At 70.8% G+C, this 41,638-nt stretch carries 40 protein-coding genes (1 of these 40 cut by a window edge); 21 read left to right on the plus strand and 19 right to left on the minus strand.

What is annotated here, in order from left to right; genetic code table 11:
* Nucleotides 1-214, minus strand: the 5' portion of a protein-coding gene (locus VF647_20545) for a hypothetical protein (GenBank protein ID HEX8454482.1). 323 nt of this gene lie to the left of the window's left edge; the window shows 214 of its 537 coding nt (coding positions 1-214); its start codon is at nt 212-214; the stop codon falls past the left edge of the window.
* 22 nt (nt 215-236) lie between these two features.
* Entirely contained in the window at nt 237-533 is a 297-nt protein-coding gene (locus tag VF647_20550; GenBank protein HEX8454483.1) for a hypothetical protein, read from the minus strand.
* 136 nt (nt 534-669) lie between these two features.
* Between VF647_20550 and VF647_20555 the strand changes: the two genes are divergently transcribed.
* The gene (locus tag VF647_20555) at nt 670-2,127 is read left to right on the plus strand and encodes a Fic family protein (protein ID HEX8454484.1); all 1,458 of its coding nucleotides are present in this window, start codon (nt 670-672) and stop codon (nt 2,125-2,127) included.
* A gap of 146 nt (nt 2,128-2,273) precedes the next feature.
* Here VF647_20555 and VF647_20560 read toward each other — a convergent pair whose 3' ends face one another.
* Both VF647_20560 and VF647_20565 read right to left on the minus strand, forming a co-directional pair.
* Nucleotides 2,274-2,441 (minus strand): hypothetical protein, encoded by a 168-nt coding sequence (locus VF647_20560; protein HEX8454485.1) that lies wholly within the window; start codon nt 2,439-2,441, stop codon nt 2,274-2,276.
* A 286-nt stretch (nt 2,442-2,727) separates the two neighbouring features.
* Nucleotides 2,728-7,515 (minus strand): DUF3320 domain-containing protein, encoded by a 4,788-nt coding sequence (locus VF647_20565; GenBank protein HEX8454486.1) that lies wholly within the window; start codon nt 7,513-7,515, stop codon nt 2,728-2,730.
* A 618-nt stretch (nt 7,516-8,133) separates the two neighbouring features.
* On the opposite strand from VF647_20565, the gene VF647_20570 reads away from it, so the two are divergent.
* The 4 genes from VF647_20570 to VF647_20585 are packed head-to-tail and all read left to right on the plus strand — an operon-like array spanning nt 8,134 to nt 11,662.
* Complete coding sequence (locus VF647_20570; protein ID HEX8454487.1) at nt 8,134-9,657, plus strand: Ig-like domain-containing protein; 1,524 nt, start codon at nt 8,134-8,136, stop codon at nt 9,655-9,657.
* Between the two features lie 35 nt (nt 9,658-9,692).
* A complete protein-coding gene (locus VF647_20575; protein ID HEX8454488.1) occupies nt 9,693-10,106 on the plus strand; it encodes a plastocyanin/azurin family copper-binding protein in 414 nt (137 codons plus the stop codon).
* A 60-nt stretch (nt 10,107-10,166) separates the two neighbouring features.
* Nucleotides 10,167-11,270, plus strand: coding sequence for a cupredoxin family copper-binding protein (locus tag VF647_20580; GenBank protein HEX8454489.1), 1,104 nt, complete (start codon nt 10,167-10,169; stop codon nt 11,268-11,270).
* Nucleotides 11,267-11,662: a plastocyanin/azurin family copper-binding protein gene (locus tag VF647_20585; GenBank protein HEX8454490.1), complete on the plus strand. Its 396-nt coding sequence runs from the start codon at nt 11,267-11,269 to the stop codon at nt 11,660-11,662. The genes VF647_20580 and VF647_20585 overlap by 4 nt, the downstream gene beginning before the upstream one ends.
* Before the next feature lie 284 nt (nt 11,663-11,946).
* On the opposite strand, the gene VF647_20590 is transcribed toward VF647_20585, so the two are convergent.
* Nucleotides 11,947-13,317: a sigma-54 dependent transcriptional regulator gene (locus VF647_20590; GenBank protein HEX8454491.1), complete on the minus strand. Its 1,371-nt coding sequence runs from the start codon at nt 13,315-13,317 to the stop codon at nt 11,947-11,949.
* 41 nt (nt 13,318-13,358) lie between these two features.
* Complete coding sequence (locus VF647_20595; GenBank protein HEX8454492.1) at nt 13,359-15,215, minus strand: ATP-binding protein; 1,857 nt, start codon at nt 15,213-15,215, stop codon at nt 13,359-13,361.
* 195 nt (nt 15,216-15,410) lie between these two features.
* Here VF647_20595 and VF647_20600 point away from each other — a divergent pair, with 195 nt between their 5' ends.
* From VF647_20600 to VF647_20615, 4 genes are all read left to right on the plus strand, one after another.
* Nucleotides 15,411-15,707, plus strand: a complete 297-nt coding sequence (locus VF647_20600) for a hypothetical protein (GenBank protein ID HEX8454493.1) — start codon at nt 15,411-15,413, stop codon at nt 15,705-15,707.
* A gap of 69 nt (nt 15,708-15,776) precedes the next feature.
* Nucleotides 15,777-16,064, plus strand: coding sequence for a hypothetical protein (locus VF647_20605; protein ID HEX8454494.1), 288 nt, complete (start codon nt 15,777-15,779; stop codon nt 16,062-16,064).
* A 78-nt stretch (nt 16,065-16,142) separates the two neighbouring features.
* Complete coding sequence (locus VF647_20610) at nt 16,143-16,436, plus strand: hypothetical protein (protein ID HEX8454495.1); 294 nt, start codon at nt 16,143-16,145, stop codon at nt 16,434-16,436.
* A 79-nt stretch (nt 16,437-16,515) separates the two neighbouring features.
* Nucleotides 16,516-16,767: a hypothetical protein gene (locus tag VF647_20615; protein HEX8454496.1), complete on the plus strand. Its 252-nt coding sequence runs from the start codon at nt 16,516-16,518 to the stop codon at nt 16,765-16,767.
* Between the two features lie 101 nt (nt 16,768-16,868).
* On the opposite strand, the gene VF647_20620 is transcribed toward VF647_20615, so the two are convergent.
* From VF647_20620 to VF647_20660, 9 genes are all read right to left on the minus strand, one after another.
* Nucleotides 16,869-18,485: a S8 family peptidase gene (locus tag VF647_20620; protein ID HEX8454497.1), complete on the minus strand. Its 1,617-nt coding sequence runs from the start codon at nt 18,483-18,485 to the stop codon at nt 16,869-16,871.
* An 84-nt stretch (nt 18,486-18,569) separates the two neighbouring features.
* Nucleotides 18,570-18,995 (minus strand): hypothetical protein, encoded by a 426-nt coding sequence (locus VF647_20625; GenBank protein HEX8454498.1) that lies wholly within the window; start codon nt 18,993-18,995, stop codon nt 18,570-18,572.
* 207 nt (nt 18,996-19,202) lie between these two features.
* Nucleotides 19,203-19,829 (minus strand): hypothetical protein, encoded by a 627-nt coding sequence (locus VF647_20630; protein ID HEX8454499.1) that lies wholly within the window; start codon nt 19,827-19,829, stop codon nt 19,203-19,205.
* A 4-nt stretch (nt 19,830-19,833) separates the two neighbouring features.
* Nucleotides 19,834-21,480 (minus strand): M1 family metallopeptidase, encoded by a 1,647-nt coding sequence (locus VF647_20635; GenBank protein HEX8454500.1) that lies wholly within the window; start codon nt 21,478-21,480, stop codon nt 19,834-19,836.
* Nucleotides 21,481-21,851: 371 nt separating this feature from the next.
* Nucleotides 21,852-22,247: a type II toxin-antitoxin system VapC family toxin gene (locus VF647_20640; protein ID HEX8454501.1), complete on the minus strand. Its 396-nt coding sequence runs from the start codon at nt 22,245-22,247 to the stop codon at nt 21,852-21,854.
* Nucleotides 22,244-22,459 carry a hypothetical protein gene (locus VF647_20645; GenBank protein ID HEX8454502.1) on the minus strand — a complete coding sequence of 72 codons (216 nt, stop codon included), beginning with the start codon at nt 22,457-22,459 and terminating at the stop codon, nt 22,244-22,246. The genes VF647_20640 and VF647_20645 overlap by 4 nt, the downstream gene beginning before the upstream one ends.
* 105 nt (nt 22,460-22,564) lie before the next feature.
* Nucleotides 22,565-23,701, minus strand: a complete 1,137-nt coding sequence (locus tag VF647_20650; GenBank protein HEX8454503.1) for a pyridoxal phosphate-dependent aminotransferase — start codon at nt 23,699-23,701, stop codon at nt 22,565-22,567.
* The gene (gene dapE, locus VF647_20655; GenBank protein HEX8454504.1) at nt 23,698-24,789 is read right to left on the minus strand and encodes a succinyl-diaminopimelate desuccinylase; all 1,092 of its coding nucleotides are present in this window, start codon (nt 24,787-24,789) and stop codon (nt 23,698-23,700) included. Before dapE ends, VF647_20650 begins: the two co-directional genes overlap by 4 nt.
* Nucleotides 24,790-25,146: 357 nt before the next feature.
* Nucleotides 25,147-25,968, minus strand: a complete 822-nt coding sequence (locus tag VF647_20660; GenBank protein HEX8454505.1) for a 2,3,4,5-tetrahydropyridine-2,6-dicarboxylate N-succinyltransferase — start codon at nt 25,966-25,968, stop codon at nt 25,147-25,149.
* Nucleotides 25,969-26,142: 174 nt separating this feature from the next.
* Between VF647_20660 and VF647_20665 the strand changes: the two genes are divergently transcribed.
* The gene (locus VF647_20665) at nt 26,143-26,787 is read left to right on the plus strand and encodes an SCO family protein (GenBank protein ID HEX8454506.1); all 645 of its coding nucleotides are present in this window, start codon (nt 26,143-26,145) and stop codon (nt 26,785-26,787) included.
* Nucleotides 26,784-27,506 (plus strand): hypothetical protein, encoded by a 723-nt coding sequence (locus VF647_20670; protein ID HEX8454507.1) that lies wholly within the window; start codon nt 26,784-26,786, stop codon nt 27,504-27,506. The genes VF647_20665 and VF647_20670 overlap by 4 nt, the downstream gene beginning before the upstream one ends.
* A gap of 511 nt (nt 27,507-28,017) precedes the next feature.
* Here the strand turns inward: VF647_20670 and VF647_20675 are convergent.
* Complete coding sequence (locus VF647_20675; protein ID HEX8454508.1) at nt 28,018-28,359, minus strand: hypothetical protein; 342 nt, start codon at nt 28,357-28,359, stop codon at nt 28,018-28,020.
* A 145-nt stretch (nt 28,360-28,504) separates the two neighbouring features.
* Here VF647_20675 and VF647_20680 point away from each other — a divergent pair, with 145 nt between their 5' ends.
* From VF647_20680 to VF647_20715, 8 genes are all read left to right on the plus strand, one after another.
* Entirely contained in the window at nt 28,505-28,780 is a 276-nt protein-coding gene (locus tag VF647_20680) for a hypothetical protein (protein HEX8454509.1), read from the plus strand.
* Nucleotides 28,781-28,966: 186 nt separating this feature from the next.
* Nucleotides 28,967-30,325 (plus strand): outer membrane protein transport protein, encoded by a 1,359-nt coding sequence (locus VF647_20685; GenBank protein ID HEX8454510.1) that lies wholly within the window; start codon nt 28,967-28,969, stop codon nt 30,323-30,325.
* 67 nt (nt 30,326-30,392) lie between these two features.
* On the plus strand, nt 30,393-31,712 hold the full coding sequence (locus VF647_20690) for an SGNH/GDSL hydrolase family protein (protein ID HEX8454511.1): 1,320 nt from the start codon (nt 30,393-30,395) through the stop codon (nt 31,710-31,712).
* A 298-nt stretch (nt 31,713-32,010) separates the two neighbouring features.
* Nucleotides 32,011-32,466 (plus strand): SufE family protein, encoded by a 456-nt coding sequence (locus VF647_20695; protein HEX8454512.1) that lies wholly within the window; start codon nt 32,011-32,013, stop codon nt 32,464-32,466.
* Nucleotides 32,467-32,558: 92 nt separating this feature from the next.
* Nucleotides 32,559-33,092, plus strand: coding sequence for a cytochrome c (locus VF647_20700; GenBank protein HEX8454513.1), 534 nt, complete (start codon nt 32,559-32,561; stop codon nt 33,090-33,092).
* Nucleotides 33,089-33,457, plus strand: coding sequence for a hypothetical protein (locus tag VF647_20705; protein HEX8454514.1), 369 nt, complete (start codon nt 33,089-33,091; stop codon nt 33,455-33,457). Before VF647_20700 ends, VF647_20705 begins: the two co-directional genes overlap by 4 nt.
* Before the next feature lie 210 nt (nt 33,458-33,667).
* Nucleotides 33,668-33,922: a hypothetical protein gene (locus VF647_20710; GenBank protein HEX8454515.1), complete on the plus strand. Its 255-nt coding sequence runs from the start codon at nt 33,668-33,670 to the stop codon at nt 33,920-33,922.
* A gap of 97 nt (nt 33,923-34,019) precedes the next feature.
* Nucleotides 34,020-35,615 carry an HD domain-containing phosphohydrolase gene (locus VF647_20715; protein HEX8454516.1) on the plus strand — a complete coding sequence of 532 codons (1,596 nt, stop codon included), beginning with the start codon at nt 34,020-34,022 and terminating at the stop codon, nt 35,613-35,615.
* A 38-nt stretch (nt 35,616-35,653) separates the two neighbouring features.
* Here VF647_20715 and VF647_20720 read toward each other — a convergent pair whose 3' ends face one another.
* The gene (locus tag VF647_20720) at nt 35,654-36,907 is read right to left on the minus strand and encodes a 4-hydroxy-3-methylbut-2-enyl diphosphate reductase (GenBank protein ID HEX8454517.1); all 1,254 of its coding nucleotides are present in this window, start codon (nt 36,905-36,907) and stop codon (nt 35,654-35,656) included.
* Nucleotides 36,908-37,417: 510 nt separating this feature from the next.
* Between VF647_20720 and VF647_20725 the strand changes: the two genes are divergently transcribed.
* On the plus strand, nt 37,418-38,299 hold the full coding sequence (locus VF647_20725) for a transglycosylase domain-containing protein (protein ID HEX8454518.1): 882 nt from the start codon (nt 37,418-37,420) through the stop codon (nt 38,297-38,299).
* Here the strand turns inward: VF647_20725 and VF647_20730 are convergent.
* Nucleotides 38,229-38,798, minus strand: a complete 570-nt coding sequence (locus tag VF647_20730) for a nuclear transport factor 2 family protein (GenBank protein HEX8454519.1) — start codon at nt 38,796-38,798, stop codon at nt 38,229-38,231. The genes VF647_20725 and VF647_20730 overlap by 71 nt on opposite strands.
* Before the next feature lie 183 nt (nt 38,799-38,981).
* Between VF647_20730 and VF647_20735 the strand changes: the two genes are divergently transcribed.
* Nucleotides 38,982-39,689, plus strand: a complete 708-nt coding sequence (locus tag VF647_20735; GenBank protein ID HEX8454520.1) for a hypothetical protein — start codon at nt 38,982-38,984, stop codon at nt 39,687-39,689.
* A gap of 309 nt (nt 39,690-39,998) precedes the next feature.
* On the opposite strand, the gene VF647_20740 is transcribed toward VF647_20735, so the two are convergent.
* Nucleotides 39,999-41,444, minus strand: coding sequence for a pyridoxal-dependent decarboxylase (locus tag VF647_20740; protein HEX8454521.1), 1,446 nt, complete (start codon nt 41,442-41,444; stop codon nt 39,999-40,001).
* Nucleotides 41,445-41,638: the final 194 nt, after the last annotated feature.

A 41,638-nucleotide genomic window follows, 5' to 3' on the forward strand; every position in this document is an offset into this window, starting at 1 on the left:
CGGACATGCGATCGTCGTCGTACGCCACCTGGAGCGCGTACCCCGCCACGCCCCGGCAGCGATGCAGCGTGCCACCCGCCTCCTCGTCTCTGCTGAGAAGGCGGCAGCGTGCGGTATCGAGCGAAGTGTACACGCTGCGGAGCGCCTGCCCCGAAGCCTCGAGGGGAAGCCCTACGAGCGCGGCGACGGCCGCGAGACGGAGCGATGCGCGCATGAAAGCTACCCGGTGGAGGTGGTCAGGGCCCGCACTTGGTGCATCGGTCGATCAGCCCCGCGTGCTCCGGCACCTCGCGCCCATGCCAGCTGCGCAGCGCCGACTTGGTTTCCGCGCAGATCTGGCGTGCGCCCTTGGCCTTGAGCCGCTTGGGGTGCCGGTCCCGATCCACCTCCGAGCACCCGGCGCGATGGAGAATCGGGGCGTGGCGCGCGCGCACGGCCAGCACGAACCCGTCCGGGTGCGTATCGCGCCACCACGAATACGTGGCATCGTCGTCCGTCTCCAGCGTGTCCGCGAACGAGTTCGAGGTTTCCATCGTGTGTACCGGCACCCGGTTATATTGTAAAAAATCGCACAGAAGCGTAGCTTAGATGGTAGATTATCTGCCTTCGGCCCGGACAAGTATTCCCATGGTGGCAAAAACTCCGCCTCGCGGTTTACCGGAAGTGCTGGTGAGCACGTCCGAAACGAGCGGTGCCGTCCAGCGGATGGTGAAGAGGGGCGAGCTTCGGAAGATCGGACCGCGCCTGTACACGCCGAACCAGGTGGATGCGCCGGAGAGCATCGTCGGCAGGAACCTGTGGCAGGTGATCGCCCTCCTCTTCCCCGGCGCGGTCGTCTCCCACCGCACCGCGCTCACTCAGAAGCCGACGCCTAAGGGCACGGTGTTCCTGACCGGCGCGTACGAGCGGATCGTGCGGCTTCCCGGCGCTACCGTCCGCATCCTCAAAGGCCCAGGACCGCTCGAGGGTGACAACGGATACTTTGGGGCGCTGTACATGGCGTCTGAATCACGCGCGCTCCTGGAGTGCCTCAGGTTTTCGCGGGTTCGGAGCAGCGAAGCGTCCGTCGTTTCCGCCACCGAGCTGGAGACGATCCTCGAGCGCAGGCTCTCCTTCAAAGGGGAGGGCTGGATCAACAGCATACGCGACCGGGCGCGGGCGATCGCACCGGAGCTCGGGCTGGAGGAAGCGTATGCAAAGCTCGACAGGATCGTCGGGGCGCTCCTCGGCACCCGCAAAGCAAGGATGCATGCTCCGACCGCGATCGCGCGCGCGGCGGGAGCGCCCTACGATGCCGCGCGCCTGGAGCGGTTCACGCGTCTCGCGGACGCGCTGCGGCTCTGGCCTTCGGCGGATCGCCCGGATCCCGTGATCCGTGGGCCCGCGTTCCAGAACCTCGCGTTCTTCGACGCCTACTTCTCCAACTTCATCGAGGGAACCGAATTCGAAGTCGAAGAGGCGCTGGAGATCGTCTTCGAGAACCGCATTCCGGCCGCGCGTCCCGCTGACGCGCACGACGTCCTGGGTACGTTCCGCCTAGTGTCCAGCAGCCACGAGATGGGCCAAAGCGCGGCGGATCTGGCCCGCGACTTCCCCGCGTTCCGTGCGATGCTCGAGTCCAGGCACGAGACCATCCTGCACGGCAGGCCGGAGACGCAGCCGGGCCGCTTCAAGGAAGTGGTCAATCGCGCCGGTGACACGGTCTTCGTACATCCCGAGCTGCTGGTGGGCACGATGTCGAGGGGTCTGGAGATCATGCCGTCGCTCCCCGACCCGTTTCACCGGGCGGTCTACATGATGTTCTTGGTATCGGAGACCCACCCGTTCAACGATGGAAACGGCCGCCTCGCGCGGGCGATGATGAACGCCGAGCTGATCTCCGGGGGCCAGCGCAGGCTCCTCATCCCCACTGCATTCCGGGGCGACTACATTGGCGGCTTGCGCCGTCTTTCCAAGCAGGACGATCCCAAGACGCTGATCCAGGTGCTCGACTTCGCCCAGCGATTCACCGCCGCGGTGGACTTCGGCGATCTCGCCGCCGCGCAGCGGGTCCTCACGCAGTGCGGCGCCTTCCAGTCCGGCGACGAGGCGCGCCTCCGCATGCCGCGCTCAACGACCGGATCGTAGCCATTTGAAACGTGCCGGCGAGCACGATGGCGTCCGGCTCCGTGCAATAGCGGAGATCGTGCGAGATGTAGAACCTGCTCCGTGCGGCCTGCTCGAGCGCCTCATCGACTTCGCGAATATACCGGCGGAGCCGGCGCGGCGAGAACCTATCGGGGAACACGCCCCGGTGAGAAGAACCTACGGATCGCGTGGAGGACGTGCATGATCCGGGACTCCTCCTCCCGATGCGCCGTCGCCGCCTTCGCCATCTCACCGATCACGCGGTTCCGCTCGCGCCGGCTCATCGCGGCCAGATCTTTCTGCTGGACCTCCATCGCACCCCTCCCGTTCACATCTGCGTGACACGACAACTCCGGCTGCATGGAGTGTACTCGGCCTCACAGCGATTTGTCAACGAAAAACAGGCGGAGCCCTGCCTATCTAAGTCGTTGAAATAGCCATACTTGCAAAGAGTGACGAAAGTCGTCCGCGCGCCGTCCAGTCAGTCCCGCTCTCCTGCGGAAGAACGCTTCACCGGGATGCCGAACGGTGGCTCCATCGGGCCTGGCAATTCCTCTCCTCTGCGGCTCTGCGCCTCCGCGTGAGGCCGTTGTTCAGTGACTACGCGCGCAGGCGGACGCCGGTGCTTCCTTCGCCGATGATGCCTTCGGCGAGGAGGGCGTCGAGGGCGGCGCCGACGGCTTCTTCCAGGCGTGGGCCGGTGCGGCTGAAGCCCAGGAGGCCGCACACCTCACTCGCCAGCTCGCGGCGCGGAAGGCCGTCGCCGGTGCGCAGGACGGCAAGGATGGCTTCGCGATACTCCTCCGGCGCGATCCGCTCGGCGGGGATGCGGGTGCCGGCGCGCGAGCGAACCGTCACCGCGCCGTCCGCGCCCCACACGAAGTCGCCACGCAACTGCACGCGGCCCGCGCGTTCGGCCGCGGAGAGTGCGTCCATCACCCGCGCCACCATCCGGCTCCCGGCGCGCGGGACGTCCCACATCGCCGCGACGCGGGATACGAGGTCGTCCACGTGCAGCGGCGCCTCGGCTTCGGTAACGTCGGCGATGGCGCTCAGCAGCTCGTCGTCGCGGGCGGCGGCGAGCTCGGAGCCGGTGTGGCGCGGGGTGGTGTCCGCCATCGTGTAAGGCGTGGCGGCGAGGCTGGAGGGGGCCTCGCCGTCGTTCTGAGGCGCATCGTCATCGGGGGCCACTGCCTGCGTGTTCTCCTCGGGGGCGGAGACGATGCGGTCGACCTGCACCTGCGCGGGGGCGGTGCGGGCACGGGCGCGCGATTCCTCCACCTTGCGCAGGATGCGCTCGATCTGCCCCTCACGGTCCTTGAACCAGTCGGTGGACCAGATGCGGTGGATCTCCCAGCCACGCCGCTCGAGGACCTGCTGGCGGAGGCGGTCGCGGTCGCGCGCGGTTTCGGACGAGTGGTACGCGACGCCATCGCACTCAATTCCGCAGACGTAGCGGCCGGGCGCCTGGTCGTCGATCACGCCGAAGTCGATACGATAGCCGGCGACGCCCACCTGCGGCTGCAGGCGGAGGCCCCGCTGCGTCAGCTCGGCGAGCACCTCGCGCTCAAAGGGCGAATCGGTGTCCGCGGCGGCGCTGGCGGTGGCGCTGTCGAGGCGGCCATGCTCGGCGTACAGGAGGAACTCGCGCAGGAGGGCGGCGCCGCGGGAGGTGGTGGCGGCGGGGTTGATGTCGTCACCGCGCATGGAGGCGAAGACCACCATCCGCTGGCGCGCGCGGGTGGTGAGGACGTTCAGGCGCCGCCAGCCGTTCTCGCCGTTGATGGGGCCGAAGTTGTGGCGCAGCTTCCCATCGCGCCCGCGGGCGTAGGTTACGCTCAGCAGGATGACGTCGCGCTCGTCGCCCTGGATGTTCTCCAGGTTCTTGACGAAGAAGGGTTCGGTGTTGCTGCGCGCGAAGAAGGCCTCCAGCGACAGGTCTTCGCGGCGGCGCAGCTCCAGCTCATCCTGGATGGCGAGCTGCTGGCGAAGGTTGAAGGTGCCGACGCCCAGCGACAGATCGGGCGTCTCGCGGGCATGGCGCACCACCTCGTCGGCCACGCGACGCGCCTCCACCAGGTTCAGCCCCTTTCCCTCGTAGACGCCGTCCGCCACGAACTCGAACACCAGCCCGGCGGAGTGCGTCGCCGTTTCCACGCTGGGAAAGGTGTGCAGCTCCGCGTCGTAGAACGAGACGTTGGAGAAGGTGATCAGCGACTCGTGCGTGCTGCGGTAGTGCCAGCGCAGGCGCGTGCGCGGGACGCCCGCGCCCATGAACTCCTCCAGCACGCTCTCCGTGTCTTCCAGGACCGGGGTGCCGTCGTCGGCCACGGGTGCCTCCGCCTGGCCGGACATCACGGCGAAGAAGTTGGTCGGAGGCAACTGCTTGGGATCGCCCACCACCACCAACTGCGCGCCGCGGACGATGGCGCCCACCGCGTCTTCGGAGGGGAGCTGGCTGGCCTCGTCAAAGATCACCAGGTCGAAGGAGGGGCGGTCGCCGTCCAGGAGCTGCGCCACGGTGAGCGGGCTCATCATGAAACACGGCTTGATGGCGCGGATGGCGGCGCCGGCCGAGCGCAGCGTCTTGCGCAGCGGCGCGTGGCGGCGCTCCTTGGCCATCTCGCGCTGGAGGAAGGGCATCCCCTCGCGCGCGTCCGGCTCGCGGAGGCGCGCCTGCACCGCCTCGCGCATGCGGCCGATGAGCGCATCGCGGTTCTCGCGCAGCACCGCCTCGTCCAGCGCGCGGAACTCGGCGGCGCGCTGCTCGTGGGTGAGTGTCGCGAACTGGCGCAGCGGCTCGCGCTCCGCGACCGCGGCGGCCGTCCACTTCGCGTGGAAGGCGCGGCGGAATGCACGCGCGAGCTCCGCCCACGCCACCTCCCCCGCGAGCGCCGGGGCGACCAGTTCCCCCGCGACGCCGGCGGCTACGCGCTGCCTCACCATCTCGAACGCAGCCCAGCGCGGCGCCAGCCCCGCGCCTTCGTCCAGGGCCGCGGCGCGCGCGATCAGCTCCTCCAGCGGCGCACCGGCCAGATAGTCGAGCGGCCACTCCGCCCGTACGCGCAGCCCCGCCAGCGCCTGGCGCGCCCCCTCCGCCGCCCGCGCGAGCGCCTGCGAGAGCGAGATGTCGGGGGCCACGCGGGATGCCAGCTCGGCGGCCTTTTCATCGAGCCCGTGCGCCACGCACACGCCGCGGAACTCCACCACCCAGCGCACGTACCCCTCCAGCGCCTCCCAATCCGACTCCTCGCCGTTCCACAGCGCGCCAAAGAGCTGCCGTCCGTTTGCGTCGCCCGACGCAAGCGCGGCACGCTCGCGCCGCAGCTCGTCCGACTTCCGCATCTCGTCCGCCTGCTCCAGCAGCGTGGCCGTGTAGCCGGGGAGACGCAGGGCGAGCCAGCGCCGCTTGAGCATGCGGTGCCGCCCGCTGAGGAAGTTCAGGAAGCGGAAGGGGGAGCTTTCCTTCGCCTCCATGAACGCGGCGTCGTCCGCGTGCTCCTGCGAGAGCACGTCCGACCCGAGGCGCGAAAGGACCCGTTCGCGCAGCTCCTTGACCCGCCTGCCGAGCGCCGCCAGCTCCAGCGCCTCTCGCGGCGGGGCGTTCCAGGCGTCGCTGCGCAGCACCGCCAACGGCGCGCCCGGCGAGCGCCCGACCACGGCGGCCACGCGCACCGCCGTGTCCACGTCCGAGAGCGTCTTGACGGGTGGGAGACCGAAGCCGGCCGCCACTTCGCCCGCGAGCCGTGCCGCCTCGGCCAGGTGCGCGCGCAGCTCGCGGATCAGGGCGCGCGCGGATTCCATGTCATCCTCCGGCCAGAAGGTGCGCGCCGAGTCGCGCCAGGGGTGGCGCGCGGGGTCGCCCGTCTCGGCGGCGGCGCGGGCGAGCTCCTCCAGATCGCGCACGGCCGCGTCCAGCTCCTCGCGCGTCACGTTCTCAATCGGGCGTTCCAGGCGCACGCGGGGCGCATCCTTCAACGCCAGCAGCTCGCCGAAGCCGCGGAACGGGGTGAAGCCCGCCGCGCCGAACGGGGCGTGCACCGCATCCGCGTACGCCGTCAGCGCGCCGCGCACCGCGGGGAGGCGCGCGGCGGCGCCCTCGGGCGGGCGCGGGCGCTGGAGCGATGCGTCGACGGCGCGCGCGATCTCCTTCACCACCGCGCGCTTGTTCGCCTTGCCGGAGTGCAGCTCGAGGCAGAACTCGCCCAGCCCCGCGCGCACCAGCCGCTCGTGCACCACGGAGAGCGCGGCCATCTTCTCGGCCACGAAGAGAACCGACCGCCCGTCCGCCAGCGCCTGGGCAATCAGGTTGGTGATCGTCTGCGACTTCCCCGTCCCCGGCGGGCCCTCGAGCACCAGGTCGTGCCCGCGCGCCACCGCCGCGATCGCGCGAAGCTGGCTTCCGTCCGCGTCGACCACCTGCGCCGTGCGCTCGGGCGGGAAGTCGGCGTCGAGCTGCATGGTGCGCACGTCGTCCGGGAGCTGCGACAGGTCGCCGCCCTTGCGTGTGACGAGCTGCCGCACGAGCCGGTGCGTGCCGAACGCGGTGCCGTTCGCCTCCAGGTCCTTGTACATCACGAACTTCTGGAAGGCGAAGAGGCCCAGGTACACCTCCGTCGTCACCTGCCACCCCGCCTGCCCCTTCACCGCCTCCGTCACCGCCTGGAAGAACCCCTGGAGGTCGTAGTCGTCCGCGATGGTGGCAGCGTCGGGGAGCTCGGGGAGGACCACGCCGAAGTCGCGGCGCAGGTGCTCGGCGAGGGCGGGGTTGACGATGGGATCGTCATCCGTGGCCGTCACCGTGTACCCGGCGGCCGCCGAGGAGCGCTTCAAAGCGACCGGCAGCAGCACGAGCGGCGCGCGCAGCGTCTGGTCCGAATCGGCGGACTCGCGGTAGTGCAGCATCCCGAGCGCCATGAAGAGCGTGTTGACCCCCTGCTCCTCCTGCGTTTCGATGGCCTGCGCGTCGATGCGGCGGAGCGAGTGGTCCAGCTTGTCCGCGGGCGAGGTGGTCTGGAGCGTGTCGTCGCGATGCTTCTCGTGGAGCGCCGCGGCCTCGTACGGCGCGTACCCCGCCGCCTGCGGCATCGCTTCGTCGTCCGTCTCCACCCCCGCCTCCGCCACGGCGGGCTCGGGCGCGGCTTGCTGTTGGGACGCGGCGGCGGTCTCCGGTTCCGGCGCGGCGGCGCGGAAGCGCATCGGCTTCTCGGCCAGGTAGAGGCGGCGGAAGATCTCGGCCGGCTGCTCGTCCACCACGGCGATGGTGGAGACGCGCGTCATCTTGAAGTTGAGCGCGCGGTTGCGCTTGCTCAGGTCCAGCAGCTTGCGCTTCCAGTGGTCGAGCGAAGCGGCGACGCGCGCGTCGTCGGCGGCGGTGTCCGGGAGCATGGCGGTGCGGCTTGGGAAGAGGACCGGCGGGCGGATGATGATGCTGATGTGTAGCGCGGCGGGGGGCGTGGGACAAGAGGGGGGGAGGGAGGCCCTCACCCCCGCTCGTTCCTCGCTGCCCCCTCTCCCGATAACAGGAGAGGGCTGCGCCCTCGCCGTTATCGAGAGAGGGGGCGGAACTCCACGCGCGTGGCAACATCCCGGTAGGGGCGCGATTTATCGCGCCCGTGCCCGACCGCGTTCCGATCTCCGCCCCTCCGCACCAACCTCGTAGGGGCAGACCTGCGTGTCTGCCCTCCCCCGCCCCGGCCTCCACCCCTGCGTTCGGCAACCAACACCGTAGGGGCCGCCCCACGTGGCTGCCCGTGCCCGCCCGCGCGCCATCCTCACCAACGGGCCTGTCCTCCCGCACGACACGGTGTATCGCTGCGCTACACACCGATCCCGCCGCGCTCCAGTCCACCCGCCACGCACCACACATCCAACCACCGCCCTTGCAACGGGTTGCGGCGCGGCTCGCGCGCGCGATGGGGCCGGTCCCCGTGTTGCCTTTGCACAGGGCACGAAACAAACGACTCCCATCCGACGGGAGATCCTCGCAGCGGAAGGGACCCCCCGATGTACAAGCCCTTGATCACTGTTCTGGCCCTCGCCGCGCTGGCCGCGTGCGGCGGCGGCGGGGCGGCCACGACGCCGTCGGAGAACGGGTCCGGCAACGGAGGCGAGATCACCGCCCCCGCCGGACTCACCCTGAGCCACACCACCGCCAGCGTCACCGCGGGCGGCACCCTGCAGCTATCCGCCACACCCGTGAACGCTTCGGGGACGGCGATGAGCGGGCTCCCGGCGCCCACCTGGACGAGCAGCGACGCCGCCGTGGCCACGGTCAGCGGCAGCGGTGTGGTGTCCGGCGTGGGAGCGGGGACGGCCACGATTACGGCCTCCCTCACCGCCGCGGGGGCCACGCGCACCGCCGGCGTGCAGGTGACGGTTACGCGGCCGGCGGGCGCCACCTTCGCCTCGCTCGCACTGTCGCCCGCATCGGGCGCGGTGGCGGCGGGGTCGACGCTGCCCCTGACGGCCACCCCGCGCGACGGGAGCGGCCAGGCGATGACGGGACTGCCGGCCGCCACGTTCAGCACCAGCAACGCATCGGTGGCCACGGTGAGCCCCGCGGGCGTCGTCACCGGCGTGGCGGCGGGGACGGCGGCGATCACGGCATCGCTCACCTCGGGCGGGGTCACGCAGACGGCGACGGCCACCATCACCGTCACCGCGAGCGCGCCACCTCCGGGCGGCGGCGGAAGCAGCAGCGCGACGGTCCGCGGACTGGAGCACGCCTTCTCACCCGCCAGCGTCACCATCACCCCGGGCGGCACGGTGACGTGGACGATGGTGGACGACGAGCACGACGTCACCTGGACGGGCACGGCGCCTCCGGGGGGCAACATCCCCAAGATGGACGAGGGACAGTCCGTCACGCGCACGTTCCCCGCGGCGGGCAGCTACACGTACCGCTGCGCGCGCCACGAGAACCACAACGAGACGGGCACCGTCATCGTGCAGGGCGGCGCGTCGGCGGCGGTGTTCACCTCCGTGTCCGTGGTGCCGGGCGCGCCGAGCGTGGCCGCGGGATCCACCGCCCAGCTCCTGGCGACCCCGCTCGACCAGAACGGCCAGCCGATGTCCGGCCTGCCAGCGGCCACCTGGACCACCAGCGACGCCACACGCGCCACCGTCAGCGGCACGGGCCTGGTCACGGGCGTGGCGGCGGGGAGCGCGACGATCACCGCCTCTATCACCTCCGGCGGCGTCACGCGCACGGGCTCGACGACTGTGACCGTGACCACGGGTGGGGGCACGACACCGCCGCCTCCGCCGCCGGGCAGCTCGTCGGCGACGGTCACCACGCCGGGCGAGACGTTCGCGCCGCAGACGGTCACCATCACGGCGGGCGGCACGGTGACGTGGCAGATCAGCGGGGCCACGCACAACGTCACCTTCAGCGGCGCGGCGCCCACGGGAGGCAACATCCCCGACACCCGCAGCGGCAACGTCGCGCGCCAGTTCACCACCGCGGGAAGCTACGACTACCAGTGCACCCGTCACGCGGGCATGCAGGGGCGCGTCGTCGTCCAGTGACGCGTCCAACCACACTCATCGAACGGAGCCATACCATGCGCAAAACGACCATCCTCGCGGCGCTCGTCCTCGCCATCGCCCCCTTCGCCGTCCGCGCGTCGGCGGACACGCCTCCCACCACGCACGAGGTGAAGATGGTGATGGTGGGGAGCACCGCCCGCTTCGAGCCGGCGAGCCTCACCATCAAGGCCGGCGACCGGGTTCGCTTCGTCAACGCCAGCGGCGGCCCGCACAACGTCTCCTTCGATCCGGCCAAGGTGCCGGACGACGCCGAGCGCGCCCTCTCGGCCGGGATGCCGGCGCAGATCCAGGCGCTCTGGGGGCCGCTGGTCACCGAAGCCAACGGCGCCTACACCGTCAGCTTCGCCGGGGTGAAGCCGGGCCGCTACGAGTTCTTTTGCATGCCGCACATGGCGATGGGGATGAAGGGAGTCCTCACCGTCCAGTAGACGCGAACGGGCGGCGTGCATCCGCGCGCCGCCCGCCGCCCAACGCACCGGAGCCCGATCGTGCCGAAGCCCATCCCAGCCGCCGCCCTCATCCTTCTCGCGCTCAGCGCCCCCGCGGCGCACGCCCAGTCGCTGCTGGACCGTTCGCCCAACGTGACGGGGGGATGGGTGGGGAACAGCGGTCAGCTGTACTTCCACTTCATGCACCGCTTCACCGCGAGCTCGGCGCCGGAGCGCAAGGTGATCAACGTCCCCACCTTTACGGTGGCGGCGGGGCTCCCCATGCGCACCCTGGTGGGTGCCCACTACGCCACCAACTCGCAGCTCGCGCCGCGCTATCCCAACGAGTGGGAGCTGTGGGCGCGCCACGCCTTCTTCGCGCAGGATGCCGGCTCGCCCGCCGACGTCGCGGCGCAGGTCGCCTACAACCTCGCCGCCGCGGGTGTGGACGGCGAAGTGACGCTGGCCCGGCGCCAGGGCCCCGTTCGCCTGATGACCGCCGCCCGCGTCCTTTCCGATCCGCTCATCGCGGGGCAGACGCGCTTCGCCGTGGCGGGCGGCGGAACGCTGCGCATCTCGCGCTACCTCGCCCTCGCCGGCGACGTGGCGACGCTGATGGACCGCACGCCGGAGGAGCGGATGGCGTGGAGCGCGGGGCTGCACGTCGCCCTCCCGCACACGCCGCACACGCTCTCGCTGCAGGCTGCCAACACCAACGCGTACACCCTGCAGGGCTCGTCGCGCGGGGAGAAGGAGATCCGCTACGGCTTCGAGTTCACCATCCCGGTGACGCTGGCGCGCTGGTTCGGCGGTGGCGGCGCGCAGCCGGCCGCGCCCGAGCACCCCGCGCCCGCTGCTCCCACCGCCGCTCCCGCCACGGCGCCACCCGCGTCCCCCTCCGCTCCCGCCACGGGACCGGTGTTCAAGGCCGGGATGCGCAACCTGGCCTTCGTCCCCGCGCGCATCGAGATCGCGGCGGGGACGACGGTGGAGTGGACGAACAGCGACGCGCTGGCGCACACGGTGACGGCGGTGGACCGCTCGTTCGACTCGGGGCTGATCGAGCCGGGGCGGGTGTGGCGGCACACTTTCACCGCGCCGGGCACCTACAACTTCCAGTGCACCCCGCACCCGTTCATGAAGGGAGTGGTGATCGTCAAATGACCATCAAATCGATCTACAGCTTCGGCTGCGCGGCCTTTGCCACGACGGTCGTGGCGGCATCGCTGGGCGGGTGCTTCTCCGAGCGGGTGGCGGGGAGCACGGGCGGGAGCGCGGCCGAGCTTTGCGGCGGCACGCAGGCCAACGTGGTGCGCATCCGCAACTTCGCCTTCGGTCCGGGCGAGCTGCGGGTGCGCCCCGGCACGCGCGTGATCTTCGCCAACTGCGACGGCGTCCAGCACTCCTCCACCTCCGACGCCGAGGGCGCCGAGAGCTGGGACTCGGGCCTGATCACTCCCAACACCACCTTTGAGCACACCTTCACCGATGCCGGCCGCTTCCCCTACCACTGCGAGCCGCACCCGTCGATGAAGGGGACGATCGTGGTGGAGTGATGGCTGGGTGACCTGGGTCCTAGCCGCGCCGGGCGAGTGAACTCGCGGCAACAAAAGCACAAAGTCCGCCTTCGCGGACTCGCGGGCGAGATTCGCGTTACTCGAGCCCACTTCAGTGGGCTTCGCGTGGTTCCAGCCGGGGGATTCATCCCCCGGTACTCCGGGCACCAATCCCACCTCCCGCAAACCTGCGAAGGCAGGTTTCCCGCGGTTGTTGCAGCGGTTTCAACCGCCGGTCACCAGCCGGTCACCAGCCGGTCACCAGGGTTTCCAGCACCGCCCCCCTACAACCCGTACTCCTTGAGCTTCTGCCACAACGTCGTGCGCCCCATCCCCAGGGCGGCGGCGGCCTTGGTGCGGTTGCCGTTGGCCTCCTCGAGGGCGGAGCGGATCGCCTCGCGCTCGGCGTCGGAATCAGGGGCCTGGTAGCGGCGGCCGATCTCGGGGCGTGAATCCACGGCGCCCGCCTTGCGGCCGTCGCCCGTGGCAAAAGTGCCGGCGCCCTCACGGATCTCCTCCGGCAGGTGGCAGGGGAGGATGCGGCCGCCCTCGCACACGATGCACGAGTACTCCGCCGCCGCCATCAGCTCGCGCACGTTGCCCGGCCAGTCGTACGCCGTGAGGAGCTCCATCGCCTCGTCGGAGACGCCGGCCACGCGGCGCGAGGCTTCGCTGCGCTCGTTCCAGCGAGCGAGCGCGGCGGCCACCAGCGCGGGGATGTCGTCCGGGTGGTCGCGCAGCGGCGGAACGCGGATCTGGAAGACCTTGAGGCGGAAGTAGAGATCCTTTCGGAAGCGCCCCTCCTCCACCATCGCCTCCAGGTCCTGGTGCGTGGCCGCGACCACGCGCACGTCCACCGACACGGGCCGCGACGTCCCCACCCGCACCACCTCCCGCTCCTGCAGCACTCGCAGCAGCTTGGCCTGCATTGCCGGCGAAACGTCGCCGATCTCGTCGAGGAAGAGCGTGCCGGCGTTGGCCTCCTCGAACAGCCCCTTGCGGTCCGTGACGGCGCCGGTGAAGGCTCCGCGCGCGTGGCCAAAGAGCTCGCTCTCCAGCAGCCCCTCCGCCAGCGACGAGCAGTTGACCGCCACGAAGGCCCGCGCCCGCCGCGGGCTTTCCTCGTGAAGGGCCCGGGCGATGACCTCCTTCCCCGAGCCCGTCTCACCACGCAGCAGCACGGTGCTTTCCGTGGGGGCGACGCGGGAGATGGCGCGGAGCACCTCGCGCATCTTGGTGGTGGTCGCCACCAGCCGCCGTGCCCCCGCACCCAGCACCGGCTCGCGGCGCGCGAGGACGGTGCGGATCTTCTGGCGAAGCACGTGGTTGTCGCAGGGCTTGGTCAGGTAGTCGTCCGCGCCCAGCTTCAGCGCCTGCACCGCACTGTCCACGGTGGCGTAGCCGGTCAGCATGAGAACGGGCACGTCGTTGCCGGATACGCGCAGCTCCTGGAGCACGGAGAGCCCGGTGCGCCCCTCCATCTTCAGGTCCAGCAGCACCATGTCGTAGTGGTCGCTGCGCAGCCTATCCAGCCCCTCGTCGCCGCCAGGCGCCGCGTCCACGGCGTACCCTTCGTCGGCCAGGAGCGCGCCGGTCCCTACGCGGAAAGCGCGGTCGTCGTCGATGATGAGGATGCGGGGTGTTTCGGTCGTCAACGGTAGTCCCGGGAAAAGTGCGTTAGTGCGTTAGTGCGTCTTCAGACCGCGGCGCCGGCAGTGGCGGGCTCGGCGGGGGCTTCGGCGAGGGTCTCGTCGAGGGTTTCGCGGGGGAGGCGGACGGTGAAGCGGCTGCCGCGGCCGACGGTGCTCTCCACCGAGAGGCGGCCGCGGTGGCCGCGCACGATACCCTCGGAGACGAAGAGGCCCAGGCCGATCCCCGCGATGCCGGGCTTGGTGGTGTAGAACGCCTCGAAGATGTGCGGCAGGTCGTGCTCGGCGATGCCGGTGCCCGTGTCCTCCACGATCACCTCCACGGCGTCGTCGGCCACGCGGCTCACCACGCGCAGGGTGCCGCCGCCGGGCATGGCGTCGCCCGCGTTGTAGACCAGGTTCGCGAGCACCTGCTGGATCGCCTCCGGGTGCACGGTCACGCGCGGCAGGGTCGGGTCCAGCGCCGTCTCCACCTCCACGCCGCGCGTCTCCATCTCCGCGCCCGCCAGCGTCAGGACGCGCCGCACCACCGCGTTCAGGTCGGTGGGGGCTACGGCGTCGGAGAGGGGGCGGCTCTGGTCGAGGAGGCGGCGCGTGAGGCCGGCCATGCGCAGCAGCTCCTCCTGCGCCAGCGTGAGGAACTCGCGGTTGGGATCGCGCGGGTCGCCGCGCCGCTCCAGCGCCTCCAGGCAGTTCTGGATGTTGTAGATGGGGTTGTTGATCTCGTGCGAGAGCTGCGCGACGAGGCGCCCCATCGCAGCCAGCTTCTCGCGGTGGATCATCTCCGCCTGCGCGGACCGCAGCCGCTGCTCACGCGCGAAGATGGCCTCGCGCATGTCGCCGAACGCACGCGCCAGCTGCCCGATCTCGTCGTCCGACGGGCGCGGGAGGGGGGCCGCGTAGTCGCCGCGCGCCAGCCGCACGGAGGCCTCGGCCAGCACCTGCGTGGGGCGCGCCACGATGCGCGACACCACCGCGGCCAGAAGGAGCGCCAGGAGGAGCGCCGCCACCCCGATCGCCCACAGCGACTGCGTGATGGCGCGCGCGATCCCCAGCTCGTCCGTCACCGGGCGGAAGAGGATCACGGTGGCCGCCAGCCCGCGCGTGGGGAGGCTGGACACCGTGGTGAGGTAGGGCTGGCCGCCCAGGAGCACCCGCTTGGGGCCCGTGCGCAGCTCGTTCAGCTTCAGCGCGCGCACCTCCGGCACCAGGGAGGTGTCCGGCAGCGTCACCCCCAGCAGCGAGTCGCCCACGATCAGCGCCACGTCGGTGCCGGTGGACTGGAGGTCCTTGCTCAGCCCGGTGGCCGTGAGCTGCGATCCGACGGCCACCGTCCCCAGCCGCACCGTGTCCGCCACCATCAGCGAGTCGGACCAGGTGACGCGCTCCATCGGCGACGACGCCAGCCGCAGCGGCACGGGGCCGCGCGGGCCCGGCGCCAGCACGATCCGCGTCCCCCGCCGCGCCGTGTCCGCGGCCAGAACGCGGAGCGTCTCCTCGTCCAGGCTGTGCCCGGCCAGCCTGCGCCCGGTGCTGTCCACCGCGATCACCTCCAGCTTCTGGACGTTCTCGCGGATGCGCTGCCGCAGTGCCCCCGGATTGCTCCAGGCGTCGGCCACGCGCGGATCCACGGTGAGCGTGGCCACGCTCTGCGCAAGGTTGTCGTCGCGATCCGCCCAGTCCACCCGCAACTCCTCCAGCGCGTCGCTCAGCTGTCCCGTGGCCCGCGCGTACACCTCGCGCTCCACCGCGTCCGCGATCAGCAGGAGCGCGGGCACCAGCATCAGCAGCGCGGCGCCCGCGAAAAGGGCGAAGACCTTGGCGCGCAGCGACAGGCGCCGCACCGTCGCTGCGGGGCGGGCATGGAACAGCGTTCGTTCACTGAACGGCCGGACGGTGTTCACTGAACACCTCCGGCGGTTGCAAACAGGGGCACCGGACACGCTCCTGGAAGGGACACCACGGGGTGAAAGCTAAGCAGCGGCGCGGCTTTTGGCTACAAGACGGCGCCTGGGCCGCATGGGGCACACCCGTTGCCTATAACGTGCCCAACTGGAACGCGGATCGCCGGACCCCGGAACGAGCAGGAGCACCGCCCGATGAAGCTTCGCACCCTCTCCGCCTTTGCACTGGTCCTTGCGGCCGCGTGCGCCAACGAGGCGGCCAAGGGCGACAGGAACACCGGCACCGCGCTGGAAGGCGGCACGCCCGCGGAGGTCAACTCCGCGCCGGCGCCGGCGGTCACCATCGACACGGCGGCGGCAACGGGCCCGGCATCGACGACCACCGACTCGGCGATCGCCCGCACCACGGCGGCGCCGGAAGCGGCGGACAGCGCGGCGGCAGAGCAGGGCCACATGCAGCACGACAGCGCGGCGCCCGCGGCACATCCGTAGCGGCGCCACACCACGGGCACGGCCGATCCCAGGACCGGCCCGAACACCCTCAGATCCGAGGAACAGACCATGAAGGCACGTATCTTCTCCGCGTTCGCGATGGCCGCCCTGGTTGCCACCGCCGCGTGCGGCGGCGGTGAGGGCGAGGAAGGCGGGACCGCCGAGAACTCGACCACCACGCAGGACACGGCGGTGGTTGCGGGCCAGGACACGGTGAGCCAGCCGGCGGTCGTTCCGACGCAGGACACGGCGGTGACCACCACCACCACGACCACGCAGACGGACACCACGCAGGGCCAGGCGCAGGCGGGTGGCACCACCACCACGACCGCGACCGACACCGCGAAGAAGCAGTAAGCAGGGAGGCACACCGGGCTCGCGCAACGCTGCGCGGGCCCGGACTTTTTTCAAAACACCGGACCGAGGGTTATACCAATGAAGGCACGTTTCCTTGCAGTGACCGCCATGGCCGTGATCGCTTCCGCCGCTTGCGGCGGCGAGGGCGGCGAGGGTGGTGAGGGCGCGGCGAACGACAGCACCGCGACCACCACCACGACCACCACCAGCGACACCGCCGGTATGGGCGCGGCGACCACCGCCCCGATGCCGATGGACTCGGCCGCGATGGGCGGCACCACGGGCATGCCGGCGGACACGACCGCCGCGGCCGCGGGGACCACCACCACGGGCACGACCACGACCACCGACTCGGCCGCTCCGAAGCAGTAATCGGACGCTCGGCGGTACCCTGGCCCGCGCTTCCCCACCGGGGAGCGCGGGCCTTTCTTCGCGACGGAAGGAGACACGCATGAAGGCACGTACCCTCACCCTGGCGGCGCTCTGCGTCCTGGCCGCGGCGTGCGGCGGCGGCGGCGAGCAGGAGTCCAAGGCCGGCGACAGCCTGGACCCGGGCCCCACCGGCACCATCGACAACACCGGCCCGCAGACCGGCACCGCGACCCCTGTCGACACGGCGACGGCCAGCGACGCCAGCACCGCGGGCGGCGCCACGGCCACCCCGGCCACCGCGCCGAGCGACACGGCGACCAAGAGCCACTAAACTGCAAGGCTCACACAGAGATCGCTTTTTGGACGCGCCTGTGATGAAAACGGGTCCGAAGCCTACGCTCCGGACCCGTTTTCATTCAGCCCTGCCGGTGCTCAGCGCCGCGCGGGGCCCCTCATCCGCTCGGCCATCTGGAAGGCGGCGTACACGTTCACGATGCCGCCCGTCGTCGAGAGGTCGCCGAAGCGCACGCGCTCGTTTTCCGTGCCGGGGCGCACCACCATCTGGTCCGGGTACTTCGTGGAGGAATCCAGGATGATCTGCTTGACCTGCATCGCCGTCAGGTTCGGGAAGTACGACATCAGCAGCGCCGCCACGCCGCTCACCACCGGCGCGGCCATGCTCGTCCCCGAGTTGCGCTCGTAGCCGCCGCCCGGGATGGTGGAGAGGATCTGCGAGCCCGGCGCGAAGACGTCCACCTGCCCCTTCCCCCAGTTGGAGAACGGCGCCGCGAGGTGATCCGGCCCCTCCCACGACGACGCGCCCACCTCGATCCAGCTCCGCGCCGCGCCACCGCCCTCGAAGCGGGGAGTGGGGAAGTTCTTCTTCTCGTTCAGATTCTCGCCGTCGTTGCCGGCGGCGTGCACCAGGAGGACGCCCTTGGACTCCGCGTAGCGCACGGCGTCGTCCACCGCGCGCTTCTGGGGCGAGTACCCCTTGCCGAAGCTCATGTTGATGACGTTGGCGCCGTTGTCCGCCGCGTAGCGGATTGCGTTCGCCACGTCCTTGTCGCGCTCGTCGCCGTTGGGGACGGTGCGCACGATCATCAGGCGCGTCCCCGCCGGTGCCACGCCGTCGATCCCCAGCCCGTTCCCCCGCTCCGCCGCCACGATCCCGGCCACGTGCGTGCCGTGGTCGCCGAACGGACCCTTGACGTCGCGGTTCCCGTACACCCGCTCCGTGACGTTGGCGTAGTTGTCGCCCACGATGGTGGTGCGCGGGTCGAAGTCCGGGTTCAGCGCATAGAGCACCCGGTCCTCAAGGTCCTTGCGCTGCTCGATCACCTGCCGGGGCGAGAACCCCTGCTGCGCGAGGCCCAGGAAGAGCTGCTTCGCCGCCGTCACGTCCTGCCGCACCGACTGGATGCGCGTGACGTTCTCCACCGTCAGCGAGTCGGCGCCGACCTGCGTGCGCAGGATGCCGAGCGCGCGGTTCAGCACCTTTTCGTACTCGCGGATCTCGGCGAGCGACTGCTGCGCGCCGGTCCGCTGCCGCTCCACCTGCGGCTTGACCTCGCGAAAGAGGTCGTACTCGCGCCGGGCGTCGCCGCGCAGCGTGTCCGGGTTGGCGCCCTCGTAGCGGCGGAGCTGGCCATAGATGCGGATCACCTCGTAGGTGTCCACGCCCACGTTCCGCCCGTCGCGCCCGCCGATGAAGTTCCAGCCGTGGACGTCGTCCACGTAGCCGTTGCCGTCGTCGTCGCGGCCGTTCCCCGCCACCTCGCGCGGGTTGGTCCACAGGCTCCCGTCCAGGTCGGGGTGCGCCACGTCGGTGCCGGAGTCGATGATGGCGACGACGACGGAGCGCGCGGGCCGGCGGTTGGCCAGCACCTCGCGGTAGAGCCGCTCGGCGCCGATCCCCGGGTAGCGGCCTTCCTGCTGCCACCAGTTGGCCGGCGAAGTATCCTGCTGCGCCGGCGCGCCCTGGGCCTGCGCCGGAATGGAGACGCCGAGCGAAAGCGCCGCGGCGCAGAGCAGACGGAAGTAGTTCATAGCGTTCCTCGAACTGGGTGAACCCGCGCAAAGCACGGCTGTGGCGGCGTTAGACCCCGCCGCCGCCCCGGCGTTCCGCCGCGGCTACTCCGCGCCGGACGGGAAGGCGGCGATGCGGCGGGTGAGCTCCTCGTGCGCGCCCCACACGATCCCCTCGCGGCGGCGCAGCTCGTCGAGCCGTTGGGCGGCCGGCGGCGCGGGGGCCAGCAGCGCCACCACCTGCCGCACGTAGGCGCGGGCGTCCTCCTCCGGGATCGGCTCGCGCGTGGCGAACGCCTCGTCCATCTGCACGATCAGCTCGGAAAAGGGCCGCAGCCACGCGAACGCCTCGTCCTGGATCAGCATCTGGAGGAAGTGCCCGCTGGACATGGGCCCGCTGCGCCGCTCGATCTCCCCGCGCTCGGCGTCGATCAGCGCCTTGTGGAGCCGCAGCAGCCCGAGCCTCACGTCCTTGAGGCGATCGCGGATCGGGTCGGGCGGAAGCTCGGGACGGGGGGTGCGGGACGCCATCGGTCTGCCTCGCGTTCGGGTTCAGTCGCGAGGCCCAGACGAAAGAAACGCGCCGCCCACCCCAACAGCGGCCTCACGCGGAGACGCGGAGACGCGAAGAGAACAACAGAAAAAGCATCACACAGAGGCCACAGAGGGAACCGCAAGCCATAGAGAAAACCTCTTTTGCTCTTCCTCTCTGCGCCTCCGCGTCTCCGCGTGAGCCAATTACGATGCCGGCTCCGCCACCGCATCCCGTAGCGCGCGCCCCAGCCCCTCCGCCTCGGCATACGACCATCCGCGCGAGAGGTGGCGCACGGCCATCACGCGCATGCTCCCCCACGGTACCGGCACGGAGTCGAATCGCTCGGAGGAAAGCTGGTCGATGTTGAGGAGGCGGCGCAGGTGTTCTGTCGCTTCCTTGCCGTGGGCGAGCAGGGCGGCCGGGCGCACCGCCTCCAGCACGAAATCGAAGACGTCCGTGCGGCGCAGGCCGGCGGCGAGGTCGCGCTCGGCGGGCGTGGGGGTGCAGAAGACGTTGGTGTCCAGGCAACGGAGCGGCGCGGCTTCCTTCATGATCCGCCCCAGCATCCGCCGCGTGGGCGTGATCTCCACCTTCCCCGCCGCCCGGCGTTGCGCGCGCGACGCCTCCGCCCAGATCGTGCGGTGGAAGCCGTAGCCGCGCTCCCAGAAGCTCCAGTAGTCCAGCTCCAGCGCCGTCGCCGGGTTGGAGCCCACGATGAACGCGCGGCACTCCAGCGGCGACCCCTCGCACACGAAGGGGCGAACGAACGCGGGGGAGCCGATGCGCGCCCGCAGCCCGCGCTCGAACTCGTCCAGCGCCGTCACGTCCATCGCGCTACCGGGCCGCCTGCCGCGACTCCACGTAGAAGTTCTCGTCCACCCGCAGCCGCAGGGCGTCGCGCGACCGCAGCGGCATCGACTGCCACCGCTCCGTGGGCCGCAGCATCCGCATCGCCCCTCCCTGCACCGACACGCGCACCGGCATCGCGAAGCCGGGCACCACGTTCGTCCAGCGGTAGCCGAGCTGCCCGTTGAGCACCCGGTACTCCAGCACGGGGATCTTGGTAGTCGTCAGGTACTGCTGGAAGACGCGCGACAGGTCGATGCCGGCCTGCTGGCTCACGTAGCGCTGCACCTGCTCGCCGGTCACGGTCTGGTGGCGAAAGGTGGAGTTGAGCCCGCGCAGGATGCCGCGCCACTTCTCATCGTCGCCGATCACCTGGCGGATGGTGTGGAGCATGTTGTGGCCCTTGTAGTACATGTCGCCCGACCCTTCCTCGTTGATGCCGTAGCGGCCGACGACGGGACGGTCGTTCTCGATGTTCTTGCGCAGCCCCACGGTGTAGCGGGCGCCCGCCTCCTTGCCGCGCTGGCACTCGATGTAGAGCGATTCCGCGTAGCTCGTGAACCCCTCGTGCACCCACATGTCCGCGATGTCGCGCGTGGTGATGTTGTTGCCGAACCACTCGTGCCCGCTCTCGTGCACGATGATGAAGTCCCAGTCCAGCCCCTCCCCCGTCTGCGACAGGTCACGGCCGCGGTAGCCGTTCTGGTAGTGGTTGCCGTACGCCACCGCGCTCTGGTGCTCCATCCCCAGGTGCGGAGTCTCCACCAGCTTGTAGCCGTCCTCGTACCAGGGGAACGGCCCGAACCATCGCTCGAAGCAGGCGAGCATCGGCTTCACCTGCGCGAACTGACGGCGCGCGGCCGCCTCGTGGTACGCCAGCGGCCAGAAGTCCAGCGTCAGCGGCCCCCTCTCCCCCTGGTACGTGTCGCTGAAGCGCGTGTAGTTCCCGGCGTTGACGGCCACGTCGTAGTTGTTGATCGGCTTGCTGACGAACCACTCGTACGTCGTGGTGCCGTCGCCGTTCTTGCGGGTGTTGCGCAGGCGGCCGTTGGAGACGTTCACCATCGGGTCGGGCACCGTGATGGCGACGCGCTGGCTGTCCGGCTCGTCGGCCTGCGTGTCCTTGTTGGGCCACCATGCGCTGGCGCCCAGCCCCTGCACCGCCGTGGCCACCCAGGGCGCGCCCGTGCTGTCCTGCCCCCACACGAATCCGCCGTCCCACGGAGCGTTGCGGGCGGCGCGCGGCTTTCCGCGGTAGTGCACGGCGATCGTCTTCCGCTCCCCCACCCGCTGCGGCGACTGGAGCGTCACGAAGAAGGCGTTCCCCTCGCGGCGGTACGACAGCCGGCGCCCGTCCTGCAGCATGCTGTCCACCTCCAGCGGCATCTGCAGATCGATCTGCATCTCCCTGGCTGGCTGCAGCACGCGGTACGTGGTCGCCGTGCGCCCGCTTATGCTCTGCGCCGCCGGATCGATGCGCACGTCCAGGTCGTAGAACGAGACGTCCCACCACGCCCGCTGCGGCGTGATGGTCCCGCGCAGCGTATCGGCGCGGGTGGGGCGCGCGGTCTCCTGCGCCTGCGCGGCGCCCGGGAGCGCGAGGAGACCAACCAGCAGTGCGGCTGCGATGCGCATGGCGGAGCGGGGTCGAAGACGGTTCACGGCACGGAAAAGCCCGGCCTCCCCAAGCTCGGGGGCGCCGGGCGCACTGCGCAAGGGGCTGCCGTTCGATCGTGTTCGTGCTGCCCTGATCGGAGCGGGAGCGCTCAGGTGATCACCGCTACATCTCTTTGATCTCTCGGAACACCTGCTCGCCAGGAACCGACGGCACCGCGCCGGAACGGAGCGACGCGACGGCGCACCTCGATCCTCCACGCGTCCTCGGTGTCGTTCCAACGCTCTGCTCGAGTGGCAAGTTGCCTGGGTGCTCGGTCCCGGCATCAGCACTCCGCCGGTGATCTTTCATCTGAGCCTCCGTTGAACGTGACCTATGCGGCCACCCGACCTCAGGAGGGCAGCCGTTCGACGTGAGGATAGCGCAAGATCTGCGCGTCGGACGTGACCAGAGGGCAGTTCAGGACTCGCGCGGTCGCGACGATGATCTGGTCCGCGGGGTCTCGATGGAACTCGCCTGGGAGAAGGGTGGACTCCAGCGCAATGCGAGGCGTCAATTCCAACACCTGGAGTCCGGGGTAGCCGAGCGCCAGTTCCATCCACTCCGCTATGGGGCGTGGAAACCGAACTCTCCCGGCCTGTGCCAGCTTCGCCGCTTCCCAGCACGAGATTGCGCTCACCCCGATTCCGGTGCTCTCGTGGTCGGAGAGCACTGTGCGCTGCGCGCTGGTCAACTGCGGATCACCGTTCACCCACCACAGCCAGATGTGGGTGTCTATCACGATCACTGGAGTGCATCCCAGTCGTCCTGCGCTACCGGCTCAAAAGGATCGACGTAGGGTAGCGGGGTGCCACGAAGAGGATAGCGCGCCGCATCTCGCGAGCTGCGGGCCTCCGCCAGCACGATCACCTCCACCTCTTCACCTGCCTGGAACGGCAGATCGGGGAGTGTGACGGAGCCGTCCTGGTTCACATGTACTCGCGTTCGATACGCTTCCATGAGTTCCTCCGGGTTGCAGAACACTACACCCTGCGGGGCGAGCGTGTTTCCCGTGAGCGGCAAGTTCCGTGACCGAAAACCCGTTTTCGGGCCATCCGGCGCGAATTACGCGCTGCCGAAGAACGCCGCCATGCGCGCCATCCCCTCGGCCAGCGTGGCCTCCTCGGGGACCCAGGAAATGCGCAGCCAGCCCTCGGCGCTGGGGCCGAAGGCGGTGCCGGGGACGGCGACCACGCGGTGCTCGTCCAGGAGGCGCTCCGCCGCGGCCATCGAGTCGGCGGCGAGGTGCGGGGGGAGGCGGATGAAGGCGTAGAACGCGCCCTCCGGCGGCACCAGCTCGATCCCGTGGCGCTCCGCCAGCGCCAGCAGCGCGCGGCGGTGCTCGGCGTAGAGCGGGCGGTGCGCGGCCAGGGAGCCCGGCTGCGTGAACGCCTCCATCGCCACCCACTGGCTGAACGTGCTGGATGCCGTGTTCACCAGCCCGTGCACCTTGATGGCGTTCGCGATCACGGGAGCGTCCGCGATCAGCCATCCGGAGCGCATTCCGGTCAGCGCGTTGCTCTTGGAGAGCGATCCCACAGTGAGCGCGTGCGGATACAGTGTCGCCATGGAGGCCGGCGGCTCCGCCCCGTAGTAGAGCTCGCGATACACTTCGTCCACCAGCACGTACACCGGCGGGCCGGGGCGCGCCGCGAGCCCCTCGGCCAGCGCCCGCAGCTCGGCCTCAGGCCACACGCGCGCCGTCGGGTTGCACGGCGAGTTGAGGATGACCATGCGCGTGTCCGGCCCCAGCGCCTCCAGCACCGGCGCGGCCCGCGGCGCGAAGCCGTCCTCCGCCGAGAGCGCGACGGTGCGGTAGCGGATCCCCTCCAGGATGCACAGCTTGGGATAGGCGAGGTAGCACGGCTCCACGATCAGCACCTCGTCGCGCGCCGGATCCAGCGTCGTCTTGATCGCGAGGAAGAGGGCCTCCTCAGAGCCGACGGTGGTGCACACGTTGGCGGCGGCGGTGCGCTCCGGATAGCCGTGGTGGAGCGCGATCGCCTCGCGCAGCTCGGTGAAGCCGCCGTTGGGCGAATACGGCGTACCGTTCTGGCGGACGCGCTCCAGGGCGGCCTCGAAGAGGCGCATGTCGGGGCGCAGCACGGGCTCGCCAAGTCCCAGGTCGATGTCGCCGGGGCGCTTGCGGGCGTGGAGGGCGCGGATCAGCGAGGGCGTGATCCGCTCCATGATCGGGTTCACGGGCGGAAGTACCGGTACAGGGCGGAGAAGCAGTGCTCCAGCGAGTCGATGGAGCACCATTCGTTCGCCTGGTGCGCCTGCGACGTCTCGCCGGGGCCGAAGTTGACGGCGGGAATGCCGTGCGCGGTGAAGCGGGCCACGTCGGTCCACGCCTGCTTGGGCTGGATGTCGAGTGCCAGCCGCTCCCGCCACTCGCGGATCAGCGGATGGTCCGCGTGCACCTCGCCGGAGGGAGCGGCGTCGATGAGCTCCACCGTGGCCGCGTCGCCGACGATCTCGCGCAGCTCGCGCTCGGCGTTCTCGGCGGTGTTGCCGGGGGCGAAGCGGAAGTTGACGTTGAGCACCAGCGCGTCCGGCACCACGTTCTTGGAGTTGGCCGTGGTCGCCTGCGTCACGACGATGACCTCGTAGAAGTCCAGCGCGCCGAAGGTGATGCAGCGGCGCTCCAGCCCCGCGAACTTCTGCAACAGCGGGATGGCGCGGTAGATGGCGTTCTCGCCCTGCCAGGGGCGGGCGCTGTGGGCCCGCACACCCGGCACGGTGACGCTGGCGTGGAGGACGCCCATGCAGCCGGGCTGCAGCGCCTTGTCTGTGGGCTCCAGGATGAAGGCGAAGTCGATGGCGGGGAGCTCCGGCCAGGTGAGCACGGCCTCCAGCCCGTTCCCCTCGCTGGGCCCCTCCTCTCCATCGTAGAAGATCCAGACGGGGCGCGATCCCTCCAGCTCCTTCCACCGCTCCAGCAGCGCGAGCATCACCGCGACGCCGGCCTTCATGTCGGTGGCGCCGCAGCCGTACACGCGTCCGTCGCGGATCTCGTACGCCTGGTCCTCGGCGCACTTCACCGTGTCCAGGTGCCCGACCAGCGCGACCACCGGCAGCCCCGGCGCCGCCTCCGCGCCCAGCGGATCGCAGACCACCGAGTTGCCGATCCTCTTCACCGATTCCGGTCCCGCGAAGGCGGAGCACTGCCCCTCCACCCATTCGGCGATCAGCGCCTCCTCCCCCGTCTCGCTCGGGATCTTGCAGAGCGCCAGCGTTCTTTCGGACAGCTCGTGGCGGAGGGATTCGGGATCGGTATGTTGGGTCACGATTCGGTTCGGCTTGGGGTACGGAACTGGTGCGTTAGTGCGTTAGTGCGTTAGTGCGCCGCGGACCCATGGGTCCCCCACACTTTGTCATCCTGAGGGAGCCGCCCTCGCGATCTCCGCGGCGCACTCCGGCACTCCTTGCGGCGACCGAAGGATCTAGCCCGCGAGGCAGGAGGACCGCCGGCGAGCCTCTCAGCACGCGCAGTAGATCCTTCGCTACGCGCCATAGACTCGTGTACGGGCGAGATCCGTGCGGCGCGTCGCTCAGGATGACAAATAAAGGGACCAGTCAACACCTGTCGCCCGCCCCGTCCTCATACCCCGCACTCACGCACTAACGCACTAACGCACTTCTGTTCAAACCTGCACGTCGAACGTCCTCAGCACGTCGTTCAGCGACGTCTTCTTGTCCGTCGATGCCTTGCGCTCGCCGATGCGGAGGGCGCAGGGGACGTGAAAGGTGCCGGCCGGGAACTCCTTGGGGAGCGTGCCGGGGATCAGGACCGAGCGGGCGGCGACGCGCCCCTTGGTGATGACCGGCTCGCTCCCCGTCACGTCGACGATGGGCGTGGATGCGGTCAGCACCACGTTCGCGCCGAGGACCGCCTCTTCCTCCACCACCACACCCTCCACCACGATGGAGCGCGAGCCGATGAAGGCGCCGTCCTCGATGATGACCGGCGACGCGCCCGGCGGCTCCAGCACCCCGCCGATCCCCACGCCCCCGGAGAGGTGCACCCCCGCGCCGATCTGCGCGCACGAGCCGACCGTGGCCCAGGTGTCCACCATCGTCCCGGCGCCGACGTACGCGCCGATGTTGACGTAGCCCGGCATCACCACGCACCCCGGCTCCAGGAACGATCCGTAGCGGGCCACCCCCGGCGGCACCACGCGGATCCCCTGCGCCTGCAGGTCAGTCTTGGTGCGGATCTTGTCGAAGAAGCGCAGGTCGCCGGCCTCCATCGGCTCCAGCGGGCGCAGGGCGAAGTAGAGAAGGATCGCCTCCTTGACCCACGCGTTGACGCACCACACGCCGTCCACCTTCTCCGCCACCCGCACCCGCCCCGTGTCCAGCAGGGCGATGGTCTCCTCGACGGCCTCGCGCGTGGCGGGTTCCTTCAGGCGCTCGCGCTCCGCGAACGCGGCGGACACGATGCGTTCCAGCTCCCCAAGCTCCATCCTCCCCTCCTTGATCGCCCCGGACGCACCCGCGCAAACGGCGGCGCAACCTAGCCCGCGCCCCCCTGCCGCGCCACCCCCGCGCGAATGGCACAAGCGCATGTCGCGGTGTAGATTACCGGCGCGGCGGCGGCAAGGGCCGGGCCGCCGCGAACCACACCGCAGGAGCACCTGATGGCGAACGGATCGCGCCGCCCCGCACTGTGGGCGGCGATCGCGCTGGCATGCGCCGCGGCTCTCGGAGCGGCGGCGATGGGGGGAGCGGCCGGATGGCGCGCGGCCTCCTTCCACGGCACGACCTACGACGACAGCGGCCCCGCGCCCGCCTTGACCCTGGTGGACCACGACGGGCGCCCGGCGACGCTGGAAAGCTTTCGCGGGCACCCCGTGCTCCTCTTCTTCGGCTACACGAACTGCCCGGACGTCTGCCCGCTCACGATGGCGCGGCTGCAGCGCTCCGTGCGCGCCGCGGGGCGAGCGGGCAAGGACGTTCGCATCCTCCTGGTGAGCAACGATCCCAAGCGCGACACGCCGCCGGTGCTCAAGAGCTACGTGTCGAAGTTCGGCCCGCAGGCCGTGGGCCTCACGGGCGACTCCGCGTCGGTGGCGCGCGCGATGGCGGGCTACGGCGCCTACACCATGCCCGCCGCGCCTCCGGCCGCACACGAGCACGGCGGGGCGCCCGCGAAGCCCGCGATGATCTCCCACTCCGCCGTCGTGTACGGAATCGACCGCGAGGGGCGGCTCCGCGTCGTCATCACGGAGGGCGCGAAGCAGGAGTGGATGGACGACGACGTGAGGACGCTGGCGCGCCTTTGAGCACCGTCGCCGTCCTCACCGTCGTGCGCTACCGCCCCGCGCGGGCGCTGCTGGGGGCGTGGCACATGGCCGCGCAACGCCCCCTGCTGGCGCGCGTGCCCGGGCTCCGCTTCGCGCGGCTGCTGGGGACGGGGCGCGGGATCGGCTTCAGCGCCGTCCCCGATTTCGGCACCTGGGCGCTCTTCACCGTCTGGGACGATGCGGCCGCCTGGGAGCGCTTCGACGCGGATTCGCGCGTGATGCGCCAGTACCGCGCGCGCGGCGAAGAGGTGTACTCGATCGTGATGGCTCCGCTCTCCGCGCACGGGCGGTGGGGCGGTGTGGAGCCGATGCTCGTCCCAGATCCGCCGGAGCGCCCCGATCCCGCCGCCCCGGTCGTCGTACTCACCCGCGCCACCATCCGCCCCAGCCGCGTCCTCCGCTTCTGGAGCCGCGTCGCCCCCGTGGACGCCACGCTGCGCGGCCACCCCGACCTCCTCCTCAGCTTCGGCGTCGGCGAGGCGCCGTACTTCAAGCAGGCGACGCTGAGCGTGTGGCGCAACGCCGCGGCCCTGACCGCCTGGGCCTACGGCAGCCCCGCCCACGCCGAAACCGTCCGCCGCACCCGCGAGGAAAACTGGTACTCCGAGGAACTCTTCGCCCGCCTGCGGCTGCTGGGGACGCGCGGGAGCTGGCATGGGCGGGAGCCGCTTGCGGATGTGCTGAACGGAAGTTCGTGAGTGCGTTCGTATGTCATCCTGAGGGAGCCGCCCACCCGAAGCCCACACGCACGCCAAACTCCTGCGGCGACCGAAGGATCTAGCCGGCGAGGCAGGAGGACGGCGTCGAACCACGAGCCCCGTGCCACGCGCAGTAGATCCTTCGCTCCGCGCCAGAGTTCGCGGTGCGGTAGAGGGCGGAGGGGCGCGTTGCTCAGGATGACAGAAGCGGGCTACGGCGATGCGGCGGGCACGGGCAGCCACGTGGGGCGGCCCCTACGGGATCGGGGCCGCGGGCGTGGGGGCGGTGCGGCGGCGAGGGCGGGCAGACACGCAGGTCTGCCCCTACCCGTGACGGTGCGAATCGCGGTCACGCGCGGGCATCCGGTGCCGTTCGCGGGCGGTGGAGCGGCGGAGGACACGGGCGCGATGAATCGCGCCCCTACCGGATCTGTGCAGCGGACACGGTGTTCTCCCCCTCACCCGCCCTGCGCCCCCGCAGGCGGGGGAGGGGGTCGGGGGGAGGGGGCCCTCACGTCCCCGGCACCCGCACCCGCCCGTCCCGCGTGGGGGTGGCGAAGACGACGTCCGGGAACATCTCCTCGTTGAAAGGATTGTACGCCTCGCGCGGGGTGAAGCGTTGATCCACTACCTGCGCGCTCTCGAAGAGTGACACCTCCGGGTTCTTCCACCCGCGCAGCACCCCGCCGGAGCTGTAGCCGCCGATCTGGTAGAGGTGGAAGAGGCGCTTGCCCGTGGTGGAGACGAAGACCATGTACGGCTCCACGATCCGGTAGCGCCCGGTCGGCTCCGTGAGCCACACCAGGCTGAGCGACTTCCCCGCCGCGATGAAGGTCCGCTCCACGTCGTTCATACGCTCCCCCCGAATCGCTCCAGGACGCCGGCGAATCCGGCGGCAACCGGGGGGCAATCGCAAAACGACTGCCTGCGCACGGCGCGGCCCGAGCCGTGCATTACCGGATCGGCCCGAGAGACAAGTGAACAGAGGGAGCAAGCGGATGGCACCGAAGCGGCGCGCGGCGGACAAGCGATGGGTACAGGTGATGGGGTGGATCGGGTGCCTGACACTGGCGGGCTCGCTCACCTACACCTTCATCAAGGCTCTCAACGAGGGCGCGAGCGAGGTGGACCCCCTCTTCTTCGGGCTCCAGACGGTGGCGAGCTTCTTCTTCCTGCTCTACTCGCTGCGCCTCAAGAACAGGATCTTCGTGGCCGCCAACTGCGTCGCCCTCCTCAACGCGGTGGGGACGATGGTCGTGGCATTGCGCGAATGAGCGCGGCTCAGTGGCCGCCACCGTTAAATCCAAGGATGCGCGCGCGGAATCGCCTTGACCGGGGCGGTGGCGGGGTGTATCGTGAGGCCACCTAGCCCGGGCACACCCATCCCGTCCAGCACCCCCGCCGCGCCTCGACGCGCGCGCACGGGGACCATCCAAGAGCGACACCCACAGGAGACCCGTATGAAACGAAGTCTGGCCATGGCCAGTGCCGCGGCCGTCGCGTGCATCGCGGCCGGCACTCCCGCCCTGCATGCCCAGGGCTCCGGCGTAGACCAGCAGAGCGCATGCATGACCGGTCGCGTGGGCGCCGGCGTGGCCATGCCGTGCGAAGACGGGTCCGCGGTGTACTTCAGCCCCGCCGGGCTGGCGATGCAGGGGAGCGCGGTGAGCCTGGGCGTGACGCTGGTCAGCTCCAGCAACACCTTCCGCTACGACCCCGGATACAACCTGGCCGACCCCACCATCCGCCGCGCCACGGAGACGGTTCCCGTGCCGCAGGCGTTCGTCAACTACCGCGCGGGCGAGCGGCTGGCGGTGGGCGTGGGCGTCTTCGCGCCGTACGGGCTGGGGCTGAAGTGGGACGTGTGCAGCATCGCGGACGCCAACACCTCCGCCTGCACCCCCGAGAACAACTTCGAGGGGCGCTACACCGGCTACGACAACGCCTTCCGCGGCATCTACGTCCAGCCGACCGTGGCCTTCCAGCTCGTCCCCAACCGCATCTCGCTGGGGGCCGGGGTGGACTACGTGCTCGGCAACATCGAGGTGCACCAGCGCGCAGACGTGGGCACCTCCGGGCTGCGCGGGATCGACGTGGCGGACGCCACCCTCAAGGGCGAGGGCACCGGCGTCACCTTCCACGTGGGCGGCATCGCGCGGCTGAGCCAGCGCGCCTCGCTGGGCGTGCGCTACCTGCACTCGGTGGAAGTGGAGATGGACGGCGACGCCGACTTCACGCAGGTGCCCACCGGCAACCCGGGGATCGACGCGCTGATCGCGGCGCAGATCGCCAGCGGCGCGCTGGGCGACCAGGGGATCGGCACCACCATGGAGTTCCCGTCGCAGCTCGTTGTGGGCGTCAACTTCGCCGCCACGCCGCGGCTGAACGTGATGGCGGACTACCAGCGGACCGGGTGGGAGAGCTTCGACCGCCTGGACATCGACTTCGAGAACGCGACGGCGACCGACCGGGTGCTGAACCTGGGGTACCAGAACACCAACACCTTCCGCTTCGCCGCGGACTTCGCGGCGACGGACGCGCTGGCGCTGCGCGCCGGCTTCCGGTACAACACCGAGGCCTCGCCGCGCGCCACGCCGCTCCTTCCGGAGTCGGAGCGCAACTACTTCACGGCGGGGCTGGGCTACCGCTTCACGCGCAGCCTGGGGCTGGACCTGGCGTACCAGCTCGTTCGCCAGCCGGACCGCCGCGGCTCGGTGCGCCCGGGCGAGCCGGCCGTGGGCGTGTACACGGCGGACGCGAACATCTTCGGCGTGACGCTGTCGTACCTGTTCGGCCGGCACCACGGCGCCGCGCAGTGACCGGCGCGCACCCGCGCTCGTCTCTATGCGCCGGAACCTGCAAACGATCCCCTTCGGAGAACTTCGGATGAAATCTGGAACGAGCCGGCTCCGGCTCCTCGCCATGGCCGCCGCGGCGCTGTCGCTGGGCGCCTGTGTGGACGACGACCAGGGGCTGATCAACACCCCCTTCCCGGCCAACGGCGCCATCTTCGCGCGCTACGTGGCGATGGGCAACTCGATCACCGCCGGCTACCAGTCCGGCGGCATCGTGGACACGCTGCAGCAGCGCTCGTACGCGGTGCTGCTGGCGGAGCGGGCGGGGGTCACCAACTTCGGCATCCCGCTCATCGCCCAGCCCGGCTGCGCCTCGCTGGTGCCGTTCACCGCGCCGCTGACCCCGTCGGCGCCGGCGGCCACCTGCGCCCGCTCGGCCGCGGGCGCGGCGGTCAACCGGGTGCAGAACGTGGCGGTGCCCGGCGCCCGCCTGCTGGACCTCCTGCGCTTTCCCAGCGGCCAGCTGGGGCAGGTGAACACCGTGCTGGTGGGTCCGCGCACGCAGGTGCGGGCGATGAAGGAAGCCCAGCCGACCTTCGTGTCGGTTTGGGTGGGGAACAACGACGCGCTGGAGGCGACGGTGGGCGGGCTCCTGGGGCCGACGCCCACGCGGGCCGACTCGTCGCTCACCCCGCTCGCCACCTTCCAGAACCAGCTCACCCAGCTGGTGGACTCCATCAAGGCGGCGGCGCCGCAGGGCGTGATGCTGGTGGGCGTGGTCAACGCCATGAGCGGCGCGCCCATCATCCAGCCGGGCGCCTACTTCTTCCTGTCGCGCGACGCGACGGGGAAGTTCCAGGGCAAGACGGTGAACAACAACTGCTCGCCGGTCACCGCGCTGGGGCAGCCGAACCCGCTCGCGCAGAACTTCGTGTCGTTCCAGATCGTCTCCTCCGCGGTTCCGGAGATCGACTGCAGCGGCACGCTGGCGGGCGGCGCGTTCGTGCTGGACGCGGCGGAGCAGGCGATCGTGGCGGCGCGGGTGACGGCCTTCAACAACGCGATCCAGGCCGCGGCCACCGCCAACAACTGGGTGTACGTCAACCCGAACACGATCCTGGAGTCGTTCCTGACGGTGCGTGACACGCAGGGCCGGGCGCAGCGGCTGCGCAAGTGCCAGGCGCTGGCCTCCGCCACCACGCCGGCCCAGTTCCAGACGGCGCTGGTCACCACCTGCCCCGTGCCGCCGACGGGCTCGACGGCTGCCTTTGCGGCGCCCAACTTCTTCGGGTCGCTGATGTCGTTCGACGGGGTGCACCCGTCCACGGAGGCGCACCGGATCCTGGCGGGCCGTTTCGCCGCCGCGATCAACGCGAAGTACGGCACCACGCTGCCCACCATCGAGACCTGATCTCGGCGGGTGCTGGCGAAGCGGGGCGGTCCGGAGCGATCCGGGCCGCCCCGCGGTCGTTGTAACCGCAACCGCGCGCTCACGCGGAGACGCGGAGACGCTGAGAGAACAGCGACCGCAGGCTTGCACAGAGACACAGAGACACAGAGAGAGAGCCGCGAAAAGAAGTTCTCTGTGGCTCGTTCCTCCGCGTCTCCGCGCCTCCGCGTGAGGATGGGGTTGTCACGGGGGGGATGATGCGGGGAGGTGGGGCGGGAGTTACGTTCGGGAGCATGTTTCCTGCAACCCGCGCAACGCCATGAGCGACGCAACCCAGTCCGCCGGGATTCCCCCGGGCATCGAAAAGATCCTCCGCCGCTTCGCCACGCTCACGCCCGACCTCACGCGGCAGGCGCTGGTGCAGTACGCCAACAAGCTGCCGCCCCTGCCCGAGCGCTTCCGCGGGCTGGACGCGGAGCAGTACCGCGTCACCGAATGCCAGACGCCCGTGGCCATCTTCCCCGAGGTGGTGGACGGGAAGATGCACTTCCACGCGGACGTGCCGCAGGGCGCGCCCACCATCCGCGCGCTGCTGGCGCTGCTCTTCGACGCGCTCAACGGGCAGCCCCCGGAGACCACGCTGGCCATCCCCCAGGACTTCGTGCCGCGGGTGATGGGGAAGATCGGGCTGGCCACGCGCGAGGTGGGGCTGACCGCGATGGTGGAGCGGCTGAAGCGGGCCGCGCGCCAGGCGCGGGCGGAGGCGGGGGAGTGAGCGCGGAGCCTTGCGCGCGCCGCCCCCGTTCGTTCTTTTGTCCATCCCCGCGGGGCCTCTGTGCGCCCCCGGGCGAACCCGGAAACGAGACCATGCGCGAGACCACTGCGAGCCGGAAGATCCCGGCCCGTGCCCTGTGGCTGGCCCTGCCCCTTGCGGCGGCGCTGGCCGGCGCCTGCAAGCCGGACCAGCCGCCCGGCGGGTACCCCCCCGTGTCGCACCGCTCCGCCCCCGTGATGCCGGGGTGGAGCCACCCCGATCCGCCCCCGGTCACGCCGGGCTCGGCGGTCGGCGGCGGCGGCGCCAAGATCGTGGCCAAGAACCTCCCCGCCGGCGTCACGCAGGCGATGGTGGACCAAGGGCAGGAGCTCTTTGGGCAGACGTGCACCGCCTGCCACGCCGCCGGCGGCACCGGCAGCACGGCCGCGCCGCCGCTCAACGACAAGGAGTGGCTGAACATCACGGGCGCGTACCCGGAGATCGTGAGCCTCATCAACTCCGGCGTGCCCAACCCCAAGAAGTTCCCCGGCGCCATGCCGCCGCGGGGCGGGGGTAACTTCACGCCCGAGCAGGTGGGGCAGATCGCCGCCTACGTCTACGCACTCAGCCACCAGGGGGAGTCATGAGCCGCCGCCACGGGCCGGACGGGGAGAGCACCTACGGCACGGTGAAGAACCGCTTCGACAACTGGAGCGCCGACAACCCGCGCCCCAGGTCGCGCAGCGCGCTCGGCATTCCGGACATCGACATCCCGGAGGGCGTGGTGCGCACCCTGGCGCTCGCCGTGGGCGTGGGCACGGGCGCCCTGCTGCTGGCGCTGGCGGCGGTGGCCTACTTCGCCTCCGGCACCTGGCGTGACATCGACCGGAGCGGGGCGGCGCTGGCGTACCTGCTGGTGGGGATCTTTCTGACCATCGCGGGGCTCGGCGCGTCTCTGGGGACGCTGAACCACGTCTTCCGGGTCGCGCGCTCGCCCGGCGGGCACCACTGAACGGCCCGAGCAGCCCGTCAGCGCGAGGAAACACCGGCGATTCGCGCAACCGCGCGCGTCGCTGGTGCCCCGCGATGGCCTATCTTACGCGATGGCTCAAAAACCGCTGACAAAAATATTGACACTCCGCACATCCAGCAGTACCTTCGAAGCGTTCCCCCACCCAAAACGTGTCTCATTCTAAACACCCCTAGCCCGGGATTCCCACCCATGCGCGTACGTACCATTAGCCTCTCCGCTCTTGCCCTCGGCATCCTGATCGGCGCGGGCGGCTGCTCGTCGGAGTCGCCCACCTCGCCGCTCGCACCCGGCACCATCTCCGCCGCCAAGGGCGGGTACATGGGCGGGGTCCAGCGCGACACCACCCGCAGCTCCGTCAGCGGCGGCTACATGGGCGGCGTGATGGGCCGCGGCGCCGACGGCGAAGCGACCATCAGCGGCGGCTACATGGGCGGCGTCCAGTAACCGGGCCGCCACGCTTGATGCATACCGGCGCGCCTGGAAAGCTCCGCGACGAGCTTTCCAGGCGCGTTTGCTCCACCTCTCTTGACGGTCCGGCCGGGTGAACGACGACCAGCAGCAGCGTCTCGACGCCGCTTCCGCCCTGGAACGCGTCGGCTTGTGGGAAGAAGCCTCCCGCAGCTTGGACGCGGTATACCGCTCCGCCCTCGAACAGCAAGATTTTCCTACTTCGATGGAGGCGCTGGCGCGGCTGGCGTACTGCCACTCCCGCGCGGGCGAGTTCGCCACCGCGCAGCACGAGTTCGCGCGCGTGCTGGAGCTGGCGGAGGCGCAGAACGTTCCCTCCATGCGAGGCCGCGCGCTGAACGGGATGGGGGACCTGGCCCGGCTCAGCGGCAACATGGGCGAGGCTGAGCGCCTCTTTCACAGGGCGTACCGGTGCGGCGAGGAGTCCGGCGACCCGGTGCTGCTGGGGAACGCGGCACAGAACCTGGGGATCCTCGCCAACATCCGCGGCGACCTGCAGGGAGCGCGGGACTACTACCTCAAGGGGCTGGAGCACATCCGCCGGGGCGGAACCGAGAGCGGGCGCGTCACGGTGCTCAACAACCTGGGGATGCTGCACGTGGACCTGGGCGAGCTGGACCAGGCGGCGCGCCTCTTCGACGAAGCGCTGGAGATCTGCCAGCGCTTGGGCGACGTGGTGCGTGCCGGGATCATCCACGTCAACCGCGCCGAGCTCTACGTGGCCGCGGGCGACCTGCTGCGTGCACGGGAGAGCTGCGACGAGGGGTTCGAGATCTTCAGCCAGACTGGTGACAACCTCAACCAGGCGGAGGCGCTGCGCTTCTACGGCGTGATCTACCGGAAGAGTGGAAAGCCGCACCTGGCCGCCATCCACCTGCAGCGCGCGGCCGACATCGCCGCCCAGCGCGACCCGCTGCTGGAGGCGGAGGCGCAGCGTGAGCTGGCGCTGGTGCTGCGCGAGCTGGGGAGGAACCGCGACGCGCTCGCCGCGCTGAACCGCTCCCACACCCTCTTCACCGGGCTCCAGGCGCAGACGGACACCGCCGACATCCAGGGGCGGATCGACCAGCTGGAGACGGACTTCCTGGTGCTGGTGCAGCAGTGGGGCGAGTCTATCGAAGCCAAGGACCGCTACACGGTGGGGCACTGCCTGCGCGTGGCCGACTACGCGTGCCGGCTGGCGGAAAAGGTGGGGATCGCCCCGCACGAGATGGTGTGGTTCCGCATGGGGGCCTTTCTGCACGACCTGGGGAAGATCGAGGTGCCGGAGGAGGTGCTGAACAAGCCCGGCCGGCTGACCGACGAGGAGCGCGCCCTGATGGAGCGCCACCCGGTGACCGGCGAGGCGATGCTGGGAAGCGTGGACTTTCCGTGGGACATCCGCCCCATGGTGCGCTCGCACCACGAGCGGTGGGACGGCGGCGGCTACCCGGACCGGCTGGTGGGGGAGGCGATCCCCTTTTCCGCGCGCATCCTGCGCGTGGCCGACGTCTTCGACGCGCTGACCACCGCGCGCAGCTACCGCCGCCCCCTCACCCCCGCCGAGGCGATGGCGATCATGGTGGAGGACCAGGGCTCCTTCGACGCGCAGATCTTCGCCGCATTCCAGGAGCTCTTCCCGGAGCTGAGCGTCACCGCGGAACAGGCCTCCTCAATTTACCCCGACTAGCGATCATTCCGCGCCACCACTCATACAAGCCGTCCATTTTAGACGATGGCGGGCTCGCCGAGCTCCAGCTCCACGCCGCGGGTGCGGAGGAGCCGCTCGAGCGCCTCACCGATCTTGTTGTTGGGAGTGGAGGCCCCGGCGGTGATCCCCACCACCAGCGGCCCGGATGGGATCCAGTCCTCCGCCTCCGCCTCGGGCGCGTCGAGCGGGGTGCCGGCGGGCTTGAAGCGGATCGTCCCCCGCTCCGGATCGATGCAATCCGCGTCGGCGATGTGGTAGGTGACGGTGTGGCGGGCGCAGAGGATCGCCAGGTGGTTGGTGTTGGACGAGTTGTATCCCCCCACCACCAGCATCACGTCGGGCGGCCCCTGCGGCCCTTCCACCAGCTTCACCACCGCGTCCTGCCGCTCCTGCGTGGCTGAGCAGATGGTGTCGAAGGAGCGGAAGTGCGCCGCCAGGTCGTCCGCCCCGAAGCGCCGCGCCATCGACTTCCCCACCTCCGCCGCAATCGCCAGCGAGTCGCCGGAGAGCATCGTCGTCTGGTTGGCCACCCCGATGCGGTCCAGGTGGAGGTCGGGGTCAAAGCCGGCCGACGTCTTCCGCGCGAAGTGCTCCATGAACGCGTCGCGGGTGAGGGCCCCGGGGACGCGCTCCACGTAGTCCATCACCAGCCGCGCCTCGTCCATGTCGAAGACGATGACGTAGTGCCCGCCTGCGTGCTTGAGCGCCTGGCTGGCGGTGGCGCGCGTCTCCTCGTGGCGGTACTTGCCGTGGATGAGCGAGGTGTACCCGTCGCGCGCGTACTGCTCCACGCGCTTCCACACGTTCAGCACGCTGCCGCAGGTGGTGTCCACCAGCACGCAGCCGACCGTTTGGAGCCGCCGGAAGTCCTCGGTGGTGGCGCCGAAGGCGGGAAGGATCACCACGTCGTCCGGCGTCAGCCCGCCGAAGTCGAACTCGCCGTCCGCGCCGGGGCGCAGGAAGACGATCCCCATGCCGGTGAGGCGCTGGTTGATGTGCGGGTTGTGGATGATCTCGCCGAGGAGGAAGACGCGGCGGTCGGGGAAGTGGAGGCGCGTCTCGTACGCGTAGTCCACGGCCCGGTCGACGCCGTAGCAGAAGCCGAACTCCTCCGCGAGCCGTACCGTCACCTGGAGGTCGCCCTCGCCGAAGCGGTCCTCGTAGCCGCGCGCGCGGATCCGCTCCACCAGCGCGCTGTGGTACTCGGACCGGATGAGCGGCTCGATCTCCTTCTTCCGGCCGAAGCCGCGGCGAAAGTACGTCTGTTCCATCGGTGGGACGGGTACGGTGTGGGGGATAGGACGGCTCTGCGCTCAGTACCCGCGGGCGGTGCCGGAGTGCCGAGGGGTGCGTTAGTGCGTTAGTGCGGTCCGAGGGCCCGTCCCCCGCGGTTGTCATCCTGAGAGAGCCGCCTGCGCCGTACTCCGCGGCGCACGCCGGACTTTCTGCGGCGAAGGAAGGATCTAGCCGGCGAGGCAAGAGGCCCGGTGTGAACGACCAAGCCCGCGCAGTAGATCCTTCGCTCCGCGCCAGAGGGTGGAGCACCGGCGAGACAGGTGCGGCGCGTCACTCAGGATGACAGGAGAGGAGCGACCCGCACTCACGCACTCACGCACTCACGCACTCACGCACTCACGCACTCACGCACTCACGCACTCACGCACTCACGCACTCACGCAACTTCCTTCCCACCCGCCGCCTGTCGCAACGGCGGTGGGGGGAATACTTTTTGCCCCCCGCACGCGCAATCTGCACGGGCGACACAGACTCCGGGGGACGGGATGGCAGGGAGGCAGTCGAAGGGGAAGATGCTGGAGGGGGCGCCGCCCAAGCCGCGAGCCACGCGCCGCGCCGCCGACACCGGCAAGGGGAGCGGCACGCGCAACGCCGCCCTCGTCCTGCTGGCCGTCATCACCGTGGGCACGGTGGGGGCGATCGGCGGCTTCGCGTGGGCGATGTGGGGGCGGCTGGACCACGGCCTCCTGGCCCAGCGCGAGGCCGCCCGCCACCGCCCGGATTGGGTGCGGCTGGACGAGCTGCCGCGCCACGTTCCCGATGCCTTCACCGCCGTGGTGGACACCGCGTCGTTCCGGCGCGTGCCGCCCGAAGAGCGCGGCCGCAATCCCATGCTCTCGCGCGACCTGGTGCGCCAGGTGCATCGCCTGGCCAACGGCGGCGTGGGCGGCGACGCGCGCGAGCTGGTGATGTCGCCGCTTCTGGAGAACGCCCTCTCCAAGCGTGGGCTCTTCGAGCTGTACCTCAACCGCATCTCGATGGGGCGCACCGGCGACTGGCCGGTGTACGGCGTCTTCCACGCGTCGCGCGAGTACTTCGGCAAGGACCCGCGCAAGCTCTCGCTGGCAGAGGCGGCCACGCTGGCGGGGATCCTCCTTCCCCCCGCCCTTCCCTCGCCCGAGCAGAGCCCGGGGCCCGTGGGCGCGCGCCGCAATGAGGTGCTGCGGCGCATGCTGGAGGCGGGGCGCATCACCCCCGCCGCGTACCGCCAGGCCGCCCGCGAGCCGCTCGCCTTCCAGCCCGGCGCGGACTACGCCCCCATGGCGCGCCCCGTGGACTGGAAGCGCGAGCCGGAGGTCATCCGCCTGCCGCCGGAGCTGCGGCCGAGTCTGCAGCCGGACTCGGCCCAGGGGCCGGCTCCGGAGTAGCGCTCTCGGGGCGGGAGAGGTGCGCCTCCATCAGGCGCCACTCCCCGCGTTCGCGCACGAAGACGCCGCTCATCCGCAGCAGCACCGGGTCGGTGGCCGCCGAGGTGGAGAGGAGCTGCAGGTGGGTGGAGAACCACCCCATCCCCTGCGACGCGCTCACCCGCAGGTCCGGCGTGCGCACCACGGTGGGCGCCGCGATCGCCAGCTCCGCCACCGCCGCGCGCACCCCCGCCGCGCCGAAGCGCACCATCCCGTCGTTCCCCTCCACCCCCACCACCGCGGCCATGGAGTCCGGCGCCAGCGCCTGCACGGCGTCGCCGGTGTCCATCCGCCCCAGCGCCTCGGCGAAGACGCGCACTCGCGAGCGGATCTCGTTGGCGGCTTCCTGGCGGTCGACGACGGCCGGGTCAGGGTGGTTGTAGAACTCGGGCGGGGTGCGCTTCACGTCGCACCCGGCGAGGGCGGCGAGCGCGGCGGCGGCGGCTAGGGACCGGTACACGGTTCTCCGGGTGCACGTTACGAAAGGGCGCGGGGCTGTCCACAAGATGCGGTCACCCCTTTCCCTGTCAAGCCGCGCGCCACCGTGGCTGAAGTGTACCAGCCCCGCAAGTCCTTGACGCCCGGGCGGGGTGACGCCATCGTCCATCCGTTCCCGCTTGAGACCACGCATGTTTTTCGGCAGATGATCTGGTTCGGCAAGCTTTCCAAGATCTTCGAGGCTCCGGCCGGCTTCACGCTCGCGCCCGGCGGCGACGATGCCACGCGGATGGAGCAGGCGCTCCGCTGGGTGGCCGCGCGCGCGCCGCAGCTGGAGGGCGCCGCGCTGCTGGACGCCCTGGCCGGCACCGGCTGGGTGGACCGGGCGACCGCCGCGCGCCTCCTCCCCGCCTTTCGCGGCTTCGACGCGGACCGGGTGTTCGCCGAGTCGCTCCGCTCCCTCTCGCTCCGCGGCGACACGGCGGCCGACGAGTTCCGCGCCCGCGTGGGCCGCGTGGTGGAGGACCTGACGGGCGACGCGCGGCTGGACGCGCTCGGCCCCGAGCAGGCGATCCGCTTCAGCCACGGCGAGCGCCAGGGTGTGGTGCTCGCCTATCCGCAGGTGTCGTTTACGCTTGGCGGCTCCGCTATGAAGGCCGTCACCGCCGCCATCGAGGAGCTCCCCGACACGCTGGTGATCGTCGCGCGGAACTTCGCCGAGGGTGCGGAGGCGCAGCTGCGCTCGGTGCTCGACCGCAGCGAGCTTCCCGGCACGCTGGTGACGGTGAACCTGCTGCTGGGCATGCGCGCGATCGCCTTGAAGTACCAGCCCTCGCCGGACCGCGTGATCGATCTGCTCGGGGCGGGCGGGGCGCTACGGTCGCGGGACATCGCGGCGCTGGGGGACCGGTAGGAGGGGAATGGGGAATGGGGAATGGGGGGGTACGGCCCGCCGCGAGAGTTCGTGGCGGGCCGGATGCGTTGGTGCGCTGCGGGGTCCCCCTCTCCCCGGCCCTCTCCCCCGCAAGCGGGGGAAAGGGTGCACTCCGCCTGTAACCCGGCATCTGTGGCAGGGGCGGGGTTTATCGCGCCCTCGCCTTCGCTTCCGCGACCCCTGCCACCCGCACCCCAATCCTCGTAGGGGCAGCCCCACGTGGCTGCCCGTGCTTTCCGCCACTCCGTGGCTTGATGTTGGGTACGGATCACCACGCGGCGCTGTGCTTCACGCGATCCCCCGCCCCACCTCGCGGAGGCCGTCCAGGAGGCGGTCCAGGTGCTCGTCGGCGGTGTGGGGGTTGATCAGGGTCACGCGGAGGACGCGGCGGCCGTTGAGGACGGTGGTGGTGATCCAGCCGGCGCCGCTCTCGTTGTAGCGGCGGCGGAGCTCGGACTGGAAGTCATCGCCGCGCTCGGGGAGGTGGCGGAAGCAGAGGATGTTGGACTCCGGCGCGTGCTCCGGCTCGAAGTCCGGGGCGGCGGCCAGTTTGGCGTGCAGCGAGTGCGTGGCGCGCACCGTCGTCTCCAGCAGGGCCGCGAAGTGGTCCGCGCCGTGGTGCTGGAGCGCGATCCACAGCTTCAGCGCGTCGAAGCGGCGCGAGCATTGGAGCGTCATCCGCCCCGCGTCCCAGGAGCGGTCGTCGCCAGGGCGTGTGTGGAAGAGGTACGGCGCCTTCTGCCGGAACGCGGCGTCGAGGTGGCGGCGATCGCGCACCAGCACGGCGCCGGTGGACATCGGCATCCACATCATCTTGTGCGGGTCCCAGGCGATGGAGTCCGCGCGCTCGATGCCGCGCACCAGGTGCCGCAGCCCGTCCGAGAGCAGGAACGACGCGCCGTGGGCGCCATCCACGTGCATCCACACGCCCTCGCGCGCGCACACGTCCGCGATCTCGTCCAGCGGGTCGAAGAGGCCCGTGGCGGTGCTGCCGGCCGTCGCGCTCACGGCGAAGGGGATGCGCCCCTCGCGCTTCAGCGTGCGGAGCGCGTCGTGGAGCGCCGCGGGATCCATCTTCCCGCCGCGGTCCGCGACGGAGACGACGGCCTCGCTCCCCAGCCCCATTAACCCCGCGGTGCGCTCCACCGAGTAGTGCGAGTGGCCGGATACGAGGAGGACCGCGCGCTCCGCATCTGCGGTGCGCGCGATTCCGTCCGTCCAGCTTCCGGGAAAGCGTGCCTCGCGGGCGGCGAGAAGGCCCGTAAGGTTCGCCACGCTCCCGCCCGAGACGAGCGTCCCCTCCGCCGTGGCGGGGAAGCCGGCGGCGGACACCAGCCAGCGCATCACCTGCGCCTCTACCAGCGTGCCCGTCGGGGACATCTCCCACACGGCGAGCGACTGGTTGAGGAGCGACGCGAGCGCATCCGCCAGCACCGCGTGCGGGAGCGGCGGCGCCACCTGGTGGCCCATGTACATCGGGTTGGCGAAGTGGATCGCGTCGCCCACGACGTTCTCCCAGACATCGTCCCACACCTCGCCGGCGGGGCGGCCGTCGCGGGGGAGAGGCTCGGCGAAGCGGCGCGCCAGGTCGCCCGGGGCGTGCGGGGTGGAGACGGGGCGCTCGTCCACCGTGGCCAGGTAGTCGGCCATCTGGTCGATCAGGCGGTGGCCGTGCTCGCGAAGTGTCTCGGCGGCGGTGAGGGCGCCGGTGTTGGTTTCTGTGTGGGTCGACATCGTTTGTTCGTCGGGTGGGTCGGATGCGCAAATCTAATGTTGGTTGCGCATCCCGGCACCGGCGCGGCGGCGGGCACGGGCGGCCACATGGGGCCGCCCCTACAAGGCATCGGTGCCGGAAGGCAGGGGTCGGATGGTGGCGGAGGAGGGCAGACACGCAGGTCTGCCCCTACAGGTGTTGGTCGCGTGGGGCG

The organism is Longimicrobium sp. (assembly GCA_036387335.1).
GTDB lineage: Bacteria > Gemmatimonadota > Gemmatimonadetes > Longimicrobiales > Longimicrobiaceae > Longimicrobium.

Coding starts and splice junctions, on each gene's coding strand:
- VF647_20625 (HEX8454498.1), bottom strand. CDS start 18,995: ATGGCGTCCCGCACCCCCCGTCCCGAGCTTCCGCCCGACCCGATCCGC.
- VF647_20705 (HEX8454514.1), top strand. CDS start 33,089: ATGAGCCGCCGCCACGGGCCGGACGGGGAGAGCACCTACGGCACGGTG.
- VF647_20560 (HEX8454485.1), bottom strand. CDS start 2,441: ATGGAGGTCCAGCAGAAAGATCTGGCCGCGATGAGCCGGCGCGAGCGG.
- VF647_20575 (HEX8454488.1), top strand. CDS start 9,693: ATGCGCAAAACGACCATCCTCGCGGCGCTCGTCCTCGCCATCGCCCCC.
- VF647_20690 (HEX8454511.1), top strand. CDS start 30,393: ATGAAATCTGGAACGAGCCGGCTCCGGCTCCTCGCCATGGCCGCCGCG.
- VF647_20600 (HEX8454493.1), top strand. CDS start 15,411: ATGAAGCTTCGCACCCTCTCCGCCTTTGCACTGGTCCTTGCGGCCGCG.
- VF647_20680 (HEX8454509.1), top strand. CDS start 28,505: ATGGCACCGAAGCGGCGCGCGGCGGACAAGCGATGGGTACAGGTGATG.
- VF647_20645 (HEX8454502.1), bottom strand. CDS start 22,459: ATGGAAGCGTATCGAACGCGAGTACATGTGAACCAGGACGGCTCCGTC.
- VF647_20565 (HEX8454486.1), bottom strand. CDS start 7,515: ATGCTCCCGGACACCGCCGCCGACGACGCGCGCGTCGCCGCTTCGCTC.
- VF647_20675 (HEX8454508.1), bottom strand. CDS start 28,359: ATGAACGACGTGGAGCGGACCTTCATCGCGGCGGGGAAGTCGCTCAGC.
- VF647_20710 (HEX8454515.1), top strand. CDS start 33,668: ATGCGCGTACGTACCATTAGCCTCTCCGCTCTTGCCCTCGGCATCCTG.
- VF647_20615 (HEX8454496.1), top strand. CDS start 16,516: ATGAAGGCACGTACCCTCACCCTGGCGGCGCTCTGCGTCCTGGCCGCG.
- VF647_20665 (HEX8454506.1), top strand. CDS start 26,143: ATGGCGAACGGATCGCGCCGCCCCGCACTGTGGGCGGCGATCGCGCTG.
- VF647_20725 (HEX8454518.1), top strand. CDS start 37,418: ATGGCAGGGAGGCAGTCGAAGGGGAAGATGCTGGAGGGGGCGCCGCCC.
- VF647_20735 (HEX8454520.1), top strand. CDS start 38,982: ATGATCTGGTTCGGCAAGCTTTCCAAGATCTTCGAGGCTCCGGCCGGC.
- VF647_20620 (HEX8454497.1), bottom strand. CDS start 18,485: ATGAACTACTTCCGTCTGCTCTGCGCCGCGGCGCTTTCGCTCGGCGTC.
- VF647_20685 (HEX8454510.1), top strand. CDS start 28,967: ATGAAACGAAGTCTGGCCATGGCCAGTGCCGCGGCCGTCGCGTGCATC.
- VF647_20610 (HEX8454495.1), top strand. CDS start 16,143: ATGAAGGCACGTTTCCTTGCAGTGACCGCCATGGCCGTGATCGCTTCC.
- VF647_20635 (HEX8454500.1), bottom strand. CDS start 21,480: ATGCGCATCGCAGCCGCACTGCTGGTTGGTCTCCTCGCGCTCCCGGGC.
- VF647_20740 (HEX8454521.1), bottom strand. CDS start 41,444: ATGTCGACCCACACAGAAACCAACACCGGCGCCCTCACCGCCGCCGAG.
- VF647_20550 (HEX8454483.1), bottom strand. CDS start 533: ATGGAAACCTCGAACTCGTTCGCGGACACGCTGGAGACGGACGACGAT.
- VF647_20700 (HEX8454513.1), top strand. CDS start 32,559: ATGCGCGAGACCACTGCGAGCCGGAAGATCCCGGCCCGTGCCCTGTGG.
- VF647_20720 (HEX8454517.1), bottom strand. CDS start 36,907: ATGGAACAGACGTACTTTCGCCGCGGCTTCGGCCGGAAGAAGGAGATC.
- VF647_20585 (HEX8454490.1), top strand. CDS start 11,267: ATGACCATCAAATCGATCTACAGCTTCGGCTGCGCGGCCTTTGCCACG.
- VF647_20660 (HEX8454505.1), bottom strand. CDS start 25,968: ATGGAGCTTGGGGAGCTGGAACGCATCGTGTCCGCCGCGTTCGCGGAG.
- VF647_20630 (HEX8454499.1), bottom strand. CDS start 19,829: ATGGACGTGACGGCGCTGGACGAGTTCGAGCGCGGGCTGCGGGCGCGC.
- VF647_20695 (HEX8454512.1), top strand. CDS start 32,011: ATGAGCGACGCAACCCAGTCCGCCGGGATTCCCCCGGGCATCGAAAAG.
- VF647_20570 (HEX8454487.1), top strand. CDS start 8,134: ATGTACAAGCCCTTGATCACTGTTCTGGCCCTCGCCGCGCTGGCCGCG.
- VF647_20605 (HEX8454494.1), top strand. CDS start 15,777: ATGAAGGCACGTATCTTCTCCGCGTTCGCGATGGCCGCCCTGGTTGCC.